Origin of the sequence: Jeotgalicoccus huakuii (assembly GCF_036665975.1) — a bacterium.
Lineage (GTDB): Bacteria > Bacillota > Bacilli > Staphylococcales > Salinicoccaceae > Jeotgalicoccus > Jeotgalicoccus marinus.
On the sequence record NZ_JAVIYN010000017.1, the window covers coordinates 1 to 57,671 of the forward strand.

At 36.0% G+C, this 57,671-nt stretch carries 55 protein-coding genes and 2 pseudogenes (1 of these 57 running past the window's edge); 37 read left to right on the forward strand and 20 right to left on the reverse strand.

The genetic code is table 11. From position 1 onward, the window contains the following. On the reverse strand, positions 1–582 hold the full coding sequence (locus V6E76_RS09185; protein WP_247352685.1) for an LOG family protein: 582 nt from the start codon (positions 580–582) through the stop codon (positions 1–3). 24 nt (positions 583–606) lie between these two features. Further along, positions 607–1,557, reverse strand: coding sequence for a hypothetical protein (locus tag V6E76_RS09190; RefSeq protein WP_247352687.1), 951 nt, complete (start codon positions 1,555–1,557; stop codon positions 607–609). 138 nt (positions 1,558–1,695) lie between these two features. Between V6E76_RS09190 and V6E76_RS09195 the strand changes: the two genes are divergently transcribed. Further along, positions 1,696–2,379, forward strand: coding sequence for a hemerythrin domain-containing protein (locus V6E76_RS09195; protein WP_247352690.1), 684 nt, complete (start codon positions 1,696–1,698; stop codon positions 2,377–2,379). 675 nt (positions 2,380–3,054) lie between these two features. Here the strand turns inward: V6E76_RS09195 and pnpS are convergent. Together pnpS and V6E76_RS09205 are read right to left on the reverse strand one after the other, a co-directional pair. Beyond that, entirely contained in the window at positions 3,055–4,845 is a 1,791-nt protein-coding gene (gene pnpS, locus V6E76_RS09200) for a two-component system histidine kinase PnpS (protein ID WP_247352692.1), read from the reverse strand. Next, the gene (locus tag V6E76_RS09205) at positions 4,846–5,538 is read right to left on the reverse strand and encodes a response regulator transcription factor (protein WP_247352694.1); all 693 of its coding nucleotides are present in this window, start codon (positions 5,536–5,538) and stop codon (positions 4,846–4,848) included. A gap of 205 nt (positions 5,539–5,743) precedes the next feature. On the opposite strand from V6E76_RS09205, the gene V6E76_RS09210 reads away from it, so the two are divergent. Together V6E76_RS09210 and V6E76_RS09215 are read left to right on the forward strand one after the other, a co-directional pair. Beyond that, positions 5,744–6,745, forward strand: coding sequence for a ThiF family adenylyltransferase (locus V6E76_RS09210; protein WP_247352695.1), 1,002 nt, complete (start codon positions 5,744–5,746; stop codon positions 6,743–6,745). Between the two features lie 12 nt (positions 6,746–6,757). Next, positions 6,758–7,264 (forward strand): MogA/MoaB family molybdenum cofactor biosynthesis protein, encoded by a 507-nt coding sequence (locus V6E76_RS09215; RefSeq protein ID WP_247352697.1) that lies wholly within the window; start codon positions 6,758–6,760, stop codon positions 7,262–7,264. Positions 7,265–7,301: 37 nt separating this feature from the next. Here the strand turns inward: V6E76_RS09215 and moaC are convergent, their stop codons facing one another. Next, positions 7,302–7,778, reverse strand: coding sequence for a cyclic pyranopterin monophosphate synthase MoaC (gene moaC, locus V6E76_RS09220; RefSeq protein WP_166626241.1), 477 nt, complete (start codon positions 7,776–7,778; stop codon positions 7,302–7,304). A gap of 173 nt (positions 7,779–7,951) precedes the next feature. On the opposite strand from moaC, the gene V6E76_RS09225 reads away from it, so the two are divergent. From V6E76_RS09225 to V6E76_RS09285, 13 genes are all read left to right on the forward strand, one after another. Next, positions 7,952–9,211 carry a molybdopterin molybdotransferase MoeA gene (locus V6E76_RS09225; RefSeq protein ID WP_247352699.1) on the forward strand — a complete coding sequence of 420 codons (1,260 nt, stop codon included), beginning with the start codon at positions 7,952–7,954 and terminating at the stop codon, positions 9,209–9,211. Position 9,212: 1 nt separating this feature from the next. Beyond that, positions 9,213–9,668, forward strand: coding sequence for a molybdopterin-guanine dinucleotide biosynthesis protein B (gene mobB, locus V6E76_RS09230; RefSeq protein ID WP_247352700.1), 456 nt, complete (start codon positions 9,213–9,215; stop codon positions 9,666–9,668). Further along, positions 9,669–10,112, forward strand: coding sequence for a molybdenum cofactor biosynthesis protein MoaE (locus V6E76_RS09235; protein WP_499797796.1), 444 nt, complete (start codon positions 9,669–9,671; stop codon positions 10,110–10,112). Continuing rightward, positions 10,113–10,346 (forward strand): MoaD/ThiS family protein, encoded by a 234-nt coding sequence (locus V6E76_RS09240; protein WP_026866916.1) that lies wholly within the window; start codon positions 10,113–10,115, stop codon positions 10,344–10,346. A 4-nt stretch (positions 10,347–10,350) separates the two neighbouring features. Continuing rightward, complete coding sequence (gene mobA / locus V6E76_RS09245) at positions 10,351–10,917, forward strand: molybdenum cofactor guanylyltransferase MobA (protein WP_035856326.1); 567 nt, start codon at positions 10,351–10,353, stop codon at positions 10,915–10,917. 11 nt (positions 10,918–10,928) lie between these two features. Next, entirely contained in the window at positions 10,929–11,954 is a 1,026-nt protein-coding gene (moaA, locus tag V6E76_RS09250) for a GTP 3',8-cyclase MoaA (RefSeq protein ID WP_026866914.1), read from the forward strand. A 53-nt stretch (positions 11,955–12,007) separates the two neighbouring features. Continuing rightward, positions 12,008–13,570 (forward strand): ATP-binding cassette domain-containing protein, encoded by a 1,563-nt coding sequence (locus tag V6E76_RS09255; RefSeq protein WP_247352702.1) that lies wholly within the window; start codon positions 12,008–12,010, stop codon positions 13,568–13,570. After that, complete coding sequence (locus tag V6E76_RS09260; RefSeq protein ID WP_026866912.1) at positions 13,570–15,111, forward strand: ATP-binding cassette domain-containing protein; 1,542 nt, start codon at positions 13,570–13,572, stop codon at positions 15,109–15,111. The genes V6E76_RS09255 and V6E76_RS09260 overlap by 1 nt, the downstream gene beginning before the upstream one ends. A 210-nt stretch (positions 15,112–15,321) precedes the next feature. Then, entirely contained in the window at positions 15,322–16,668 is a 1,347-nt protein-coding gene (locus tag V6E76_RS09265) for a hemolysin family protein (protein WP_026866911.1), read from the forward strand. Between the two features lie 42 nt (positions 16,669–16,710). Then, positions 16,711–16,992, forward strand: coding sequence for a hypothetical protein (locus tag V6E76_RS09270; RefSeq protein ID WP_247352704.1), 282 nt, complete (start codon positions 16,711–16,713; stop codon positions 16,990–16,992). Positions 16,993–17,037: 45 nt separating this feature from the next. Continuing rightward, complete coding sequence (locus V6E76_RS09275) at positions 17,038–17,355, forward strand: hypothetical protein (RefSeq protein WP_247352706.1); 318 nt, start codon at positions 17,038–17,040, stop codon at positions 17,353–17,355. After that, entirely contained in the window at positions 17,339–18,724 is a 1,386-nt protein-coding gene (hydA, locus tag V6E76_RS09280) for a dihydropyrimidinase (protein ID WP_247352708.1), read from the forward strand. The genes V6E76_RS09275 and hydA overlap by 17 nt, the downstream gene beginning before the upstream one ends. Before the next feature lie 60 nt (positions 18,725–18,784). Next, entirely contained in the window at positions 18,785–19,900 is a 1,116-nt protein-coding gene (locus V6E76_RS09285) for a hypothetical protein (RefSeq protein WP_247352710.1), read from the forward strand. Between the two features lie 151 nt (positions 19,901–20,051). On the opposite strand, the gene V6E76_RS09290 is transcribed toward V6E76_RS09285, so the two are convergent. After that, on the reverse strand, positions 20,052–22,544 hold the full coding sequence (locus tag V6E76_RS09290) for a hypothetical protein (protein ID WP_499797797.1): 2,493 nt from the start codon (positions 22,542–22,544) through the stop codon (positions 20,052–20,054). A gap of 203 nt (positions 22,545–22,747) precedes the next feature. On the opposite strand from V6E76_RS09290, the gene V6E76_RS09295 reads away from it, so the two are divergent. Both V6E76_RS09295 and V6E76_RS09300 read left to right on the forward strand, forming a co-directional pair. After that, on the forward strand, positions 22,748–23,188 hold the full coding sequence (locus tag V6E76_RS09295; RefSeq protein ID WP_499797798.1) for an ASCH domain-containing protein: 441 nt from the start codon (positions 22,748–22,750) through the stop codon (positions 23,186–23,188). 25 nt (positions 23,189–23,213) lie between these two features. Next, entirely contained in the window at positions 23,214–24,155 is a 942-nt protein-coding gene (locus tag V6E76_RS09300; protein WP_247352730.1) for a nucleoside hydrolase, read from the forward strand. A 41-nt stretch (positions 24,156–24,196) separates the two neighbouring features. Here the strand turns inward: V6E76_RS09300 and V6E76_RS09305 are convergent, their stop codons facing one another. After that, complete coding sequence (locus V6E76_RS09305) at positions 24,197–24,715, reverse strand: GNAT family N-acetyltransferase (RefSeq protein ID WP_166626258.1); 519 nt, start codon at positions 24,713–24,715, stop codon at positions 24,197–24,199. 295 nt (positions 24,716–25,010) lie between these two features. Here V6E76_RS09305 and V6E76_RS09310 point away from each other — a divergent pair, with 295 nt between their 5' ends. Further along, complete coding sequence (locus V6E76_RS09310; RefSeq protein WP_247352717.1) at positions 25,011–26,624, forward strand: gamma-glutamyltransferase family protein; 1,614 nt, start codon at positions 25,011–25,013, stop codon at positions 26,622–26,624. 104 nt (positions 26,625–26,728) lie between these two features. Here the strand turns inward: V6E76_RS09310 and V6E76_RS09315 are convergent. The 3 genes and pseudogenes from V6E76_RS09315 to V6E76_RS09325 form a co-directional block, all read right to left on the reverse strand. Continuing rightward, a pseudogene (locus tag V6E76_RS09315) lies at positions 26,729–27,246 on the reverse strand (GrpB family protein). A 22-nt stretch (positions 27,247–27,268) separates the two neighbouring features. Further along, on the reverse strand, positions 27,269–28,102 hold the full coding sequence (locus tag V6E76_RS09320) for a hypothetical protein (protein ID WP_247352719.1): 834 nt from the start codon (positions 28,100–28,102) through the stop codon (positions 27,269–27,271). A gap of 4 nt (positions 28,103–28,106) precedes the next feature. Then, positions 28,107–28,814: an alpha/beta fold hydrolase gene (locus V6E76_RS09325; protein ID WP_247352722.1), complete on the reverse strand. Its 708-nt coding sequence runs from the start codon at positions 28,812–28,814 to the stop codon at positions 28,107–28,109. Between the two features lie 185 nt (positions 28,815–28,999). Between V6E76_RS09325 and V6E76_RS09330 the strand changes: the two genes are divergently transcribed. Beyond that, positions 29,000–30,129, forward strand: a protein-coding gene (locus V6E76_RS09330; RefSeq protein ID WP_205710580.1) for an IS3 family transposase whose coding sequence is annotated in 2 segments (ribosomal slippage) — positions 29,000–29,240 and positions 29,240–30,129 — 1,131 coding nt in all. Because the reading frame shifts where the segments join, the coding sequence is not laid out codon by codon here. A 753-nt stretch (positions 30,130–30,882) separates the two neighbouring features. Here V6E76_RS09330 and gtfB read toward each other — a convergent pair. The 5 genes from gtfB to V6E76_RS09355 form a co-directional block, all read right to left on the reverse strand. Continuing rightward, the gene (gtfB, locus tag V6E76_RS09335) at positions 30,883–32,217 is read right to left on the reverse strand and encodes an accessory Sec system glycosylation chaperone GtfB (protein ID WP_247352724.1); all 1,335 of its coding nucleotides are present in this window, start codon (positions 32,215–32,217) and stop codon (positions 30,883–30,885) included. Continuing rightward, complete coding sequence (gene gtfA / locus V6E76_RS09340; RefSeq protein ID WP_166626264.1) at positions 32,210–33,715, reverse strand: accessory Sec system glycosyltransferase GtfA; 1,506 nt, start codon at positions 33,713–33,715, stop codon at positions 32,210–32,212. The genes gtfB and gtfA overlap by 8 nt, the downstream gene beginning before the upstream one ends. Before the next feature lie 24 nt (positions 33,716–33,739). Continuing rightward, positions 33,740–33,928 carry a hypothetical protein gene (locus V6E76_RS09345; RefSeq protein ID WP_166626265.1) on the reverse strand — a complete coding sequence of 63 codons (189 nt, stop codon included), beginning with the start codon at positions 33,926–33,928 and terminating at the stop codon, positions 33,740–33,742. A 77-nt stretch (positions 33,929–34,005) separates the two neighbouring features. After that, positions 34,006–35,886, reverse strand: coding sequence for a fibrinogen-binding adhesin SdrG C-terminal domain-containing protein (locus tag V6E76_RS09350; RefSeq protein WP_499797799.1), 1,881 nt, complete (start codon positions 35,884–35,886; stop codon positions 34,006–34,008). A gap of 595 nt (positions 35,887–36,481) precedes the next feature. Continuing rightward, entirely contained in the window at positions 36,482–36,664 is a 183-nt protein-coding gene (locus V6E76_RS09355; protein ID WP_166627285.1) for a glycine zipper domain-containing protein, read from the reverse strand. Between the two features lie 165 nt (positions 36,665–36,829). On the opposite strand from V6E76_RS09355, the gene V6E76_RS09360 reads away from it, so the two are divergent. After that, the gene (locus V6E76_RS09360; RefSeq protein ID WP_156889197.1) at positions 36,830–36,979 is read left to right on the forward strand and encodes a hypothetical protein; all 150 of its coding nucleotides are present in this window, start codon (positions 36,830–36,832) and stop codon (positions 36,977–36,979) included. Positions 36,980–37,092: 113 nt separating this feature from the next. After that, positions 37,093–38,214, forward strand: a complete 1,122-nt coding sequence (locus V6E76_RS09365) for a 5-methyltetrahydropteroyltriglutamate--homocysteine S-methyltransferase (RefSeq protein WP_026867707.1) — start codon at positions 37,093–37,095, stop codon at positions 38,212–38,214. Positions 38,215–38,333: 119 nt separating this feature from the next. On the opposite strand, the pseudogene V6E76_RS09370 reads toward V6E76_RS09365, so the two are convergent. Then, a pseudogene (locus V6E76_RS09370) lies at positions 38,334–39,463 on the reverse strand (MFS transporter). A gap of 225 nt (positions 39,464–39,688) precedes the next feature. On the opposite strand from V6E76_RS09370, the gene V6E76_RS09375 reads away from it, so the two are divergent. Further along, positions 39,689–40,567 carry a LysR family transcriptional regulator gene (locus V6E76_RS09375; RefSeq protein WP_026867706.1) on the forward strand — a complete coding sequence of 293 codons (879 nt, stop codon included), beginning with the start codon at positions 39,689–39,691 and terminating at the stop codon, positions 40,565–40,567. On the opposite strand, the gene V6E76_RS09380 is transcribed toward V6E76_RS09375, so the two are convergent. Beyond that, a complete protein-coding gene (locus V6E76_RS09380) occupies positions 40,564–41,040 on the reverse strand; it encodes a hypothetical protein (RefSeq protein WP_026867705.1) in 477 nt (158 codons plus the stop codon). The two genes, V6E76_RS09375 and V6E76_RS09380, sit on opposite strands and share 4 nt — an antisense overlap. A 77-nt stretch (positions 41,041–41,117) precedes the next feature. Here V6E76_RS09380 and V6E76_RS09385 point away from each other — a divergent pair, with 77 nt between their 5' ends. From V6E76_RS09385 to V6E76_RS09415, 7 genes are all read left to right on the forward strand, one after another. Further along, positions 41,118–41,342 carry a hypothetical protein gene (locus tag V6E76_RS09385; RefSeq protein WP_026867704.1) on the forward strand — a complete coding sequence of 75 codons (225 nt, stop codon included), beginning with the start codon at positions 41,118–41,120 and terminating at the stop codon, positions 41,340–41,342. 43 nt (positions 41,343–41,385) lie between these two features. Beyond that, a complete protein-coding gene (locus V6E76_RS09390) occupies positions 41,386–41,748 on the forward strand; it encodes an MFS transporter (RefSeq protein ID WP_051220595.1) in 363 nt (120 codons plus the stop codon). A gap of 241 nt (positions 41,749–41,989) precedes the next feature. Then, positions 41,990–43,291 (forward strand): acetamidase/formamidase family protein, encoded by a 1,302-nt coding sequence (locus V6E76_RS09395; RefSeq protein WP_166627283.1) that lies wholly within the window; start codon positions 41,990–41,992, stop codon positions 43,289–43,291. After that, a complete protein-coding gene (locus V6E76_RS09400) occupies positions 43,260–43,700 on the forward strand; it encodes a hypothetical protein (RefSeq protein WP_247352855.1) in 441 nt (146 codons plus the stop codon). Before V6E76_RS09395 ends, V6E76_RS09400 begins: the two co-directional genes overlap by 32 nt. Positions 43,701–43,771: 71 nt before the next feature. Next, positions 43,772–44,179 carry a hypothetical protein gene (locus V6E76_RS09405; RefSeq protein WP_166627282.1) on the forward strand — a complete coding sequence of 136 codons (408 nt, stop codon included), beginning with the start codon at positions 43,772–43,774 and terminating at the stop codon, positions 44,177–44,179. Between the two features lie 321 nt (positions 44,180–44,500). After that, complete coding sequence (locus V6E76_RS09410) at positions 44,501–46,231, forward strand: ABC transporter ATP-binding protein (RefSeq protein ID WP_247352853.1); 1,731 nt, start codon at positions 44,501–44,503, stop codon at positions 46,229–46,231. A gap of 3 nt (positions 46,232–46,234) precedes the next feature. Further along, positions 46,235–47,965 carry an ABC transporter ATP-binding protein gene (locus tag V6E76_RS09415; RefSeq protein ID WP_247352850.1) on the forward strand — a complete coding sequence of 577 codons (1,731 nt, stop codon included), beginning with the start codon at positions 46,235–46,237 and terminating at the stop codon, positions 47,963–47,965. Positions 47,966–48,081: 116 nt separating this feature from the next. On the opposite strand, the gene V6E76_RS09420 is transcribed toward V6E76_RS09415, so the two are convergent. Both V6E76_RS09420 and V6E76_RS09425 read right to left on the reverse strand, forming a co-directional pair. Beyond that, the gene (locus V6E76_RS09420) at positions 48,082–48,342 is read right to left on the reverse strand and encodes a GlsB/YeaQ/YmgE family stress response membrane protein (protein ID WP_026867697.1); all 261 of its coding nucleotides are present in this window, start codon (positions 48,340–48,342) and stop codon (positions 48,082–48,084) included. Positions 48,343–48,427: 85 nt separating this feature from the next. After that, positions 48,428–49,615, reverse strand: coding sequence for an MFS transporter (locus tag V6E76_RS09425; protein WP_247352846.1), 1,188 nt, complete (start codon positions 49,613–49,615; stop codon positions 48,428–48,430). Between the two features lie 160 nt (positions 49,616–49,775). Between V6E76_RS09425 and V6E76_RS09430 the strand changes: the two genes are divergently transcribed. The 6 genes from V6E76_RS09430 to recQ all read left to right on the forward strand — a co-directional run bounded on the left by V6E76_RS09430 (position 49,776) and on the right by recQ (position 55,419). Next, a complete protein-coding gene (locus tag V6E76_RS09430; RefSeq protein WP_247352843.1) occupies positions 49,776–50,363 on the forward strand; it encodes an anthranilate synthase component II in 588 nt (195 codons plus the stop codon). After that, positions 50,360–52,036: an aminodeoxychorismate synthase component I gene (gene pabB, locus V6E76_RS09435; RefSeq protein WP_247352841.1), complete on the forward strand. Its 1,677-nt coding sequence runs from the start codon at positions 50,360–50,362 to the stop codon at positions 52,034–52,036. The genes V6E76_RS09430 and pabB overlap by 4 nt, the downstream gene beginning before the upstream one ends. A gap of 9 nt (positions 52,037–52,045) precedes the next feature. Continuing rightward, the gene (locus tag V6E76_RS09440; RefSeq protein WP_247352839.1) at positions 52,046–52,252 is read left to right on the forward strand and encodes a hypothetical protein; all 207 of its coding nucleotides are present in this window, start codon (positions 52,046–52,048) and stop codon (positions 52,250–52,252) included. A gap of 15 nt (positions 52,253–52,267) precedes the next feature. Then, positions 52,268–52,525 (forward strand): hypothetical protein, encoded by a 258-nt coding sequence (locus tag V6E76_RS09445; protein WP_166627278.1) that lies wholly within the window; start codon positions 52,268–52,270, stop codon positions 52,523–52,525. Between the two features lies 1 nt (position 52,526). Next, positions 52,527–53,471, forward strand: coding sequence for a 5-oxoprolinase subunit C family protein (locus V6E76_RS09450; protein WP_247352837.1), 945 nt, complete (start codon positions 52,527–52,529; stop codon positions 53,469–53,471). A 166-nt stretch (positions 53,472–53,637) separates the two neighbouring features. Continuing rightward, entirely contained in the window at positions 53,638–55,419 is a 1,782-nt protein-coding gene (recQ, locus tag V6E76_RS09455) for a DNA helicase RecQ (RefSeq protein ID WP_247352831.1), read from the forward strand. Positions 55,420–56,114: 695 nt separating this feature from the next. On the opposite strand, the gene V6E76_RS09460 is transcribed toward recQ, so the two are convergent. Beyond that, positions 56,115–56,996 carry a DMT family transporter gene (locus tag V6E76_RS09460; protein WP_247352829.1) on the reverse strand — a complete coding sequence of 294 codons (882 nt, stop codon included), beginning with the start codon at positions 56,994–56,996 and terminating at the stop codon, positions 56,115–56,117. A 340-nt stretch (positions 56,997–57,336) separates the two neighbouring features. Between V6E76_RS09460 and nrdI the strand changes: the two genes are divergently transcribed. Next, on the forward strand, positions 57,337–57,671 hold the 5' portion of the coding sequence (nrdI, locus tag V6E76_RS09465; protein WP_247352867.1) for a class Ib ribonucleoside-diphosphate reductase assembly flavoprotein NrdI. The gene runs 61 nt beyond the window's last position; only the first 335 of its 396 coding nucleotides appear in the window; it begins with the start codon at positions 57,337–57,339; the stop codon falls past the right edge of the window.

Sequence of the window (57,671 nt, forward strand, 5' to 3'; positions counted from 1 at the left end):
TTATTTTAAATCCTTATAATTTCTAATCGCTACAGGAGTATAATTTCTAAATCCTTCAACTATATCTGTTAAGTTATCACTGACAAATAACATGTCTAAATATCTTTCCTCGAGGAAACCTTGATTTATAGCGTTGTAAATGACTTCCCTTAAAGGATCGAAGTAGCCATCAATATTTAAAATGCCAATCGGCTTTTCGTGCAGTCCGAGTTGTCCCCAAGTGAATACCTCGAAGAATTCTTCAAGTGTACCTGCACCACCAGGCATCATGATAATGGCATCGCCTAAAGATTCTAATTCTAGTTTTCTTTCGTGCATGTTTTGCACCACGCGCATATCAGAAACACCAGTATGAGCAATTTCACGGTCAATTAAAAATTGTGGCATCACACCGATGACGTTACCATCACCACTTAAAGCACCATTAGCAACAGCGCCCATGAGCCCAGTCGCGCCGCCACCGTAGATAATGGTAAGATCATTTTTTGCTGCATCTTCACCGAGTTTATAGGCTGCCGCTTCAAATTTTGGATTATTACCAGATCTTGCGCCGCAAAATACAGTAATCTTGTTAATGTCCATATGCATAACTCCTAGTTGTTTCCCTTATTTATTGAACATGAGCGATTCGTAATTTTTGATGGATTGGTCTTTAACATAAGGCGTGCCATCAGTTATTTTTCTTTGTCTCTTGTTTGAATGCTCAAAATTCATACGACGGTGTTTGTTAAATAGACTATTATCCTGTTTTAATTCTTCTTTTTCTGCTTTCTTTTCACTAATATATTTATCTCTAGCAGCACTACGTGGGTCTAAAATGTTTTTATGTTTTTGACGTAGTGGAATATCTTTCTCATTATCTTCATTGTTCTTTCTAGTAAACTCTGTATTTAATACTTTCTCTTCATTTAATTCTTGGATGTTTGTCATGTCGTCACTCGTTTCTATAGTTTGTAGTTCATTCATTTTATAAGGTACAATATCATTTCTTTGATTTTCATCCTCTATGTCTTCGAACATATAAGACTCACCATAATCTGGTTCTTGATTATCAGGGTGAGTTAACTTTTCTGCATTTACTTCAGGTGACTGTGAGTTATCTACAGTGACATCTTCAGACACAGTCATACCGTCAACCTTTTCGTCGTCGGTTTTATCCTGTTGAGATTGAAAAATCTTAGGTACGAAAGACGACTGATCATTACTCTTTTGATTCAATCTTTTCTCTCTATGATTTGCTTTTTCTTTCTCGAATTTTTTCCCTAAAGATTCTTCTTTAGCCTGACTCTTCATATAGCCTTTTTGTTCCTTGTTATAGCTTCTTGAATCAAGTCTGTCAGACACCTTTTCTGAAATATTGCTCGCAGTATCCTTAGTCGTATGATAAACATTTGTAGCTGTTTCTTTACTAGAATCTTTCACTCTAGTATAAACTGAGTTCGATACCGCACCTAATTTCTTCATATCAGGATGTTCTTTAATTTTTTTACGTTCATTAATTAGTGGGACTACAATTAAAGGAACGATTGTAGCCAAAGCTTTAATATTTTTATTCACTGGATTGACCTCCATCTAAATAGCTGTTTCAAGATTAATTATACATTACCCACCGAAAAGGTGAATTAAACGAACTCATAGGTTTAAATTAAGATTAATAAAGGTATGAATATAAAGAATAGATGAGGAGGATTCAGCATGTCAAATATTAATGAAACAATGAAACTTAAAGATATTTGTTTTAAAGTTCCTGCAGCAGGAACTATATTCAGAGAACTCAATATTGACTTTGTCACCGAAGGGGATCGGACTTTAAAAGAAGCACATGAAGAAGGACAGTTTGACTTAGAAAATATTCTATATGAATTAAACAACTTAAAAAACCAACCTAAAGAAGGTATAGACGTATCATTTATGGATCAAGTGAGCATCATTAAATATATCGAGCGTAAATATTACGATGACCTACTTGATGAATTACCAGTCTTAAATGACTATGTTGAAAAACTAGGAAAGAAATATAAGAAAAATCATCCTGAGTATGAAAAAGTCAGTGAACTATTCTATAATATTTACCGAGAAATGATTGTGCATATCGAACTTGAGAAATCAGACGTTTATCCACTGCTTAAAACTTATTATGAAGATGACAGTAAAGTAGCATTTGAGGCGCTGAAGCCACATATCACAAGACTAATTGATGCACATAAGAATATCGTCAATTGGTTCGAGCAGATTAATAAGCTGACGAATGGTTACACACCAATAGACGCCAATGAACCGCTCAATGTCTTTGTTTTAAGAAAGCTTGAAGAAAACGAAGAAAATATTATGATGTTGTTACACTTAGAAAACAATCTTCTATTCACACCATTTAGATAGAATCTTTTTCGCCCGTCAGTTGGATACTTTCCAGCTGGCGGGTTTTTTATCTATTAAAACGGGTTCGTTGAGAAGGTCTCCGCTTCGAAACAAAAACGAAGCTGAGATACCTGCCTAGCTCCGCTTCGAAACAAAAACGAAGCTGAGATACCTGCCTAGCTCCGCTTCGAAATAAAAACGAAGCTGACGAACTGGCTTAGCGCCGCTTCGAACCAAAAACGAAGCTGACGAACTGGCTTAGCTCCGCTTCGAAACAAAAACGAAGCTGAGATACCTGCTTAGCTCCGCTTCGAAACAAAAACGAAGCTGATGTACCTGCTTAGCTCCGCTTCGAAACAAAAACGAAGCTGATGTATTGGCTTAGCTCCGCTTCGAAACAAAAACGAAGCTGATGTACTGATCTAGATCCGCTTCGAAACAAAAACGAAGCTGAGATACCTGCCTAGCTCCGCCTCGAAATAAAAACGAAGCTGAGATACTGGTCGAGCTCCGCTTCGAAATAAAAACGAAGCTGAGATACCTGCCTAGCTCCGCCTCGAAATAAAAACGAAGCTGACGAACTGGCTTAGCTCCGCTTCGAACCAAAAACGAAGCGAACCTACCGACCGAGCTCCGCTTCGAACACACAAAAAGACACGTGACTTAACTACACTAAGTCACGTGTCTACATATATACTAATCTTTAAAGTCACCGTCATGGGTCTTCGGTAAACGGACGGAGAAGGTTGAACCGACGCCTTCTTCACTATTAACGTAGATTTCACCTTCATGGGACTCGACCAAGTGCTTAACGATTGCAAGTCCTAAACCTGTGCCGCCTGAGTTTCTACTTCGTGCCTTATCGACTCGGTAGAATCTCTCGAAAAGTCGGTCAAGGCTTTCTGGAGGAATACCCATACCAGTATCTCTAATATTAATCATTATATCTGTCGTTCGTTCTTCAAGATCGATGTAGATATGACCTTCATCGGAAGTATAGGTTACTGCGTTTGCAACGAGATTCAAGATAATTTGACTCAACCTATCTTTGTCTGCTTCAATTTCCACACTTTGTGTTTCATCTGGTAGATGAATGGAAATATGCTTATCCTTAGCAAGTTTTAACACAGTTTTACCTGTCTCACTAATAATTTTATTGACGTCGACTGTTTCGATCTGCAATGGCATTGCTTGCTTTTCAATCTTAGAAAGATTCAACAGATCAGTAATCAAGCGATTTAAGCGTTCACTTTCATCATATATAATCTTTAAGAATTGTTGGGCAGTATCGGGATCAGGAACGTCACCACTAATCAATGTTTCGGCAAAGCCTTTAACTGAAGTTATCGGTGTTTTTAGCTCATGGGAAACGTTAGCAACGAAGTCACTGCGCATTTTCTCAAGTTTTCGAATTGCTGTAATATCATGCAGAACGACTATCGCCCCACGTTGTAGCCAACCCTGTGTGTAATACGGTGCAATGTGCACATCTAGTATGCTCTCTTCAGGGAAATAGATGTGTGCTTCATCATGCTGTTTAATATTATCATCAATCGTTGTCTCGACTAAGTTATCGACGCCTAACGGTCCAAGTACGAATTTATAATCTCGTCCCTTGATTTTAGAACTATGTTTCGATAAAAACCGTTCTGTCGCTTGGTTGGTCAATTCAACGATGCCTTTGTCATTAATTAAAATAACACCGGATACTAAGTTCGATAGTATACTATTTAATTGCTTTTCACTCTCTTCGATTTCGTTCACATGAGACTGTAAACTCTGTGCCAGAATATTGATGGATTCATTAAGATCACCAATCTCACCCTTATATCTTGAGTGAATTCGAGCGCTGTAGTCTTGGTTTTTCAGTCTTTTTGTCAAGTTGATAACATCATTGATTGGATTGGTAATATTATAGGAAAGTAGGGCTGCTGAAATTATGGAAATTAAAAGTATAACGACTAATACAGCACCAAGCGTTTTCCAAATTGTGCCAATCGCATTATCAATTGAAGTCGTGAATATAGAAGTTCTCACAGCCCCAATTAACTCGTCACCAGAATATACAGGGATGGCAACATACATCATTTGAGCTTCTCTAGTATCGCTGAGACGAGTCGATGTACCTAGTTCTTGATTATCCACAAGAACTGCTTGAATTTCTGGTCGATTCAAGTGATTATCCATATCTTCGATTCGGGACTCTGAATCCGCTAGGACCTCACCATCAAGATTAATAACGGTATATCTTAGCTCAATCTCTTCATTTAATTGATTCATCCATAAATCTAATTGTTCTGTATCTTTGTCTAAACCACCGAGCTCAATAACTTCAGAGACCATTTGAGCGTTTTCAATCAAATGGTCTTCTGTCATGTCTGTATATGTATTTTTTATAATTGAGCTGATAAAAAACCACAGTACTAATATGAAGGCAATAGATAAGATGAAATAAGAACCTGTGATTTTTAGCCACAGTCGCTGCATTTAGTCTTGACCGTCCATCTTGTAACCAAAGCCACGAATCGTTCTGATATACATAGGTTGTTTAGTATCAGCTTCGATTTTCTCTCTTAAATGGCTAATATGTACATCGACGATACGCGTATCGCCATCATAATGGAAATCCCAAACACCATTTAATAACTGATCTCGACTCAATACTTTACCTCGGTGGTTTGCCAAGTAGAGTAAGAGTTCAAACTCTTTAGGTGTCAATACAAGTTGTTCACCTTTAAAGAGCACCATATACTTCTCTGGGTGGATTTCAATATCACCAATCTTAATGACTTCCTCTTTGACTTCTGAGGTGATGACACTTGTACGTCGTAAAATTGCTTTTACGCGTGCGACAACCTCTCTTGGACTAAATGGTTTCGTCATATAATCATCTGCACCAAGTTCTAAGCCCAAGATCTTATCGAATTCATCATCTTTAGCAGTAAGCATCAGTATAGGGGTATTGATTTTTTCTTGTCTGAGGGTCTTACAGACGTCCATTCCATCCATGCCGGGTAGCATTAAATCCAGGACTATCATAGTTAAATCTTCAGTCGTCGCAATCTCTAATGCATCATTACCATTTTCTGCGGTCAGTACTTCAAAACCACTTTGCTCTAAGTTGAATTTTAATAGGGTGAGAATTGAAGGTTCATCATCGACAACAAGCAACTTCTTCATTTTGTGGCCCTCCGTCTAATAATTAATATTTTAACAACTATATTTTAGCATAATTCATATATTTAATCGGTATTTTTACATGTTCTTAACAATAGGGCGGATTCCTTATGGACACAAATCAATAAAATGATTTCACCATATCGATATGATAAAATTAATTGTAAAGTATTTACTTTAAATTAATGAAATTAATGAGTGAAAATAAATGGACAATAGATATTCTAGACAGTTGTTATATCACAATATTGGTAAGGATGGCCAAGACCTCATTTCAGCGAAAACTGCTGTGATTGTTGGCTTAGGTGCTCTCGGGTCTTTATCATCTGAAATGCTTGTTCGCGGCGGTATAGGGAAGTTGATTTTAATTGACCGAGACTACGTTGAGATGAGTAATCTACAGCGGCAAACACTATATACTGAAGCGGATGCTAAAGAGAAAATCCCAAAGGCGATTGCAGCAAAACTAAAGCTCGAACACATTAATAGTGATGTCACCATAGAGACGCATGTAGCCCACTGTGACGCAGCTTTACTGGATAGTTTAGCAAGTGAGGCTGACATTATTTTAGACGGAACAGACAACTTTGATACGCGGTTAATGATGAATGACGTCGCTTTTAAAAAAGGTATACCTTGGGTATATGCAGCATGTATAGAAGCTTCGTACTCGAGTGCAGCTTTCATTCCAGGTGAGACGCCGTGCTTTAGATGTTTGACACCAGTTTTACCGTCGACAACATTAACTTGTGATACGGCTGGAATCATCGCACCGGCTGTTCATATGGCGGTTAGCCTTCAAGTCACAACAGCACTCAAGATTTTAACTGAACAATATACGAAACCCTTCCACCTTCATATCGGTAATGTTTGGGACAATGATTATATGAAGGCTGACATCAGTAACATGACAGAAACGACTTGTCCGACCTGTCAGTTAAAAACCTTTCCTGAATTTAATAAAGAAACACATCACGCGTTGAAGTTCTGTGGTAGGGATATGATTCAAGTGATCGACCAACGTTTAACAGACGATGTTGTTAAACAGACCTTAAATCAAGCGAATATTAACTATAAAGAAACACCATATTTTATTGAATTTTCTTATTCAGATTCACGGATTGTCAGTTTTTCAAACGGCAGATTACTCATGCACAATGTATTGAATTTAAATAAGGCGAGAACTATCGTCAATCAATTATTTGGTTAGGGGAGATTTCTTTTGAGTATAATAGAAAGAATTGATAGAGACATCAAAGTAGCAGTTCTGACTGTTAGTGATACTAGAGACAAGTCGACAGATAAGGGTGGAAAACTCATTATCGATTACTTAACTGAGCTGAATGCGATTGTTGATGAAGAAAATTATGAGATAGTAAAAGATGAAGCGAGTGATATTCAAGATGCAGTGACAAATCACTTAAATACAGGTGTCGATGTGGTGATTACCACTGGTGGGACTGGCATTGCTACAAGAGACGTAACCATCGAGGCAGTTAGACCATTATTCGATAAGGAAATCGAAGGCTTTGGAGAATTGTTTAGAATGTTATCTTACACCGAAGACATTGGCTCAAGAAGCCTGTTATCTAGGGCTGCTGCAGGCACGCATGGTAATCAATTAATCATTTCTCTACCTGGTTCAAGCGGTGCAGTCAAGCTCGCCATGGAGAAATTGATTATACCGGAACTCAATCACTTGGTTTTTGAAGTGACTAAAGACAATTAAAAATGCAGAACCTATGTGAGTTCTGCATAGATTTTAGTTAGGCTTTATAATCACCAGATTTACCACCAGATTTTTCTAGTAGCTTCGTTTCTTTGATAATCATGCCTTTATCGATTGCTTTACACATATCGTATACAGTGAGTGCAGCGGCACTTGAAGCAGTGAGTGCTTCCATCTCAACACCCGTTTTACCGGTCGTTTTGACAGTAGCTTGAATGATGAGCGTAAAGGGTGTTTTATCGTCCCATGTAAATGAAATATCGATGCCATTTAGAGAAAGTGGATGGCACATCGGGATGATTTGATGTGTATTTTTCGCAGCCATGATGCCAGCGACCTGGGCAACACCGAGTACATCACCTTTTTTTACAGTGCCCTCTGTGATCGCAGTGTAAATTGATTCAGGCACAGCCATCAATGTTTGTGCCAGAGCGACACGTTTCGTTTCTGATTTATTTGAGATGTCGACCATTTGGGCACGGCCTTCATCATTAAAATGAGTAAATTCGGACATGAGAGTACCTCCTGTTTATTTGTCGTTTTAGGTTGATTATCACAAAGTCGAAAAAACAACGAATGCCATCCAAAGGATAAACAGTTGCAACGACCACAACCAACTAACAATCATCATAAATTATAACAAATTATAAGATAAACACTAAATATCATAATTATGGAGTGGATATAATGACTTTAAATCGAACACCAATACATGTGAATGATGCAGTCGGAAAAGTAATGGAAAAAGTAGTGCCTTCAAGTACAGAAACAATCGCATATGATCAAGCGAATGGAAGGGTATTGGCTGAGGATTTAACGGCAACTTCTGATGTGCCCTTGTTTAATAAGTCAGCAATGGACGGTTTTGCAGTGCACAGTAGCCATACTCAAGGTGCATCGGGCGATAACCGAATTGCTTTTAAGGTTGTTGAAGAAGTACCTGCAGGATCTACAAGTGATTATGAATTGAAAGAAAATGAAGCTTTTCGCATTATGACTGGCGCCGAAATTCCGAAATCGGCAGATACGGTTGTCATGTTTGAGCAAACTAAGGAGACTGAGGATGGTTTTACCATCCGTCGTGAATTTAAGCCAGATGAAAACATTGCACTTCAAGGTGAAGAATGTAAGGTTGGCGATGTGATTGTAGAAAAAGGAACCACTATAAATCCAGGTGCTATCGCAACATTTGCAACTTTTGGCTACACTGAAGTTGAAGTTTACAAACAGCCGGTTGTGGGTGTGTTATCGACGGGGACAGAGTTATTAGATGTCGGTGATGAACTTGAACGCGGTAAGATTAGAAACTCTAATACGCCAATGATCTTAGCACAGTTAGATCGAATGGGTATTAAAGGTAAGCATTATAAATTACAGACGGATGATTTTGATGTCTTATATGAGCGAATTGAAAATATGTTAAATGAAGTGGATGCAGTCATTACGACAGGCGGTGTGTCTGTTGGGGATTATGACTTACTACCTAAAATTTACGAAAAACTCGGCGCAGAGGTGCTCTTTAATAAGGTTGCGATGAGACCAGGTAGTGTGACCACAGTAAGCGTTCTGGATGGTAAATTCCTCTTCGGTTTAAGCGGGAATCCATCCGCTTGTTATTCTGGTTTTGAACTCTTTGTTCGACCGAGCTTAAATTTAATTCAAGGTGCATCTAAGCCATTCGCACCCATAGTGGATGCAATCTTAGATGAAGATTTCACTAAGGCAAATCCATTTTCACGCTTCATAAGAGCGGAACTGTTCTTTGAGGAAGGGAAGATTAAAGCGAGACCTTCAGGCTTTAACAAATCAAATGCAGTCACTTCAATTGCGAGAAGTAATGGTGTGATTGTCTTACCGGGTGGTAGTCGTGGATTTACGACAGGTGACGCGGTGAAGGTCATGCTGACAGATGTTACAACAGGTACAGATAGCTTTGGTGTAGAATAACATGAAAATCTTACAGGTTGTCGGCTATAAAAATACTGGTAAAACAACACTGATCACGGATCTAGTACACCTTATTAAAGCCAATGGTAAGACTGTTGCTGTCATTAAGAATCATCATATAGAAGAAAAAATCGATGATTCTACTGATACTGGTAAATTTTTTGAAGCGGGATCTGACTTTACGGTGCTAACGACACCGGGTCATGCTATGCTTTTAGAAAACCGACAGGTGACCTTAACAAGGCTCTTAGAAAGATTTCAAAACGAGGCTGTCGATTTTGTTCTAGTCGAGGGGTTTAAACAAGAAAACTATTCAAAAATATTACTGACATACGCCTTTGATGATGGTGAGACGGATATTAATCAAATTGGTCTTAGGAACGTATTAAACTATTTTGATATGCGTTATGATAAAAAATGCGCGCTAGAATGGTTTAAGGAATGGGGCAATCTATAAATGAAAATGTTTGAAGTCGTCAATGACAAACTGGATATAAATAAGTATCACCAAATGACTGTCAATGAACATCAAGGTGCAGTCTGTACCTTTACAGGTCATGTTAGAGAGTGGACAAAAGGGACACGGACTGTGCATTTAGAGTATGAAGCATATATACCAATGGCTGAAAAAATGCTCGCACAAATCGGTGATGAAATTGAAGCACGTTGGCCAGGTGTCATTACAGCCATTGGACATCGTATCGGTAAGCTAGAGATATCAGATATTGCTGTTGTTATTGTGACAAGTTCACCGCACCGAACAGATAGTTATCGTGCGAATGAATACGCTGTGGAGAGACTTAAAGAAACCGTCCCAATATGGAAAAAAGAAATATGGGAAGACGGGGAACAGTGGATAGGCGATTCCCGAAAATATCACCCGAGTGTGGAGGAGAAATAAATGGAAGTTAAGGTATTTGCAAGTATTAAAGAAAAAATTGGTAGTGACACAATCGACTTATTTGTCGGTGATAGCATTACTGCAGGTGAGCTAAAAAGTCATATCTTTGTTGACTATCCAGAGCTCGATGGTGAAGTGTTTCAAGTGGCTAAGAACGAAGCTTTCGTGAAGGATGATGAAGTGCTAACTTCAGAAGATACAATCGCATTAATTCCACCAGTAAGTGGAGGGTGATTACATGATTGGTGTCGTCTTAGCTGGGGGTAAATCGACTCGCTTCGGTGAAGATAAATCACTCTATGAGTTAAATGGCAAACCAATGTATGAACATGTCATTGAAAAGATGAAAAATGTTCAAGCAATTGACGAGATTGTTATTAACACAAATGATAAACTAGAGAATAGATTTAAAGATTATAAGGTGATTGTTGATGACCCAGACTACAAGGATATGGGTCCACTCAGTGGACTATATAGAGTGGCGAAAGCCTATCCTAATGAAGCACTTTTGATTATTTCATGTGATACACCGTATGTTGATGTGAGATGGTTGAATATTCTTGTAGAAGAAGCATTAAAGACAGGTCAAACGACAATAACAGCTGACGATGATCGGCAACATCCGCTCATTGGTGTTTACCAAGGTGAAGGTCTGGTAGACATGCTTAAGCGACAGCTGGAAACAGAGAGATTAAGCTTGAGAGCGTTTTTTGAGAACATCGATGTGAATGTTATAAATATCGATGACTATAATCTCGATAATACGACGCTTGTTAATATCAATCGTAAGACTGATATTAAATAAGGAGGAGTTACATGGCGCAAACTGTTACAGATAAATTTGGCCGCCCAATTCGTGACTTACGTATTTCGGTGACGGACAAATGTAACTTCAGATGCCGTTATTGTATGCCGAAAGAAATCTTCGGTGACGATTTTGAATTCATGAAGCGTGAGCAATTGCTATCGTTTGATGAGATTGAGAGGCTCGCTCGCATCTATGCAGGTTTAGGTGTGAAGAAGCTCCGCTTAACAGGAGGAGAACCACTTTTAAGAAAGGATCTCTACCAGTTAATCGAACGTCTTAACGCAATTGATGGCATTGAAGATATTGGTTTAACAACCAACGGCTTATTGCTTAAAAAGCATGGTAAAAACTTATATGATGCTGGTTTACGCCGTATCAACATCAGCTTAGATGCGATGGATGATGAATTGTTCGGTAAAATCAATGACCGTGGTATTGGTACATCAAGAATTTTAGAGCAAATTGAGTATGCAGTTGAGCTCGGTTTCCAAATGAAGATCAATATGGTGGTCCAAAAAGGTCTAAATGAACAAGAAATTTTACCAATGGCACGTTATTTCAAAAACCTACCTGTTACCCTGCGTTTTATCGAGTTTATGGACGTTGGTAACGACAATGGTTGGAATTTTGATAAGGTTGTCAGCAAGAAAGAGATACTCGATACGCTTGAAACAGAATTTGACTTAGAACCGTTGGAACCGTCATATTACGGAGAGGTTGCTAAGGTGTACAAACACACGGATACAGAAGATTCATATCTCGGTTTCATTACGTCTGTTTCTGAGAGTTTCTGTTCAACTTGTACACGTGCGAGACTGTCGTCAGATGGTAAATTCTACGGCTGCTTATTTGCAGTAGATGGTTTTGATATTAAGAATCTGATGCGGGATGGCATCAGCGACGAAGAGTTAACGGATGTGCTTATAGGCGTTTGGAACAAGCGTGATGACCGTTACTCTGAAATCAGAACTGAAATCACAGAAGAAAACCGCCAGAAACGTAAGAAGATTAATATGTCATATATTGGTGGATAATTATAAAAAACGTGAAGGGGATACTTCACGTTTTTTTGTTTACAGGAGAGATTATGAAGATAAATCTAGATAAAAAATATGTCTTATTATACGTTGTAATTGCCACAGTTAGTGTGTGTTTTTATATCGCTTTTGGACATTACCTGTCACTAATCCTTGAAGCAATTGTTATGGGTGAGACAATCAATTTTACTCAGAGTTTGATATATATTGCAGTATTTTTCATTCTCTTTATTATCACCGACAAGTTATATAAGTTGTATACGACTATGAAAGGTAATCAGCGTATTGAATCCATTGCGAATTCGCTCATTTCAAAAATTGATGTCAAATCAAGACGAGACTCAGAGACGATGATCAACTCCATAATGGTGCATTTAGAGAGTTATCGTTCTTATGAAACAGTCTTTGTTCCAACCATATTAAAGACGACTGTTAAAGTTGTTTTAATTATTGGTGCTTTATTTTTCATCGATGCATATTCAGTTTTGATACTCTTATTTACTGCACCGTTTATCCCCCTCTATTATGTCTTAGTTGGACTTCAGACTAGAGATGAATCGATGAGACAGGCGACACGCTTTGATAACATCGGTACACTATTCTTAAATTTAATCAGAGGTAAGGATACTGTTAAAAATACGCAGTCAGAACAAAGTGTTACAAAGCGTCTGGAGTCAGATAATGAGGGATTCGTCAAAGAAACAATGCATATATTAAAGTATGCCTTTCAGTCGACGATGATGCTCGAGTTCATTACCATCCTCGGTATTGGTCTCGTCGCACTTGAAGTTGCACTTCGAATTATTATCTTCCAAAGTATTGATTTTTACACAGCGTTCTTCGTCTTACTTCTTGCCCCAGAATTCTACAATGCCTTAAAGGTGTTAGGTACAGAATTTCATAATGGGAAACTGGCCATGGGCAGTTATGACCGTGTCTTAAGTGTGTTAAATCAAGAAAGCATCAATACTCATTATCGTCAAACGACAGCAGGTTATGCAGTACTGGCAGAACAAGTTCAATTAAACCATGGAGATAAAACAGTCCTAGACCCAACAGATTTCGCTTTTAATAAGACGGGACTCACTGCAATTACTGGTGAATCTGGGACAGGGAAGTCGACCTTACTTCGGTCAATTTTAGGTCTACATGAACCGAGTCAAGGTAAACTATCAGTTTACACAGAAGACATTGGTTATGTGTCCGATCAAGTATATTTTTCTGATACGACAATCTATGACTATATAGCTAAGGGACAAGCAAGTGAAGAAAAAGTGTTAGAAATTCTAGAGAAACTGAGACTAAGTGACAGTATTGATAACTTAGAATCAGGTATTCATACACCGATAGTGAATCATAATATTCCATTGTCCGGAGGGGAAATTGTTCGTTTGAAAATGGCAAGAGTGCTCATCGATCCTCCTGCTATTATCGTTATGGATGAGCCGACGGAATTTTTAGATGCAACGACGGAGCAGCTTGTTATGGATCACTTGAATCAACTCAAAAAACAACATGCCATCATCGCAGTAATACACCGCCGTCAGCTTTTAAAAATTGCAGATGAACATTATGTTATGGGCGAAAGAAGTTTGAAGCGAGGTGAGAGATGATGATGTTTTTAAAAGGTGAAAAGATCCATGTCTTTTACAGTATTGTCTTAGGTGTTATCGGTGGCTTGGTCGGTACAGCGATCTTTGGTCTGAGTGGTTACATGATTGCATTGTCATTCTTTGAGCCACCGTTCTTTTTAATTATCTTAATTATTGCAGTGATTAAAATGTTTGGTCTGACAAAAGGAACGACCAAGTACCTAGAACGCTTACTCAGTCACGATGCGACTTTTAAGATGATTGGTCGTTTAAGAGCGGCATATTTTAAGCGTTCTGTAGAAAGCAATCAGGACACTCACAGTGTGCGCTATATTCAAAAATTAACGACTTACTTCAACGAGATAGAAGATTACTATGTCAGAATCATCTACCCGTACATTGTTGCGGTATTTATTGCTTTGATCCTAACGGTCCTGTCGCTGATTGTGGACCCAATACTTCTTATGATAATCTTAGGTGTTTCTTTCTTGCTCTTAGTCATCATGCCGCTGATTATCAGCAGGATTTCAAGAGTATCAAATGATCGCCGATTAGATAGTGAAGACCGTTTATTTAGTAGACTCTATCATTATATTTTTGATTATGTGAATTTATATACTGTAAATGAAACTGAACAAACCAAAGATAATCTAAGAGCCACATATAAGGAAATCACTGCTAATGAGAACAAGGAGAGTCAAGTTGATGTGGTTATTGAAGTAATGAGTTTACTCATTCAATTAGCTGCAATTATAGGCGTTATTCTGTTATTTAAAGATGAATCGCCATTATTAGTACCGATGATTATTCTCGTACTTATGTCGTTCTTTGAACTGATTATACCTGTCATTAAACCTGCTTCTAAATATGGGGCTGTTAAAGATAGAGTCAATGCGGTGACGACAGAACAAGTAAATATTGAAAGAGAAAGGTCAGATGATCTAAGTCTAAGCCAGCTGACCTTTAGATATCCCGAGACAAAGCGAGATGTCCTAAAGGATATTTCACTTGAAATTAATGAGGGAGAGCAACATGTCATTATTGGTTCAAGTGGTTCGGGGAAAACGACCTTACTCAATCAGCTAATTAAGAAATCTTCGGCGGGCGTGATGCCTCAACACCTCGATTTTTATAACGCCACAGTGGAAGAAAACCTAACAATGTTTGGGGCCTTAGATAAGATTAATGCCATCGAACAACTAAGGGAATATGAACTGAACCATTTTGCACTTAATGAATATATTACTTCAAATGAATATCTATCATTGGGTGAGAAGAAACGGATGCATTTGATTCGGCTGATACTAGAAGACAAAAGTACGTGGATTTTAGATGAACCGACGGCGAGTTTAAACACACGACTTAGAGATAAGGTTTGGAAAACGATATTTAATAAAGACACTTTAATTGTCGCAACGCATGATTTGAGTCATTTGGAATCATTTGATTTTGTTCATTATCTAGAAAATGGAAAGATTATTGAATCAGGTTCGGTGGATACGGTCCTAAGTCATTCTGGTCCAACTAGAGAAGCTTATGATAGATATAAAGATTCTCTATAAATAGCATAGATATATTTCTGTGAAAGCCGATTTTTAATGTGATATAATATGATTAATTTAACTAATTTGGTGGAGGTGACGGTTCTTGGGAAGGTGTATATGAAAAGAATTGCAAAAAATAATATGTTGACAGCTGAATTTGAATTTCATAAACTTACGACCCTAACGGTCACAAATTATCGGAGGTGAACCCCAAACTAGGGGAACTGATTGGATATATCCACAATAGGAAATTTACTTTTATTTATTATATTAATTTTACTTACAATGCTATTTGTAGGTTCAGAATTCGCATTTGTTAAAGCCCGATTATCGAGAATACATGCACTAGTTGAACAAGGAAATAAGAAGGCAATGCGTGTCGAGAAAATGATCAACAATCTTGACTATTACTTATCTGCCTGTCAGTTAGGTATTACAGTGACAGCCCTTGGTCTAGGTTGGATTGGTGAATCGACTTTTGAAGTTATTTTACATCCACTATTCCATTTAATCGGCATTCCTGATTCAATTTCAACAGTGGCTACAGTGGCTGCTGCCTTCATCATCGTGACATTTATTCACGTGGTAGTGGGAGAGTTAGCACCAAAGACTGTTGCAATCCAGTACGCTGAGAAGATGGCCTTATCACTAAGTGGCCCACTATACTTCTTTGGTGTCGTTCTAAAACCATTTATTTGGACGATGAACGGTGCAGCCAGAGGCATAGTACGTATTGTCGGTATTAAAGAAATGCCAACAGAACAAGCACACTCTGAAGAGGAACTTAAAGTTATTATGACGGAAAGTTATCAGAGTGGTGAAATTAACCAGACAGAGCTTGCTTATATGCAAAATATTTTCTCTTTTGATGAGCGAACTGCTAAAGATGTCATGGTACCACGTACTCAAATGATTACTTTAGAAGAACCTGTTACTGTGGATCAAGTCATTGAAACAATTAAAGAACACAACTTTACAAGATATCCCGTTACTGAAAGTAATGGAGATAAAGATAACATCATTGGATTCATTAATGTTAGAGAATACTTAACGAACCATGTGTCAGATGAAAATGTATCTTCTGAGGACTACATTCATGAACTACCTGTCATTACTGAATCATCACGTATTTCTGATGCCTTAGTTAAGATGCAAAGAGAAAGTGTCCATATTGCCTTAGTCATCGACGAGTATGGTGGTACTGCTGGTATGATTACAATGGAAGATATCTTAGAAGAAATCGTCGGAGAAATCAGAGATGAATTCGATGAAGATGAGGAACTTGATATTGTTAAAGTAGACGATAATATCTATCATATTAGTGGACGCGTCTTGCTTGATGATTTAGAAGATGACTTCAATATTGTCTTTGATGAAAGTGAAGATATCGATACCATCGGTGGTTGGCTACAAAGTAAAGACACTGACATCACAGAAGATGATTATATCGATACTGAGTTTGACCGCTGGCAAGTGCTTGAAGTGGAGAACCATTCCATTAAACAAGTGGCTTACTTAAAAGATTACAATAAGACATCTTCAGAAATTGATGAAGAAAATGAAGAGAATAACTAAGCAATAGACCGGAACCATTGGTTCCGGTCTATTTATGTTAAAATGAAGATACTTTATAAAGGTGGTGCAGGTATGGACATTGTCGGTTTAGTAGCAGTTATACTTACGTTAACAATACCGATTTACGCAATCTATAGGGGCTATAATCAGAGTGATGAAAAGTTAGAAATAAAGAAGATGAAAGAACAAAGAAAGCTTGAAGAAATTAAACAAGAAAATTACTTGCTTGAAAATGAATCCATGCGTATTGAATTAGATAGAATTAAAAAAGAAATGCTAGAAAACAAGAAGCACTTGATAATAAGGACAATAAGCGTTGGTTAATTGAAGAGACGAAGGAAGAGATTGAACGATAGACGGAGGGTTAAGATGGGATTTTTTGAATTTATATTTTTTACTGCGCTAGTGCTTACAGTAGGTGGGGTGAGTATTCCTTTATATGCCATGAGAAGAGGCTATAATCAGAGTGATGTAAAACTAAGAATTAAAGAAATCGAAGCACAGAAAAAGTTAGAAGCAATCAGACAAGAGAATTTTATTTTAGAAAATAAGTCTATGGAAATAGAGCTTGAAAAATTAAAAAAAGAGCGTAAAGAGAGAGAAACAAAAGCGCTTGAAGATAAGAAAAACAAGCGTTGGTTGATTGAAGAAACTAGGGGTGAAGAAAAATATGAAGACATTAATTAAAGATGGCATGATCGTTACATCAGAGCATGAATTTAAAGGAGATATCTTAATCGAAGGTACAAAAATTGAGGCAATCGGACGAGATTTAAGAGTAGAAGCGGATGAGGTCATCAATGCAGAAGGGATGTATGTCCTACCAGGTGGTGTGGATCAGCATGCCCATTTTTCTTTTGAATTTATGGGAGAAAGAACAAAAGGCTTTGAGACGACTAATTCAGCGATTATCGGTGGGACAACAACGGTTATAGAATTTGTTAACCAAGAACAAGGTAAGGGACTTGTTGAAACAGTCGAAGACTATAACAAAGAATGGGTTGAAGGGATCTCTATGGTGGACTATAGCTTCCACCCTGTCATTACAAACCCGACAGAAGAAACCTTTAAAGACATTAAAAATTTACCTGAAGCGGGCTATCCATCTGTAAAACTATTTATGGCTTATAAAGGGCAGTTTTTCCATTCAGATGATGAAGCAGTGACTAATGCCTTACTTGAGGCAAAAGATGCTGGTGTCACTGTAATGGTCCATGCAGAAAATGCAGACTTGATTGAACTGATGCAGAAAAAAGCGATCGCTGAAGGGAATACAGACCCGTATTATCATGCCTTAACAAGACCGCCGATAGTTGAAACAGAAGCAACAGAACGTGCCATCAACCTAGCAAGATTTGCAGAAGCACCTATTTATATTGTCCATGTAACGACAAAAGGTGCAGTAGACGCCATTAAAAAAGCCAAAGAAGAAGGCTTACCAGTATTCGGTGAAACGTGTACACAGTATTTACTTCTTGATAAGGAATATCTTCAAAAAGATAACTTCGAAGGAGCGAACTATGTATGCTCACCAGCACTTAGAGATAAGAATGACCAAGAATACCTATGGAAGTCACTTAAAGATGGCTGGCTGAACGCTGTGAGTTCAGACCACTGCAGCTTCACAACAGAACAGAAGAAGATGGGACTCGATGACTTTAGAAAAATCCCGAATGGCTCACCAGGTCTAGAAAATAGACTGCCGATGCTGTGGACTTATGGTGTTGAAACAGGCAAAATCACACGACCAGAACTCGTTGAATACTATGCAGCATCCCCTGCTAGAAATAATGGGATCGACCATAAAAAGGGCTATCTTGCACCAGGTTATGATGCAGATATTGTGATCTATAACCCTCATGTTAAGAAAAAAGTAAAACTAGAAGATAGTTTAAATGGTGTAGACTTCACTATTTATGAAGGATTTGACCAAGTCGGAGAATGTGATGCAGTCTTTTTACGAGGCACACAAGTTGTTAAAGATGCGAAGTACATCGGAGAACAAGGTCAGGGACACTTTGTAAAAGGAAAACCATTCGGTACAGCATTTAGATAAGGATTAAAATAATACCTTTCGGGGTATTATTTTTTTATAGAAAAATATGAGGTGAAGCGCTTGAAGAAGCTATGGTGGTCACAAATTATTGTGTTGATCTTTGTACTTTCAGCATGCAGTAATTCAGAAGAAAATGAAGAAACAAGTAATGATAGTACAGAAGAAACAGAGACTGAAGAAAGTATAGAATCAACAGACGATGAGACAGAAGATAATGAACCAACTGAGGAAGATTCAACAACTGAAAAACAAGCAGATGATACAGAAGGTGAAAACGAAGAAAGTACAGACACTACGTCAGAAGATCCAAAAGACGACCTGTATTTTGACTTAAACTCTCCTGAAGTACAAGCTCAGTTCTTTAGTACAACTGAAGGTAATGAAGATGGAACTTTTAAGCAAGACTTAATCACCAATGGTATGACACAGACTGAAGTAGAAGAAAAATACGGGACATATGAATTTACATTTCCTACAGGTGGCGGAAGCCCAGCAATCTACGGAAACCTTGGTGTAATGTATAGCGAACGTGCACCGTATGGTACAGGTGAGGATGATAGTTCTAATCCTAGTATCAATCCAGATGAAAACTATGTAGAGTATGTTTGGTACTATGCTCGAGTTACTGGAGATGAGTTGACTCAGATTCTAGGTGAGCCTGATATTTATGAAGAAGAAGAGTCAATAAATGGCTTACCGTTTTATGTTTACCAAGGTCAGGGTGAAGATGGAAGATATTATAGTACTGGAGCAAGTACCTATAACTCACCAGATGGGGAAATGGTCGGACTTGTAAAAAGAGAAATTTTTGATGAATTACCAGGTGAAGATAATGCGATGATTGAAGCGGATGAAGTAGAAGCTATATCAGTTATTGAAGAAACCTATCCGCCATTACTTGCGGATTACTATAATAATGAAACTGAAAATGTGACGAGATATGTGACAGGAGATGCCTTAGAGAAAATACAAGCAAATAGAGAATCAGGAGATTTTGCAGATCATCAGAGTATCAGTATGGAAATAACGAATGTAGAACAACTTTCAGATACAGACTATCAAATCATTGCTAACAGAACATATGCTCATGCAAGTTCAAATGGTGAACAAACAGAAGAAGTAACTTATACATTGACTCAAGATGGAAATACCTTTGTAATTACTAATTTTGAGTAAGATAAAAGAAACCCCAAAATCATAGGAGATTTTGGGGTTTCATTAGTTTTTCGGAGGATATTTTGATATATTCTTCCTAATATATTTTACCGTTTAATATAATTATAGACAGAGATATGCCTAATATATTTGTACCTGAGTTATTGAAATTTTATTCATCAAACTTTTGTACCTCTAATTGTTCACTTAATCCAAGAACTTCATTCTCAAATTCTCCAAAAAGAACTTTAAATTCTTCAAAAGCTTGTTGATGAGAGATAGCTTTTAATTTTTTAACTTGTTGCCAGCTAGCATCCCAGGTATTAATATGAAATTCAGGATAGTCAAAATTAAAATTTTCTCTTAGAGGAAACGTTTCACGTATAATATTTGTTGCCTTTACAATTAGCTTTTTAGCGGATTCCAAAAGTAGATGTTTGTTTTCAGTGAGATAATCATAGATAAGAGAATCACCACCAAAACTATATGAATCATGGAATGCTTCACTATTACATTTACCTGCTAGATCACGAATTTCTTTGTTACTCATAAAAAACCATTCATTACGTTTACTAAATTTTTTACCATCAATCTCTATGTTTCTATAGCTTATTACATTATTAGAATTAGAGAATATGGAATAAACTACACAATTAGCACAGTACTCTTTATACAATGGGTCATTTTCATTAGGAGCACTGAATTCATTTTTTTGATTAATCCAGTTTGGTTTATATAGTTTTCTAGATGTAAAAGTTACAGATGCCTCCTCAAAGTTCGAATGAGTGACATATATTTTTTTTAGGTTTCTAGTTACAGGAGATTGCATAAAATATACGCCTTTTGTGGTAGCTTCTATATTATTTGTATCATTAATTAGTACACATATAGAATCAGAATAAGTATCTACCAATTGCTCTTTATATTTAAAAGCCGAAGTAAAGTTAGGAATTAATTCTGTTTTATCGGTATTTATAGAGTTCTTTTTTGAGCTTATCCATTCTTGTAAAGATGAATCGTTATCTAAATTCCATAAAGTTTTATTACCAATTTCAATAACGTTACCAGTCTCATCTCTATCTAATATGGTTAATTGAAAATCTGTTTGTATTTTATTATGTTGTGATTTTTTGGACTTCCATATAGTAAAAGATATTGCCCATGTATCCTTTACATCAGCGAAATGACTTGCTCTAAACATGCTTCCTTTAACAAATTCAAAATGTTTAAGGAAAATTTTTCTAAACTTTTTATACTTAGTACCTGTTAAGAATAGAGTAGGTGAGAATATTCCTATGTAAATGTTCTCACTATCTGTTTGTAATTTAATTTGTATAATTCTAAACAAGAATTGAGCATATAATTGTTCAGATACTTTTAGTTTTTCTTCTCTCATTAATTCAGCAATAACGGACTTTGCCAGATCGAGTTTACTTTCCGTAGTCTGACTATTTGCATTCCCACCTGTAGCATAAGGGGGATTTATATAAAAAAGAATTTTTTCATTAGGGTTTTCTAAATTATCTCTTAAAGATTGTGGCATTTTTGGCGATGTTATACGATGAATTTCATCAACGTCATCGTTTAAAAAATCATATTGAAACTTTGTGCTCCCTTGATTATAAACATTTCCCATATCTAAATCTGATTTGTTAATGGTAGATACGAATAAATTTTTGAAATTCTGATCTCTAGTTAAATTTCCTGTTCCCCATGCAGAATCCCAAACAGTGAATTCTCTTTTCCACATAGCACCTAAGCATTCATCAAGCAATTTTTGACTATAGTCAACAAATGCTGTAGGAGTATAATATTCTCCCTTCTTTCTTCGATTAGTTTCTTCAATCAATCTATCTGAAATCTCGGTGAATTTTCTTTCCTCTTCTGGTGTATAGGATCTCAGAAAGTGACTGATGAAAGATCGATAAGTATTTCTATCTACATTTATCTCTTCGTTATTACTTAGCAGTAATGAAGAAGTTTTTCTTTTATAAACTAAATCTTGATCCTTCATCATTTCTATAAAACTGTATACTAATGAATTTGTATCATACTTTTTATAATCTTTAACTACATTGACGATAAAATATTCATAAATCTTAGAAATGTTATTTTCGGTAATACGTATTTGTCTATTATTTTCGGCAATAATATCTCTTATTTTATTAAATAAATCATCTAAGTTAAATTTTTCATTTATATCGAATACGAATGGGTAGAAAGGAGACTCAATTAGTTTTTTTAGTAAAACTGGATTATTATTACCGGCTTCTGAAGGAGGGAGTGACCAATCAATATTTTCATTTAAAAAATCTATTACATTATTACTATGTAATACGAAAGCTTCATTCTTATCTGCAACCAAAATAACATTAGGTAAAATTTTACCATCTTCCTCAAATTTTTTAATATAGTATAACACTTGAATTATTACCTTCATCATTTCAGTTCTAAATTTAATGTTTTTATCATCTTTAAATTCCATAATAAGAAATAATTGTTTGCTAATTTCATTAAACTTTAGTTTTGTTTGTAATAATCCATCTGACCCATATGGAGATGATATAGGTTCATTATAATAATTTGAAATATACTTACGATAAGTATTTTCTACGTCTTTTTCATTAACTGATGTTTGTAATTCTCTATAAAAATTTTCAAACATTTTGACACCCACAATCGAAATATATTTTGTATAATAACTATTATACATTATTACTCAAATACATTTTCAATATGTTATATTATAAAATAGTATTTTTCATAGAAATAATCGCTCACAACACTTTGAAAATAAATGATATAGAATAAATAATTACAGGAACTCTATACAATTAACTTAATAAAAAGTAAGGAGCTTGATTGAGATTGAAAGTAGCTAAGTATTGGAACGAATTTATAAATGATTATCCAGATTATAAAAATAAATCTTATGGAGCTTTTCAATTTGGAACTGATCCAAACACACTGGTTCAGCTTGTGGTTGATGGAACAAAATCCTTAACGTGTAGTAGTTTAATAGAATATAATTTAGAGCAAGAACCATTACCTGAAGTGGGTGATGTGAGTATTGTTCTTGATGAATCTGATGAACCAAAGTGTATTATTGAGAATACGAAAGTATACACTATGAAGTTTTCCGATGTAGACGAAGAAATTGCTTATAAAGAAGGTGAAGGTGACCGAACGTTATCTTACTGGAGAAAGGCTCACCTTGAATTTTTTGAATGGTTATACAAGGAAATAGGGTATGAATTTAATGAAGATGAAGAGATTGTAGTTGAAGAGTTTAAGTTGATTCATGTATAAAATATTATCTTATGTGGGGGATTGTATGAACAAAGTAATCATTGATACTGATACTGCTGGGGATGACACGATTGCAATTTTGACTGCACTTCATAATTTTGATGTGCTTGGTATTACAATCACGGGTGGTAACGTAGATTTCAACCAACAGATTGACAATGCTTTATATACCACTGAAGTAGCAGGTTTTGATAATATTCCTGTTTACCCTGGATATGAAGGTCCGATTTTTGGGAATGAAAATCAGCACACCACTGTTGAGGATGTGCATGGATCGGATGGTATGGGCGATTCGTTTTTCCCTAAACCGAAAGGGTCTGCGGAAAACTCTCATGCTATAGATTTTATTATAAAGACAGTTAATGAAAATCCAGGGGAGGTTACATTACTGGCCATTGCACCATTGACTAATATCGCTATGGCGATCAAGAAAGATCCAAGTATTGTTAGCAAGGTGAGGCATTTATATATTATGGGCGGCACTAATAACAAGCTCGGTAATATTGTGCCTGCTGCGGAATACAATTTTTATGTCGATCCTGAAGCGGCTAAATTAGTATTACAATCGGGTATGGGCATGACTATGGTCGGTTGGGATATGTGTACGGATTATTCATTAATGTTCGATAAAGAACACAAGGAGATTGAAAGTCTAGGTACAAAAGGGTCTAAGTTTTTTAGTGATGTGAATAGAGTAGTGAAGAGGTTCAATAAGGAAGTACATAAGTTAGAGGGTACAACCCATCCGGATACCTTGTTAGTTGCCATAGCCGCTGACGAAAGAATTATGAGTGAGTCTAAGAAATACTTTGTAGATGTCGAAACTAAAGGTGAGTTAACTAGGGGTTATAGCTTAGTTGATATCAATGGAAGACTAGGTAAAGAGCCTAATGTTAGAGTGTGTGAAAAGGTAGATAGAGAATTATTTAAAAACCATCTGTATGATGTGTTAAAGAATATAAAATAGAAATAGCCATATGACTCTAAATTAGGTCATATGGCTATTATTTATCTCTCTGCTTTCAACACAGCAAAAATATAACTATCCGTCCATTCGCCTTTATTCCAAAAATCTTTTATGAAATGCGCTTCTTTCCTCATACTGATTCTTTGACACAACTTCGCTGAAGCGGTATTCCTTGCATCACAATTCGCTGTGACCCTGTGTAGGTTTTTATCGGCAAAAAGAAAGTCTAAAAGTGCTTTTGCGGCTTCTGTCGCATAGCCTTGACCTGAATAATTTTTGTTAAAGGAGAATCCTATCTCAGCAGTGTCTTTCATTTCCGTTTTCCAAGCGGATAGGATACCGATCACTTTATTATCTAAAACCACGGCTAGATTCAATCCGTCTTTTGAATCAAAGTCGTTTTTACTCAACTCTTCTTTAAAAGCTGACACTTTGTTGTTAGCATTCCATGGTTCATGTAATAAGTACTGACACGTCTTTTCATCACTATATATTTCATAAACATCTTCTAAGTCACGTTCAATCAAAACTCTAAGTTCAAGTCTATTGGTATTTATCATAAAAACACTCCATTTTCTTTTATTATTTAAAATTAGACATACTGAGCCAATTCTTAAATTTTTAAAAGAAAACACCAATAGAGAGGCCGTAACCGAATGCTAGAAATCTTACATAATTCTTTTTCATTTTAATTACGCCTCCTTCTTATACTCAATCTTTTTCTCATCATAACGACTTTGAAAGTGTTATCTATCATTTCAATTGTATCACTAAAATATTATCTAAAAATTGTGACATCATAAAGGCTATGATAATCTTTATATAACTAAGTGAACATAACAAAGGGGAAAAGACATGATAAAATTCGACACACTTTTTAATCCATATCATTCACAACGTAATCCTGTGGTCAGTAAAAAGGGGATGGTGGCAACTTCACAGCCATTGGCTGCACAGGCGGGTCTTTCGATCATGCAACAGGGTGGCAATGCGATTGATGCAGCGATTGCGACAGCTGCGGCTTTAACTGTTGTAGAACCAACAACCAATGGTATTGGTGGGGATGCTTTTGCCTTAGTCTGGGTGAACAATGAGTTACATGGTTTGAATGGTTCTGGTAAATCACCAGCATCTATTTCAATCGATAAGGTAAAGGCACAAGGTTACGATGAGATTCCAAAATACGGCTTTACGCCAGTTACAGTTCCAGGCCAACCAGGAGCTTGGGCTGAATTATCGAGACGTTTTGGGAAATTGCCTTTTAAAGATTTACTTCAACCTGCCATTCAATATGCTGAAGAAGGCTATCCAATTTCACCAGTACTGGCAAGATTTTGGGAGAAGGCTGCAGTTCGATTTAAGGAAGCTTTTGATGGAGATGAATTTAATCATTGGTTTAACACCTTTGCACCAGATGGCGTGGCGCCTAAAGTCGGTGAGATATGGAAGTCCGAAGACATGGCGAACTCTTTAAGAGAACTCGCAGATACGGAATGTGAATCGTTTTATAGGGGAAATATTGCAGATAAGATAGATGCCTATTCTAAACAATACAATGGCTATATTAGAAAAGAAGATTTGGAACAATATAAACCAGAGTGGGTTGATCCAATTTCTGTGAACTATAGAGGCTATGATATATGGGAAATCCCTCCAAATACACAAGGTATCATCGCTTTATCAGCCTTAAATATTTTAAAGAACTTAGATATTGAAGGTAAAGAATCAGTGGATACATATCACAAACAAATAGAGGCTATGAAACTCGCTTTTGCTGATGGTAAAAAGTATGTGGCGGATATCGATCATATGACAGTAAGCAGTAAAGCACTAATTGATGCGGCCTATGGTAAAACAAGAAGTGAGGAAATCACTGACAAGGCAAAACAACCAGAAGCGGGTGAACCAAAAGCAAGTGGTACGGTGTATTTATGTACAGCGGATGAAGAGGGGAATATGGTGTCACTGATTCAAAGTAATTATATGGGATTTGGCTCAGGGCTAGTCGTACCTGGAACAGGAATTGGACTACAAAATAGAGCCTGTGATTTTAGTTTAGATCCAGATTCACCCAATGCACTTGGACCCAATAAACGCTCCTATCACACAATTATTCCTGGCTTCATCACTAAAGAAAAAGATGCCATCGGTCCCTTTGGGGTCATGGGTGGTTTCATGCAACCCCAAGGCCATGTTCAAGTCGTTATGAATACGATTGATTTTAAGCTAAATCCGCAAACCACTCTTGATGCTCCCCGTTGGCAGTGGGTGAAAGACAAGACGATTTGGGTAGAGAAAAACTTTCCACATCATGTCGCTGAAGAACTGGTCAAGAGAGGCCATGATATAGAAATCAAACTCGATTCAGCAGGCTTTGGACGTGGCCAAATTATATGGCGAGATCCAGAGACAGGTATTTTATACGGTGGGACTGAAAATCGAACAGATGGGCATATTGCGGCGTATTGAGTAGAATTGAAAAACTGACACTTAGAATAAAACTCAAGTGTCAGTTTTTGATTAAATTAATATTCTTTGTATTTGGAAAATCATCTAATGTTGACTGCTTTTGATTATTTAAGTGAGTCGTAGGACTTAAGTATTCTATTAATGTATTCAGTTTTCAAATCAGTATAATTGTGCTTATCATTCTTGTTTGCATTGGCAAGCTTAATTTTTAATGATTCATATTCATCCCTTAAGTTTGGATGTTTTCGTAAAACATCTCTAAACTTTATTTGTTGATTTAAAAAGTGATTATTTTTCTCATATAGATGGATCTGATGAGTTCTTGGGTTTCCTTTTAAAAAATAGTATCGATCGGGAAGGATGTTGCTTCCTTTAGAAGTGTAGTTTAGCTTTTGTAAGTAATGAATATAGTAATTGATATTTTGAAAACTATCTATTTCTATAGCAATATCTAAAATAGGTTTGGACTTAGATTTTTAACAGCAGTACTGCCAATGTGATGAACTTGAATATTATGACCTTCAAAGACTTCAAGTATCTTTTGCTTTTCTTGATTAAACAGAAGTTCCCATTCTTTATCATAGTTAACAAGAAGCACTTTATTATCTGGTAATCCAAGCATAAACTCACTCCTCTATACTTTATTATTTATGTGTTTTTTTATATGTAATTAGGCTAGGGGCTTCGTTAATCAAAAATGGGGAAAATAACTCATAAGAGTAGAGATCAGTAGTGTCGATTTCAAAACATAAACTTGTTATACCAGATTCCTGAAGTCGGTATAGCATACTTACAAATTGGTTTAACAACTGTGTTTTCATAGAGTCATTTTCAAAATAAATCCATCCTACTTCTTTTTTATCTTCTAAATAATCAAAAATTAATAAAAAGGCGGTAATTTTGTTTCTTTCATTGTAAATAACAATGGAATGATTGAAATCTAGGTCTTTTGATACAGTGTTTCTCCACGTATTTAGATCAATATTCCCTAATGGATTTACTCTATGAGTATTTTTATACACATCAAATACTTTAGTGAGTAAGTTATTGTTCAAAGTAAGTTTCGATGGATGATAGTTATGCTGAGAATCATAAGATTTAAAGTAGTTTATTATTGTAGTAATAGATATGTCTGGTTTATATGTTTTTCTTATTTCGGCAAAATTATTATTAGAAATAAATTTATTATATATTCTACTTTGAGTTTCAAGTTTCAATATATAATTAGAGGTTGGTAATTTGGCCTTTAATTTATTAAACATAGTATTCATTATTTCACTATCATTAAAATCTCTAAAAAACGTAAAATGAAGAATTATAGAATGTGGGTGGAAATTATTTTTAGTATAAGTTAATAATGCAATTAATTTATCATTAATTTTGCAACTTACCACCATTCCTGTAGATGGGCAAATTCCATTTAAATTCTGGTCTAGATCAAGGTCTTTAATATTATCGTGCATGGTAATATTCACCATAATTTTACCTCTCATGTAAAAAAGATTTCAGTATAGCATTATAAATATCAGGTTGTTCTAAATGTACATTGTGTCCTGCATAAGGAATCACTGCCACATGTATTTGTTCGTTATTTTTAGGGTACTTTATTACGCCAGATACTTCTAATGGATTGTTTTCACCAACAATATAAAGTGTTGGGGGACCAATAGTACTTAGATCTTTAGTAAGTTCAAACGGATACCAGTCAGCACTTCTTGTTAAACCTAAAAGTTTGGTCCAATTACCTTCATGTATTTGATCAAAATAGGATTTTAGGGTAGGGTTTTTTAAAATTTTAGCAGTATCCTTTGATTGATCTTCATTGATTTGCTCCCAGTTATCTGGCTTTTCTGGCATGATTCCAGATAAAGTTAGACTTTTCGTGTTGTTAGGGTATCTTTTGGCAAATGTCAATCCAACGAGTGCACCTATAGAACATCCAACGATATGTGAAGACTCGACTTCTAGATGCCTCATAGTTTCGAATAAATCTTGTGCAGTTAAATTAAAATAATCATTTAAATCATCCGCTACAGATTTACCATGTCCTCTTAAATCTGGCAGTATTACTTTATATTTCTCCATAAAATAATCTTTCTGTTCTGTGAGTTCTGTCTGACCAGTCTGCAATCCAGTATGTAGAAAAATAATAGGTTCGCCGTCACCAAACTCTTCCGTGTATAATATCATTTTTTATATCTCCTCTAAATTAAGTAACCGATAAATTTCCTGTTCTGTTTTTAAATTATTTGCAGCTAAGTATATAAGAACTCTAATCCTCCACTTAACATGCATTGTATTAATCGTCTACACTTGATTGGACAACTCCTATGAGGGAGGTTATTGTTAAATCAAAGAAAGTAGGCGATTTTTTTATGACAAGAACAACATTTACCCCAGAGTTTAAACTACAGATGGTGCGATTATTTGAAAATGGTAAACCTAAATCTGAAATTGTACGTGAGTATGATCTAACCCCCTCATCATTGGATAAGTGGGTCAAGAATCATCAAGCGACAGGCTCTTTCAATCATTTAGATAACTTAACAGATGAAGAAAGAGAAATGAGACAACTCAGAAAAGAAAACCAGCAACTTAAGATGGAAAATGACATTTTAAAGCAAGCAGCGCTGATCATGGGACGAAAATAGATGTCATTCGTGAGAATGTCGATAAATATTCAGTATCAGCAATGTGTAAAGTCCTACAAATCCCAAGAAGTACCTATTATTATGAATTGAATAAACAGACTGTTGATAATTCAGAGGATATCATCAGTCATAAAGTCGTTGAGATATTTAATGCGAATCGCCAGTGTTTTGGCACACGTAGAATTAAGCATGAGTTAAATAAAATTGGTCTCAAAGTCTCTAGAAGACGCATCGGTCGAATTATGAAAGCAGAAAGATTGGTATCATCGTATACTTCATTGAAATATAGACCGCATTCCTCACAATACAATGAACGGAATATCATGAATAGACTCAGTAGAAATTTCATTAGACAGGCACCGATGGAGGTGCTCGTCAGTGATTTAACCTATGTAAAAGTGTCAGGAAAGTGGCATTACATATGTGTATTTATTGACCTGTTTAATCGTGAGATTGTTGGGCATAGTGCAGGTCCAAATAAAGATAGCCATCTTGTGTCATCAGCGCTGAGTACCATTAAACATGATTTAAGACAGGTTCAAATGTTCCATACAGACCGTGGGAAAGAGTTTGATAATCATTTGATTGATGATGTACTTGACACATTTGGTATCAAAAGATCACTGAGCATGAAAGGCTGCCCCTATGACAATGCGGTTGCTGAAACGACATTTAAGGCACTGAAAACAGAATTCATTAGACAGTATCATTTTACATCTCTACAACAGTTAAAAATTGAACTATTTGATTATGTGAATTGGTATAACAATATTAGACCACATGGTGCACTCGGTTATATGACACCGAAGGAGTATAAGGAAGCACTCTATAAAAACTGTCTAAAATACTGTTGACATACCAATAACTAGATGACTTCCAATACTTACGTTATATCATTCTCATAATTAATTATATATAAATACAATCTACGCAATACAATACACATATTGATTGATTTATGTATCTATTCTTTACTCTCAATGGAAATCTACTATTGGCACTTTGCAAATATAAATAAAAAATCCTTTAAGCCCGTATTCTTTAACTTTTTTAAGAAAGATTTCCAAGAAAATGTTAGTAAAATTGATATCCATTTCATTAATTTCAAAATTTTTCATTAGATTCAATAATATTTATGGCTTTGATTAGATACTTTATATAAATCAGTGATAATGTATGAGCTATAGAAATGATGATTTAACAATCTTTTATATATTTCCGTCATAGATCGATAAGGATTATAAGTTATTTCTACATGATCAGATAACATCTCTAGGTTTCGAATATTTTCATTAATATAATGTCTAAGCAAATTTTGAAATCTATCAAAATCTTCTAAATTATCCTTTAGTCTCTCCTATTCAATAATTTTATTAGGATTATATATATTCATAAAAAGTGCTTAATAATATTTCTTCATAACTCTCTCCCGTAACGCTTACTATAGAATTTAAATCCCTAATTTGTTGCCTTGTTAAATTCAGTATAACCTTCACATTTTATCTCTTTTTTGTATTGGTATTAAGTTGAACTGGAAAGTCAATAAAATTTAAAACCTTAAAAATTACATAGCATTTTTCTAACTTAGCTTTTTATAGAAGAAATCGCTAATTATTTATTTTTTTAAAACCATCTCTAAACACTTCTTCTGTAATAGATGCACCTTGAATGAGTTGTAATTGAAGGCGAGTATCGATTAGATTTGATTTTGATTTAAGTTCTGTTAATACATCGCTTAATTCATCTGTTCTATTTATATCAAAGATATTCTCAGAAGCCGTGACATCAAAGTTATGAGCGGTGTCTTTATAGGCTAATATCAGTAACTGATAATCAAATGCCCCTCTAACGGCATCTAATATTTCATTACCTTTATTGATGTCTAAGTAAATACTACTTATTTTGTAAAGTTCTTTTATTTTAGAAATTTTTTCGTTTGGATATAGGTACACATTGGGATTCCGATTTAGCTTCATTAATATATTTGACATTTCTGTTAGCGCAACGATGTGAAAGTTTAATGATGTATGTGTTTCGATTAAATCTTTCACATTTACAATTTGATCTGAGTTGGTAAGTATTAATACATTGTTTGTTTTTTTATTCTCTTGAACAAAATGATAGACGTATCCAGATTGATAGATTTTATCTCTATATTTATCTTCCATTAATTTCATTACTTGTTTATAATCATTCTCTCCACTTATCATAGCTCTGTATTTGTTGCCTGGTTTACTCAGAAGGTTCTCTAGATGTTTAATTGTATTATTATCAATTTGCTGTTGATTAAAAATAATGTTACCTGTGGCATTCTCTAAACTATTAATCGTTGCAGTGGTGAATACATAGCTATTAGTAAAGAAAGAAGAGTCCTGCCATCCATTCATAATTAAATAAAATTTATAAAATTCAACCTTTGAATAGAAATGATATCTTTTTCCTTGGAACAAAAGCTCTATATCATTAGTAATTAAATTCTCTGTCAAAAAGATTTCATTTCGATCATTAATATATTGTTTTAATATTCTTTGTCCAGTTTCCGGATTCACTATAAGATCAGCATATTTTAGACCATTCTTATCATAATAATCTATAAATTGCACTCTTCCTTTTAAATCAAACCATTCTACTCGTTCAACAATTCTTCTTTTATAATTGGCCTTGTAAAATATTTTCCCTTTTATAGATCCAGAATCTTTAATTAATGCAAAATTATTATTCCCTTCAATTTCCCAAGTTTTAGGAACTTCAACTTGATTAAAAAATAGAGGTTTTTTTTCACTCTTTTTATTTTCAGAGAAAAATGAAAAAGGACTATAGACTTCAACTGGTAGGAAGCCATCATCCTTCAAGATGATAGTTTTATTATTTACTTTCGAGTATTTCAATGATTTGTACAAAAGAATTGTTTTTTTGTTAAATGACTCAAAAAGATTAATCATATAGTACCTCCTCAGTGAGTCTTTGCCATTTATTAATTACATCTGACAGTTTAAAATCTTCAGCAATTCTATATGATGATTCATGTATTTTTTCTAAATCATCATTAAAATAATCGATAATCGCTTCCCTCAATTTTTCTATAATCATTTGATCTGTAGAGTTATTAAAATCTATATCGACAAGGTAACCATTACTACCATGATTAATAAAAGTAGGATTGCCATAATTAACATTAAAACCAATAATACCAAGACCCGATCCTACTGCTTCCATTAAGGTTAGACCAAAACCTTCACTCTTTGATCCTGATAGAAATAACTCATAATATTTGTATATTTCAGTTAAGTCTAAGTGTCCACAAAGTTTAATATAATCATTGGCATGATAAGATTCTATTAAATCATTCAATATTTTCTTTTGACCACCTTCACCATAAATATCAAAGGTAAGCTCTGGTAAAACTTTTTTCGCTTCAATCACTGCTTTTATAAGCCAATCTACATGTTTTTCTGTAGCTAAACGCGATGCTGTTATTATTGAATATGGTTTCCTTTCTTCACTGTATTTAATAGATTTTAAATTCCCAACTGGGATAGTAAAAATTCGTGGTGAATAATTATAGTACTTTTTAAATTGATTATTTAACACTTTTGATTGTCCTTCGGTCGCAGTGATGAAAAAATCAAATAGATCAACATTAGAAAAAACATATTCATAGTAGTTATTCCATAAAATATAATCCTCTGTTGTGTATGTGTGGTTGTAATGTTCAGCGTGTATAACAACACCTACTTTTGCGTCTCCCTTATTCTTCACTATTTCTTGGCCAATCTTGGCGTTTCTATCAATAATTAAAATATCGTTATCTTTTAACGACAAACATTTTAAAAAATATCCAACAAAAGCTGCTTTAGAATAAAAAATACTATCTTTAAAAACAAAAATACTATTGTTGTTACTTATAAATTCTCGATATGCTATGGAACCATTCTTGTTAAAGAAGCATCGTTTATATAATTTGGCAGTATTATTTTCTGGGACAAAATATTCACTTAATATTTTCGTATAGGAATAATAATCTCGTCGAAGAAGTTTTCCTCTTGAAATATATTCAACCCTATCTACATAAGGTTCATCCTTATCTTTTAAGTAACATATTAAATAACTTTTATTGTTATCATAAAAATATTTTACTTTATCTTTGTCAACTTCTTTATGACTAATCTCTATGTCCTGAGAATTCAATACTTGATCTATTGTTACTGATGTTTTAGCAATTTCTATATCTGTAAAGTATTGATAAATCCATATAATCTCATCATCTTTAAAACCAATATTACTTGTCAACGTCTGAATATTTTCCTTACCAATAAAATCTAAGAAAATAAATTTAAACTCTGTTTTTAACTTTCTTAAAGCTTGAGCTCTATATACTTGAGCATATTCCACTCCACTACTTGCCCAACCTATTCCAAAATTAATATTGTAAATTGTCAATACATCACATCCATATTTACATATTTAAAACACTGTTTTAAAAATACCCAAAAGTATCATTATTAGTAACATTAGGGTACCTAAAAATGATATTGTTAAAAACTGTTTTTTAGGTTTTTCATCTTCTTCAGGATTATAATTATTTAATTCCTCTTCAATTTGTCTGTTGATTTCATCTAATTCATTATCTTGATCATAGTTATTATTGACCATACTAGAAACTCCTAACCTTTTAAATAATATAGAAAATAAGCCAAGGATAATCCTTGGCTTATTTTTAATTTACTATACTAGTTATTGTTATTATACTCTTCATCTTTATTCTTACCTCTTCTGAATAAAGCTAAACCACTTAACCCAAGTAGAGCTGCGATTAAGCCGCTGCTAGATTTTGCTTCCCCAGTATCAGGTAATTTCTCAACGTCACCATCATTGTGATTATCCGATACATCAGATTGATTTTCCAAGATATCTTGCTCATCATCTTCAGAAACAAACTCTGCCTCGTTGATTGACTCAGAACTACTTAATAATTCGGAATTTAAGATTGATTCGCTTTCTGATTCTGTCTCACTAATTGACTCTGATTCAGAGATTGATTCGCTTTCTGATTCTGTCTCACTAATTGACTCTGATTCGCTTAATGACTCAGACTCACTGATTGACTCTGATTCGCTTAATGACTCAGACTCACTGATTGACTCAGACTCACTGATTGACTCTGATTCGCTTAATGACTCAGACTCACTGATTGACTCAGACTCAGAGATTGATACTGATTCACTTAATGACACTGACTCGCTGATTGATTCTGATTCGTCCCCGTCAGCTGATCCTGAGCCTTGTTTTAGAATATTTTCATTATCCCAATAATAGGTGCTTCTTGTATTTCCATAGTAATTTGTATTAGATTCTATAACCCTTGTTTTAACATTTTCTCCATTAGAATCATATTTACCATTAACTACTACAACATAAGTTTTGGATATATTACCAAAATCGATACTGATGGTATTATCCCCATTGTCTCGTATATAGGGTCTTACACCTTCAGTAACATCTATATAGTTTGGATTACTAGTGTCAACATAATAGCTATCTGTTAATTGTGACTTATCCACAACTTCATAGATACTCAAATTAGTATCATTTAGATTTATGCGAGTACTACTTGTAGACGGATCACTATGATATCCCTGTAGTGTTACAACTGAGTTGTATAAATTATTACCTTTTGGATTAACATAAATTGACTGTTGATATTCATTTTGACCCGAGTGGATATCAATTTCAGTAATGAATGAAGTTACGTTCGCACCATAAGTTTCTGGTTGACCTTGAACAGGGTCGCCATAATCAATGACAATTGGAGCATTAAATCTTTCTCCAGCAATATCAAAATCTAAATTGTATGTACCACTATTTGGTGTATTCTCTCGATCAGTAAAGATCGGTAACTCAAATTGACCTGTAACATTAGTTTTCTCATTCACATAATCTGTAAATGTATAAGTACCTAATTTATCAAGAGTATTATAACTTCCTGTTGCAACAACTTGACCATCACTGCTTAATAATTCAGGGAGATTCATTATGTTATTTAAATTTGTATAATCCACATCTCCATCTGCAGTTAAATTATAAGGTATTTTGAAAGTGAAATAATCCCCTTCTATTACATTTCCTTCTACCTTGAAGCTTGAACTTAATTCTGTATACCCACTTCTATTTGGATAAATTGGTCCGCTATTAAAATCAAAATTTTCTATAGTTACTTTATCATTAACTAATTGTCCTGACGCATTTTCTGCTGTTACTTCTTCACTTGCTACTGGTTCAGTGCTTACTTCTTCACTTGCTACTGCTTCAGTGCTTACTTCTTCACTTGCTACTGGTTCAGTGCTTACTTCTTCACTTGCTACTGGTTCAGTGCTTACTTCTTCACTTACTTCTGCTTCAGTGCTTACTTCTTCACTTGCTACTGGTTCAGTATTGGTTTCATCTGTAGCCTCTTCAATTTGTACACTTGATAACTCACTTGCTTTTGCTTCATTTCCATTAGCAAATACAAGTGTTGCTCCGATCAACACAGAGGCCGTCCCCACGCTTAATTTACGTATAGAATACTTATTATGTCTGTTTGGTAAAAAATCTAACCTTTTCTTATTCAATCCTAATTTCCTCCTTCGGTAGCTCAAAATCATAATATTTAGGTTATTAACATTTAAAATTATATCTCATTTTCTATTTTTTTCTTCCTTTTTTTTGATATTTTTTACATAATTATAGAAATCATTTGTGTAGAGTGTAAAGTCTAACAGTCAGCAAAAGATTCTTAACCAGTATTAAATTTGTCGTGATAATAATCTTCTATATGGATTTATCTAAATCAGCCTAAGATGGTTAGTTTTTCATTTTTATCATTTTTATGTTTTATATTACGAAAAGTTGAAATTATTATTTTTGGAAACAATACAGATGAGATTATCTCATTTCTATCCGATAAATTCTTAAAATTGTAAAATATGAATCGTCTACACTTGATTGGACAACTCCTATGAGGGAGGTTATTGTTAAATCAAAGAAAGTAGGCGATTTTTTTATGACAAGAACAAGAAGAACATTTACCCCAGAGTTTAAACTACAGATGGTGCGATTATTTGAAAATGGAATCCAATGTATGGATATGGTGAGGCTATCGAGAGAAATATAGGTTTCAACAAATATCAGAAAGAACGCCCAAACGATATGGCGTTCTTATTTTATCTACTTTTTACCCAAATATCCCATGCTACCAACGGCTGCACCAAAAGCGACTCCAAGCGCTATACCAGTCGCTAAATTATCCATCACAAGTCCAATAACTGCACCAAGCACCACACCAATACCTAGCCCAATTCCTACAGCGCCACCACTATTCCCCTTACTATTTTCCTCCTCTATACTCACTTCATACACCTCCAAACACTTTTATCTTAAAGATCTTAAGCAGTTGTTAAAGGTAATGCCGTTAGCTACTCTTTCTTAACCTATACCCAATTTGAATATAAGTAGTTAGTTGTTCACCATAAAAGGGAATAGAAAATAAATAACAATATTAGGAAGGGTGACGTAATGACTCAATATAAATATGGAGATGACCATACTAAGCCCACACATCATAAGGACCGTAAGGAAGTAAATATTTTTGATATATTATTTAATACCTTCTTCGAATTCATACTTTATATTCCACGTCTCATCTTTAGAATCTTTTTTAATTAATTTATATATGGTATAGCTAAAAGTTATAACCAATCATGAAATTTAACAGTTACGCTATTACTATGAAGCTGTGCTACCATAAATTCATAGAAAAGATGAAGGAGTGGTTAGTCATGACAGTAACATCTACTAAAACAGCACCATTTAAATTCGATAATGTAGGGAGTTTCTTACGTCCCGTTAAATTAAAAGCCGCACGCGAAGATTTCAAAAATGGTGAAATTTCTCAAGATGAATTAACACAAGTAGAAAATGAAGTCATTGAAAACTTAATACAAAAACAAAAAGCAGCTGGACTAAAAGCAATCACAGATGGTGAGTTTCGTCGTTCTTGGTGGCACTTAGATTTCTTTTGGGGGCTAAACGGTGTAGAGAAAGTCGAAGCTGAGCAAGGTTACAAGTTCGCAGATGTTGAAACAAGAGCAGAGACAGCACGTTTAACAGGAAAGATTAGTGGAGAGAATCATCCATTTATCGAACATTTTAAATTTGTTCAGCAGTTTGCTGACGACGATGTCATTGCACGTCTGACGATTCCAGCTCCAGCACAGTTTTTAGCAGAACTTGTCCGTCCGGAAAACAAGGCTGCGACTGAAGAATTTTACCCGAATGAAGAAGACCTTTTGAAGGATATTGCGAGTGCATATCAGACATTTATACAAGAATTATCAGCAGCTGGATGTACGAACCTACAAATTGATGACTGCACATGGGGCATGATCGTCGATGAGAATTTCTGGAAGAACATGAATGACGACTTCACAGTTGAATCACTCAGCCAAAAAAATGTGAATCTAAACAATGCTGCCATTGAAGGGAAGCCTGAAAATCTTACAATTACTACACATGTTTGCCGTGGTAATTACCGTTCAACTTGGGCATCATCCGGTGCATATGACAAAGTATCTGATGAATTATTCGGGAAAGAAAATGTAGCAGGTTACTATTTGGAATTTGATACAGAACGTGCAGGTGGATTTGAATCATTAGCCAAAGTAAGTGGAGACAAACAAGTCGTCCTTGGATTAATCTCTTCAAAAATTCCTGAGTTAGAGGACAAAGAAGAAATTAAAGGAAGAATCGAAGAAGCTGCGAAATACATTAGTAAGGATAGATTATGCTTAAGTCCACAATGTGGATTTGCATCGACTGAAGAAGGAAATAACCTGACTGAAGAAGAACAATGGGCTAAACTTCAGTTGGTTAAAGAAATCGCTGAGGAAGTTTGGGGATAATACTATAATAGTAAAGGACTGGACCATTATTGGCCCAGTCCTTTTAGTTTGTGTGATCTATGTTTTAAGGCTATTTGTCTAGGATGGACATGAGAAGTTGGCGTGCTCATTCAATCCTCTTAACCTGCGATATTCTCAGGGTCTCTTACAATATAATCATCATAATTCTTCTCAGTTTTATTACCAATTGCAGTAATTAACAAGAAACCAACCACATATAAGCCTAAAAGTATCGACATTGTGTAATTATGGTTATGTGTAATATCGAATATCCATCCGATTACGAATGGGAAGAGTCCGCTTAAGATACATCCGCCGGTTTGCATCATAGCAGTCCATGAGTTCGCACCTTGTGAGGTAACTGTTTCATCTAATGGTAACATCATGGCTGCGGAATAGAGTCCACCTAATGGAATCCCCATCATAAAGGCAGCAATCCACATTAATGTATGATCTCCAGTCCAGAATAATCCTGTTGCAATGGCACCGATACCGAGTATTAAGAATATCCAATTTCTTCTTGCAGGATATTTTTCCATCAAGATCGGGAATAGTAGGTTAAATACGACTTGCATAGCCATAACTGCAGCGAGTAACATCCCACCTTGAATCATTGACATACCATTATCTACGGACATAGGTACAAGCCATGTTAATGTAGAAAAATATAAGGCAGCTTGTAAGGCATAGAATAACATGAATAACCAAGGCATTTTTTGTACCCAAGGTGACGGGAAATTATATTTAAATTCAGGCACAGCTTGGGATGGTGTGTTGTTTTGGGCACCAGGTTTGTAAATAAGACGACAATAATCGCTAAAAATGAGAATACTGACCAGATTGCTAAGGCGAATGGGTATGAATCCATACTTGTATAAAAGGCCCCTGTTAGAGCTGCTGTGGTTGCTGAACCTGCGCTCATAAAGAAGGAAGAGATACCGATCGCAACGGCAGCATGTCCTGGAAAGTATTTTTTAATAACAGATGATAGCGTTGGCGCTAAGACAGCAATTGCTAGACCAACAAAAAATGCAGAAATAAGTAAAGTTATAAATCCTGTGTAAAAACCACGGATTAATGTAGAAATAAGTAGGATGGAAAGCATTAATAATAAAGTGATTTTTGACCCGAGCGTCTTGTTGAGTACTGTTGCAAGTAAGGCAAAAATACCCATACATAACACAGGTACTGTCGTTAAAAGACTCGCCTGTGTACTAGATAAATTTAAGGACTCTTTTAGCGTATCCATTAATGGCCCGATAGATGTTATACCTAAACGTAGGTTAATGGAAACAGCTGCAATGACAAACAATAATATTAAAGTATTTCGATTGTACAAGTTTTTCAATCATTTTTCCCCCAGCCATATTTGGTATAAATTACAATAACTAATATGATACCATTAAGATTAATATACATAAAATATTAATAAAATTAGTTTTACCAACTTTTTTCATATACATGAGGTGTATTAATGGACATTAGACAATTACGTTATTTCCTTGTCATTGCAGATGAAAAACAGATCTCTGCAGCGGCCAAAAAGCTTTATATGTCACAGCCGCCTTTGAGTCAGCAATTGAAAAATTTAGAAACATCAGTCGGAGAAATATTATTTGAAAGAAGCGGAAAATTTCTAGAATTAACTGAGGAAGGAAAGACCTTATACAAGTACGCACTTGAGATTACTCAAATGCTAGAAGAAGCAAAAATTGAAGTGAGAGATGTTGGCAGTGGTGTCGATGGTAAACTTTCTATTGGTATCAACACATTTTCTTTAGCAAATTTAGATACTGTCTTTCATGAATATAAGAAAAAGTATCCTAAAATCACATATAAAATACATCAAAATGAATCATCTCTACTCTGTTATCTATTAAAGCAAAGAGAAGTTGAAATGGCTTTGGTTCGGTTGCCATTAGAGATTGATGATTTTACCTTACATCACTTACACAGTGAATCATTTTATGTTGTTACTTCAACAGATGAACGGTTGTTTGATGAGGAAGTCACCTTAGAAGAAATCAGTCAATATCCACTGGTGTTGCCGAGTATCAAAGGGTTAGGTGTTTACTATTCCATACATGAAGCCTTTTCAAAGGCTAAGATTGAACCCAATGTTATTGCTGAGTTTTCAGATTTGAAATTGATGATGCAGCTTGTATCAAGTAATTTTGGAGTTGCCATCGTTCCAGAATCACTGATTTATTTATATAAAGAGTACCCAGTACATGTCCACAAAATACAAGAAGAAGCCGAGCTCACTGGAGACATCGGCTTAATCTGGTTAAAAGATCATCGGCTTTCAAAAGCAGCTCAAAATTTTATAGAAGTGTTAAATGAATATATTTAAGTGTTGTATATGGCCCAAACGAAATAGCCGACAAATAGGATGAAAATACCAATCCCGATTAAGAGTATAATTAGAAACATATTTTCAAGACTAGGTTCATCTTTTGATGATGTGGGTGTAGAAGATTCGTCTTTAGTTTCCATAGGTAGTTCCTGCTGACTAACTTCAGTAGATTTTGAACGATTTTGGACAAGTAGAAAAATCGAACTAATAATTGCAAGCACAATGAGCACTGGAAATATATAGATGTAATTTTGACTTAAGCGGTTTAAACTACCATGTTCAATAGGAAAACCTGTATTTAAATAAGCAATACTAAGTAGAACAATTGCGATTATGATACAAGTGAGTAAAGTATAGATTATAGGTTTGTTTGTATTACCTTTAAAATAGTTTTTAAACGGCATATAAATTAAAAGTCTTATAATTGGATAGGCACACAATATAAAAATTAGGGCAAGAACAATTTGCATAAGGTAGAACCTCCTAAATGCACTGAATTAATATACTTATACCCTAGTTGAACCGTCTTATACATGGAGGGATCATTATGAAAAAATCATTACCAGGCATGACTTCACTAAGATTGTTGAGAGATTTGATGGACAAGCGTAAGCAAAAGAAAAATGGTGCTTACAGTGAAGAAGTGGATCAAGAAAAGTTAGACCGTAATATCCAAGTGGCAAAAGAGAGATTAGAGGATAGGGATTTGACCATGTGTCAGCGTCAGGAGTATGAAAAAACCCTAGAGCATCTAGTTAGACAAAAGAAATAGGAAAAGAAGCGGTAGAATCGCAGATCGAGTCGGCTATCTGAAAGTGATTCAATACAGCTTTGTGTTGATTGTACCAGTGCTGTTTATTTTATCAGTTACAGAATCATTTATACTGTCGGCCATGATGATTATGATTACAGGCTTCTTAATCTTTATGCCGTATAGTTCATTGGTTGTGCTGGGCCAACAATATTTACCAAACAGAGTCGGGCTAGCCTCCGGAGTCACTTTAGGACTATCAGTCAGTGCAGGTGGCGTGTTCGCACCAGTACTTGGGAAAGTTGCAGATATTTACGGTGTGTCTATGGTGATGACGATTATATTTGTCATCGCATTGATCGCACTCATATTTACTATGATTCTTACAAAAAGTCATAAGAAAGCAGATGTAGAAGGCTTAGTTTAAATAGGGATTATGATAGAGAGGTCAACGGTGAATTGCCGTTGACCTTCAGAGCGTTTTGGGGTCTAACGTCATTTCGGTGTTGACCTTCAGATCGTTCCAGAGTCTAACACCACTTCGCCGTTGACCCTCAAACTTAAAAAATAATCTATTGCTACCACAGATATTTTTATCCTCTAAAAATAACTGAAAAGTTAGAAAATATAATTCAAATCAGTATAATAATGAATAAGGAGCTGATTAAATGACAAAGCGTAATTTTAAGCAGACTGTTTACGTGGATAAGTTTACCGATGGTGTTTTAGATCCGACTCAAGAAATGTCGTACTTTGTTAAGGATAAGGGAACGATTGTTGCAAATACCGCACCGGGTTGTTGGGGACCAATGATTACTCCAGAACTAAAGGGTGGCCACGAAGTAACAAAACCTGTTTTTGTTGAAGGTGCTGAAGTTGGTGATGCGATTGCCATAAAAATTAACTCAATTCGTGTGACATCAACCGTCACTGCTTCTGGTAATGATAAACCAATGGAAGGCCGCTTCAACGGTGATCCGTTTGTTGCTGGTATATGTCCAAATTGTGGTGCGAAGAATCCAAAAACTGTGATAGATGGTATCGGTCAGGGCGCTATTAAGTGTGCGGAATGTGGTGAGGATGTCACTCCGTTTACATTTACGAATGCTTATACTATGGCTTTAGATGACGATAAAACGTTAGGAATCACCTTAAATAAAGATGCTGCTGAGAAAGTTGCTAAAGAATCTAAAAGTTATATGAATACACCTGAGAATTCTATTCAAAATCCTGTAGTTACCTTTGCACCACATGATATTGTCGGCGCGCTTGCACGTGTGATTCCATTTTTAGGTCAACTCGGTACTGTACCGGCATCTCCATTTCCAGATTCACATAATGCTGGTGATTTTGGACAGTTTTTAATCGATGCACCTCATGAATATTCCAAAACCGTTGAGGAACTTGAAGACCGTACGGATGGTCATATGGATATAAATAGGGTGAGAGAAGGGGCAATTATTATTTGTCCTGTAAAAGTTGAAGGTGGTGGTGTGTATTTAGGTGATATGCATGCTATGCAAGGAAACGGTGAAATTGCTGGGCACACTACTGATGTCGCGGGTATTGTTGATCTTAAAGTTAAGGTATTAAAGGATATAAACATTGATGGCCCGATTTTATTACCTTTGGTAGAGGATCTACCACCTGTCGCTAAGCCATTTTCTGATGAGGAGCTACTTAAAGCGGATAAACTAGCCCTACAATGGGGAATTGATAACTTAGAAAAATCTTATCCATTGTCATTTGTTGGTAGTGGTGCAACGCTTAATGATGCAACGTCTAATGGCTTAGAGAGAGCTGCCAAATTACTTGAAATTGATGTGCCAGAAGTGATGAATAGAGCAACCATTACTGGAGCAATTGATATCGGTAGAAACCCAGGTGTGGTGACAGTGACCTTCCTTGTTCCAGTGACTCTACTTGAACAATCAAAACTTGCAGACATCGTACAAAGTTACTATGAATAAAATTAAAACAATTAGAATAGAATCTAGTGACTTTGGTTGGGGTGTATTACCAGATTCAGAAGAACTTCATATCCAGAAAATTACCATTTCAAATAACGGTAGAGTTTGGCTCAGATATTACGGACTAGCAAGTTATTCTGAAAAAAATCCTTGCTTAGCTCAAGAATATTATAAAGTATCGAAGGCAACTGCAGAAAGTATAATGACATTGATAGAGCAAGAGTTCTTATCCACAAATAGTTGTAGTGTTGAAGTGACTGATGTACCTGTCTGGGTCATGGATATTAATTTTGATGATCTTGCTAGAGTTGAGTTATCTGGACCAGTATTTGAAGGACATCGGGACATAAGTAATAAAATAAGGAGACTACTTGGTTTAAAAAAATCTATTCCTGTTCAATTTACCTGAGCCACCTACATCTTAATTTCACACTAAAAATGCTATAATGGGGTAAACATTTCTAGGAGGCACATCACACTATGGAATCTATTACTTTGATGGAAGCATACGCTATTGAAACCTTGAAAGGGAATGGCGTTGATAATGAAACAATTATTAACAATATTAAAGCTGGAGAAATAGAAGACTTTAAAGCAATCAAAGAGAATATGGACTTTGATGCTTTGGTTGAATTGAGTAAGAATGTTGATTTTGATTCTATCGTCAACGACGGTTACAAGGTTAAATTCTTAACATTCAACGGATTAAAAAATCTAATCAAAATGAAGTTTGGTAAATTTGCAGATGAAGATTACCAAGTCGATGAGTTCACTATTTCTGGTCTGGAACTAAGTAAAGACCAAGTGGCAGACTTAGAAAATGTACTTTCTGCAAACTGGGTATTGTCAAATGAACCTGGTGGCGTCACTGTAAAACCGAATAAGTAATATCTTTTATAATTTTTAGAAAATTACCTTGCAATGTGTAAATATTTAAATTATGATGAAATTGTGAAAAATTCTAAAAGGAGGTAAGGCATTATGAAATTAAGAACGAATGAACCATTATTAATTTCACAAAAACATATGCAAACCTCTGTATTTTACATTTTATAAAGGTAATTTCTAGAACTATAAATATATGAAATAGAGAGGAGACCCCTCTCTATTTTTATGCAGTTTTTTAGCGTGCACAATAATAGTGCGCGCTTTTTTTGTCAAGAGAGGGTGTAAGTGATTTAAACAGAGGGATATTTGGGGGTACAAATTATGTTTAGTTACATCAAGAAAATTGGCTGGTACATTCGGGAGAACAAAAAACGATACATTGTTATTTTTGTATTACTAATGATGTCAAATTTACTCGACATCATTCCCCCGCAATTGATCGGCCGAACAATTGATCTTATTAACAACGACACAATGACACAAACATTAATGTGGCAAATTATCATTGTTTTCTTATTAGTCATTATTTTATCTTATGCTGGTACTTATTTCTGGGGCTTTCTCTTATTTGAAGGTGCCATAAAAATTGAAAATATTTTAAGAAGTCGTTTAATGAAGAAATTCCTCGCATTTTCTCCAAGTTTTTATGAGAAGAATAAGACCGGAGATTTGATGGCGAAATCAACTAATGACTTGAAGACGATATACATGTCGACAGGCTTTGGTGTCATTACTTTACTCGATGCTACGACTTTCTTACTAACGATCGTCTTAGTGATGGGCTTTAGCATCAGTTGGCCACTGACATTTTTTGCGCTCTTGCCTTTACCATTATTAGCGATTTTAGAACAACGTCTTGGAAAGAAAATAAATAAGAATCATAAGACCGCACAAGAATCCTTTGGCGTTATGAATGATGCAGTCTTAGAAGTAGTGGAAGGTGTCCGCTTAACACGAAGTTACGTTCAAGAGACACAAGAAGCGGGACGTTTTCATCAGTTGACGGAAAATTATTTAAAGAAGTATATGAAAGTGGAAAAACTAGATGCTTTCTTTCAGCCGTTAACGATTTTAGTAGTCTCACTCAGCATAGCGATTTCATTTGGTTACGGTGCAGTCTTGGTTAATAATGGATCCATTTCTGTTGGCCAGCTCATTACCTTTAACGTCTATTTAAATATGCTAATTTGGCCAATGTATGCACTTGGTATGTTGTTTAATGTAATGGAGCGAGGAAATGCTTCTTACGACCGTATCCAACAAGTTTTAGATGAAAAAGATGTACTCGACTACGAAGGAATGAAAGTGGTTGAAACGCCAGAGTTTAGTTTTAATAATGTTACTTTTAAATATCCGCTATCAAAGCATAACAATTTAGAAGATATAACAGTCGAGCTTAACAAGGGAGAAACACTTGGTGTTGTTGGTAAGACTGGCAGTGGGAAGTCGACTTTTATTAAACAATTACTAAGAATTTACCCTGAAGGTAGTGGGGATCTAATTATTGATGGTTTAAATGTCTCAGAACTCGACAGAGATAAGTTAAGAGATAAGCTCGGTTACGTTTCCCAGGAAAACATACTGTTTTCAAGAACTGTAAAGGAAAATATTCTCTTTGGTAAACCAGATGCCACTTATGAGGAATTACAACAGGCGATTGAGTTAAGTGCTTTTGATGAAGATCTTAAACGCATGCCAGATGGTCTAGATACGCTTGTTGGGGAGAAAGGGGTCTCCTTAAGTGGAGGACAAAAACAGAGAATTTCAATTGCGAGAAGTTTGATTAAGAATCCAGATATCTTAATTTTGGACGACGCCTTAAGTGCAGTGGATGCAAGAACTGAGCAAAGAATTATCAATCACATTCGAGAGAAACGTCAAGGAAAAACAACCATTATCGTGACGCATCGATTGTCAGCTGTCCACCATGCGGATAAAATTATCGTCCTTGAAAATGGACGTTTAGCACAAGAAGGTACGCATGAAGAATTGTCTAAAAGAGAAGGATGGTATAAGGAACAAAACCAATACTACATCAAAGGGGGTGTCTGAGGAATGACTGAACTAAAACGATTATTTCCATATATTTTAAGCTTTAAAGGTATCTTTTTTTCTGGTGTCATATTGATGATAATGATGACAGCTTTTGAATTAGTCGGTCCATTGATTGCAGCGAGAATTATTGACGAACATATAAAATTAGGAGAAGGCAATATTATTTTAGAGCCGATTTTATATTTAATTGCACTTTTCATGGGCTTGAAGATTATCCATGCAATCACCACATTTTTTGCACAGATTTTACTAGCGACAGCCGGTTCTAAAGCCATTAAAAAGATGAGAAAAGAAGTCTTCGGTCACGTCCAACGCCTACCGATTAAATATTTTGATAACCTACCAGCAGGTAAGGTGGTCGCACGCATTACGAACGATACTGAATCGATTTTAGAACTGTTCACATCGGTGATTCCGATGTTTATGGCAAGTATCTTAACGATCGGTAGTATCGTGACGGTTGTATTTTTCATCAACACTTGGACAGGTATAGTCATGCTCATATTTATGCCGATTATTATTGTTTGGGGCATGCTTTATAAAAAATATTCCAATGAGAACAACCACATCAGACGAGAGAAGAACAGTGAAATGAATGCCATGATTAATGAATCCATCAACGGCATGCCGATTATTCAAGTTTTCAATCGTCAATTGCAAATCGCTGATGAATTTGAAGCGATTAATGATGACTACTACAAGAGTACAAAAGGTCTAATACAACTCGAAAGTTTAACTGGTGATAACTTAGCAAATAACATTCGATCGATCGTTTTCGCCATACTCGTCTATATATTCGCATCAGTTTACTTAAGCGAATCAACAGCTTTAACAGTGGGGACGATGTATCTCTTAGTTGATTATATAACGCGGTTCTTTAACCCCTTATTCAATATCGTTAATCAGCTAAGTGTTTTCGAACAAGCTCGAGTAGCTGCTAACAAAGTATTTGAATTATTGGACGCTGAAGTTGAAGAAAATACAGGCGACAACTTAGAGGAATTTAAAGGGAACATTCACTTTAAAAATGTGAACTTCTCCTACGATGGCAAAAGGGATGTACTAAAAAATATTAATATCGATGTGAGTCAAGGAGAAACAGTCGCCTTAGTCGGTCACACTGGATCAGGGAAAAGCTCCATAATTAATCTATTGATGAGATTTTACGACCCAACTTCAGGCGGTATTTACTTTGATGATAGAAATACTATCGATATCGATAAAAAATCACTCCGTAAGTTTATGTCCATCGTTCTACAAGATCCATTTATTTATAGTGGATCGCTCTTGTACAACATTCGTTTGAATAATGAGGACATTAGTGAAGAAAGTGCTAAGAAAGCATTAATTGATGTTGGAGGAGAGAATCTTTTAAGTAAATTAGATAATGGTATTCACTCTGAATTGACAGAACGCGGGGCAACACTATCGCTCGGAGAAAGGCAGCTTATATCTTTTGCACGTGCATTAGCTTTCAATCCACAAGTACTTGTTTTAGATGAAGCAACGAGTAACATAGACTCAGAAACAGAACAGATGATTCAATATGCCATGAAGGTCGTGAGTCACAACAGAACAACCTTTATTATTGCGCATAGACTATCAACGATTCAACACGCAGATCAGATCATTTTACTGGATAACGGGGTAATCAAAGAGCGAGGTAATCATAGCGCACTCATTCAGCAACAAGGGACCTATAGCAAAATGTATGAAATGCAGATGGGGTAAAAGAAAAACCATGGGGAGATTATTTTCTCCCCATGGTTTTTCAATACATATGTTTAACAGGTTAGACATATTGCCCGAGACCTACTTATAAATCAAATCATGATGTGAGTCTTTCATTAAGCCTTTTTATTACCTTTTAATAAGTTAAAGATAAATGAAACGACTAGAATTAGGATAATCGCACCAGCTAATGTACCAATGATGCTCATTCCGCCTAGAGTGGGTCCGAAGTCTAAACCAATTGCATTACCGATAGATGCACCGATAAGGCCTGCAATAATGTTACCGATAATACCGAACGGTACGTCTTTACTTATGATTAGACCAGCTAACCAACCGAGAATACCGCCAACTATTAATGTCCATAGCCAACCCATAACTAAATTCCTCCTATAAAAAAAGATAAAAACTGTTTCTAGTCATATATTTCCAATATCAAAGACTTGTAAACATTTCTTTGAATTATGAAGTGAATTTATTGTTAAGTCGTAAAATAAAGTACAGTCCTAGAGCGAGTGTCGCACTTGTTGCACTAATCCAATATATTGAACTGTACCCAATGAACTCTGCAACGAGTCCGAATGTCATTGCACCGAGCCCAACACCTAAATCAAAAGCAGAGAAGAAGGTCGCATTAGCCATACCTCTTTTTTCTGGAGGTGTTGTATTGATTGCTGATGCTTGTAAGGCGGGTTGAATCGTTCCAAAGCCTAATCCATAGAATATAGCCCCTATATATAGGAACATCTCGTTTTGTAAAATAGCTAAGAAGATTAAGCCGATAATAATCATTGCTGAACCTGGTATAAAGACAATAGCCAAACCACGTCGATCATAGATGCGTCCTGCGAATAATCGTGTTGCGACTAAGGAAATTGCATATATGACAAAATATAGCTGTATGGCATATGAAGGTAGACCTTGTTGGAATGAATAAGCTGGTAGAAATGTTGCGATTCCACCGAATGTAAATGTAATAAAAAACAGTAGGGATGAAGCGGGTAAGGCACGTTTTTCAAAGAACTTCATGCGTTCTTTTGGTAGAGTTTTTCCTTCGTAATCTGTTTTTGTTACTGGTGCAGCCTTTTTGTATTTGATATTTAAAGCCAAAATTAAGGCAAGCAGTGTTAAGGAACCACAGATCATAAATAAGGTAGAGAACTCAATATGATTGACTAAAAATAGACCGAATGCAGGCCCGATCGCTAGTGCAAGGTTACCACTTAAACCGAAGTAACCTAAGCCTTCACCCCGACGTTCTTTAGGTACAAGGTCAGACGCGATAGTACCAGATGCAGTATTGGATAATCCCCATCCCACACCTTGAACAATCCTCACTATGACTAAGAGTAGAATCGTGGTGCTGATTGCGAGCGAATACAAAGAAATAACAAGGATCAACAGTCCACCTAGAAAGACTGGCGCACGTCCACTTGTATCCAATAAGTTACCGCCAAAGGGCCTGATCATTAGGGCAGAAAAAGTAAAGATACCTACAATTAAGCCAACCCACGTATTTGAGTTACTAATTTCCTGAACGTAAAGTGGCAACGTAGGTAAGGTCATTTGAAAAGATGTAAATATAAAGAAGTTTGCAAATACAATGATGATAAAATCACGAGTCCAAATTCTTGGCTTATCATTTGTCATATTAAACCTTCTATTCTAATTTAAAGTTAATTTTCTTATTAACTACATAGTTTACACTAATGGATGAATGATTACATCCGACTAGATACTGATTCTAATATTTAAATGGGGTCTGATATGATATTATAAGAAAATAACAGATTTTCAGGGAGAATGACCAGTGAATTTACTAATGATTGATAACTATGATTCCTTTACATATAATCTGGTACACTATATGGAAAGTAACCCCTATGGTGTTGGTGTAAAAGTGGTCCGACCAGATGAACTTTCTACATATAATATGGCGGATAATAATATTATTGGTGTTGTCATATCACCGGGTCCATCACATCCAACAGATCGTCCGGAAGTATTGGACTTTATTAAAAAATATTTTACGACCCAACCGATATTTGGTATTTGTCTCGGGCATCAAATGCTCTGGCATTTAGCGGGTGGAGAAGTATCTCACGGGAAACGCCCGATTCACGGACACGCGCACCCGGTCTATCACAATGAAAAAGATATTTACGCTAATATCCCATCACCTGTGATTGGCTGTAGGTACCACTCTTTAAGTTGTTACGGACAAGTTAATGACTACGATATTGTTGGACAGACTGAAGATGGCATCAATATGGCAATCCGTCATAAAACCTATCCCGTTTTTGGCGTGCAATATCATCCAGAGGCAATATTGTCTGAACACGGCAGAGCCCAGGTCAATAACTTTATTAGAATTGCAGTGGAGGAAAGTCAAGGATGAGAGCACATACAAAATTCAAAAAAGACGGTGTTGTGGAAGAGTACTTTTTCACTTCACCAATTGAAGTGATTCAAGCACCGACATCTTTTGATACAGCTGTTAACCATGCTAAAGCAATGCAGGAAAAAGGTTACTACGCAGTGATCGGAGTCACATATGAAAAGGACGAATACTTTGTTGGAATCTTTGATGCCCCTGTATCTTATGAGACTTTTTTACAAGGTGAAAAACCAGGACGCTTTACAATGACCGAACCAAGACTCAGTGAAAGTAGGGAAGAAGTAGAAAGTAACATTGAAGCAGTAAGAAATTATATACTGGATGGTCATACCTACCAAGTGAACTATACGACGAGATTGTATGGAGATTTCAGTGGGGATAGCCACCAGCTATTCTTAAAACTTACAAGCGGCAATAACGGAGATTACGCCATGTATGTCGATTTAGATGGCAAAGAAATTCTTAGTGTCTCCCCCGAATTATTCTTTGAAATAGATCCTAACCGAACCATACGCACAAAACCGATGAAGGGAACAGCACCGACATTTGAAGACCAAGAGGAAGACAATGAAAGCTATCAGTTTTTACGGCATTCAAAGAAAGACCAGGCTGAAAATGTAATGATTGTTGATCTTTTAAGAAATGATATCTCAAGAATTGCCAAAAAGAACACAGTAGAGGCAACCGAACTGTTTACAATCGAGAAGTACCGAACGGTCTACCAGATGATATCGGTTGTAGAAGCAAAAGTAAGAGACGACGTTCAGCTCAGTGATACTTTTGACGCGCTCTTTCCTTGTGGTTCGATTACTGGCGCACCGAAAATAATGACCATGGATATTATTTCTGAACTAGAAAAAACGCCACGAGGATACTATTGTGGTGCACTCGGTATACTTTACCCGGACCAATCCATGATCTTCAACGTACCCATTCGTACTATGGTGATTGAAGACGGTAACTACACATATGGTGCTGGGGGCGGCATTACCTATGACTCAAATCCGAGCGGAGAGTTCGAAGAAATTCTCCATAAGACATCATTCCTAAAACAAGGCCAATATGCTTTGATAGAATCGATGCGACTAGAAAAAGGAAATATCAAACGTTTAGCACTACACCTCAAGCGCTTAAAAACAAGTGCGGATTACTTTAACTACCCACTTGACGATGTTCAAAATGAACTTCAAAATTATATAGAAGATAAAGAACTCCACACTGGTGTGTACAAGCTACGCCTAACTTTGGATCACACTGGTGTGATGAATATTAGCCACCAAGAAATTGAACCGCTTCATATAATGACAGCGTGTTTATCGACTAAAATCATGTGTGCACCAGAGGACTTCACCAGCCACAAAACGACGGTCAGACATCAATATAATAGTGAATCAAATGATTGTGATCTCGTTTTGTATTATAATGATAATCTAGATGCCACAGAATTTAATATAGGTAATCTTGTCGTAGAAGAAAACGGGGTGTTGACGACACCTGTTTTAAGACCTGAGTTATTAAATGGTGTCATGAGACAGTCTTTATTGACAGAAGGAGTGCTCATAGAGCGAGACTATTCTGTTGAAACTTTGAAAAAGAAATATCAAAGTAATGAAGTTAAACTATATATGATAAATAGTGTTAGAGAATGGGTGGCTGTAACACTAGAAGGATAGAGGTGGCTTATGTTTACACTAATTTTAGCGATTTTAGTCATCGCGATTGTTGTCGTGACACACTTTATTGTCACGTATCTATTAAAAAATAATATTATTATTGTCGGTGTAACCCTTGGATTTGTCGGCGTAATTATTGCGATTGTTGTCTTCGGTATGGCGATGGGCAACTTTACGGAGTACGTTGCCGGTGAGTTAGAGTTCTTTTACCGATAAGGAGTGGAAAAATAAATGATTTTTGCAAACGGAGATACGGCAATTACATGCCAGATTGAACCTACTGAAGTAGAGCGTCTCTTAGCTACATATAAAAAAGACGGTAAGCTAACAGATAGCCCTTATATTACAGCGGTTCAGTTTACAAATAATACGGTGACATTCCATTACGAACCAATTGAAGTGATGGAAAATGAAAACACAATAGAACCCTCTACCTTCGTAACAACGATTGTGAAATCTGTGTTGAACCGTGAGAGTGAGGTAAAGTAAGATGAGTCTAATTATAAAGAAAAGCGGCCTATTAACGATTCTTCAAACTGTTAAAAAGACCGAAATCAACAAAGAGAATAACGAATACAACGGTGCGGTCGATCGACTATCACCCATGCTCGCTAATAAATTAGTCGGCAATGATATCGATGAGCCGACGATTGAAATGTCAGGTCAACCTGGTGTGATTCAGTTTACTGAACCAACAATTTTTGCATATTCGGGCGGAGAGTTCGAGGGCTCAATTAACGATGAAGATATTCATCCCAATCGTATTTATCATGTTGACCGTGGGGATGTTTTATCGTTTCATGAATCATCAAGAGGTTGCCGTATTTACTTAGCGGTCGCTGGCGGATTGGCTGCAGAAGCCTCCAATGTATTAAAATCGGGTGACGAACTGATTATGCGTCGTGATTATAGTACGCTTCATGATGAAATTTTCCATATGATGTCTAACAAGCGTAAAGTGGGCTGGGGCATTGCGGTGTACTCATTAGTAGAAGTATATCTTTCAGATACTTATCACATCGTTAAGAGACCTGATGTTCCGGATTCTGTGTATGACATGCTCGAAGAAAAAGAATATGAAGTAATTCATGAAGATAATCGTGTCAATCTTGTCTTGAAGGGACAGATTCTTGAGGACTTTGATCAGACAGGCGAACAACCAGGTGTGCTTGGTGGTGTCTATATTAAAGACGAGACTCCAATCATCGCCCTTAACGATTTTAACAGCCAGACGGATTTAACTCATATTGGAACGATTCCGAGTTATCACATGCATAAGCTAGGTCAAAAACGTCCGGGATCTAAGATTAAATTTAAAACTGTAGACATTGATGATGCGCATGCGGAAATGTATGGACATCACCTTTGGGTAAACAGTTTATTTAAAGCAATTGATTACAAAATTTCAAAAGAATTAGTGAAAGAAAAGATGTAGCGAGGATCTCTTTTTAAGTGGACCGAATGAATTATCGGGCTTAAAAAGAGATTTTTTCTTGGAATCTTTGAGCCAAAGTTTAACAAAGATACTCGGTTTTAATGTATAATATAGCAGATAAATATTTTGACCGTAAGTACATATATAAATGTAGGACTGATAATGTATGGAAGCTATTTTAAAAGAATACTTCGGCTATGACTCATTTAGGTATGGCCAAAAAGAAATAATAGAAAATGTGTTATCTGGAGACAACGCCTTAGGTATCTTACCAACCGGCTCTGGTAAGTCTTTATGCTATCAAGTACCAGGCTTGATGTTCGGCGGTACGACACTTGTGATTTCACCCTTGATTTCCCTGATGCAAGACCAAGTCGATGCCTTAAAAAAACGTGGAATTAATGCAGAGTGTATCAACTCTACCATGTCTAAAGTGGATTTAAATCGAGTGATGGATCGTATGATGAACGGTGACCTTCAGTTCTTATATGTTGCCCCAGAACGCTTTAATAATGAAGCGTTTAGAGCAGCAGTTGTAAACACAGAAATACCCTTTGTTGCTTTTGATGAGGCCCACTGTATCTCTAAGTGGGGACATGACTTTAGACCAAGCTATCAGAGCATTATTCCCGAATTAAAGGGACTCTTACCAGACGCGCAAATCGTTGCAGTCACAGCGACAGCGACTGAAGAAGTTGAACATAATATCCAAGAATTATTAGATATTGATAATCATGCAGTCTTTAAGACAAGTGTTAAAAGAGAGAATCTCATCTTGTCCGTGAATCCAACCTACCAAAGAGAGCAGTTTATACTGTCATATATCCAAAATCATATTGATGCCTCAGGTATTGTATATGTATCAACCCGTGCAGAGGTAGAGAAACTTTCTGAGTACTTAAATGAATACGATATTGAAAATGTCATTTACCACGGTGGACTAGGTAAAAAAGAACGCAGTATTAACCAACAGAAGTTTGTCTCTGACGAAGTTAAAATTGTCATTGCAACAAACGCTTTCGGTATGGGGATTGATAAGCCAGATATCCGTTACATCATTCACTTTAACTTACCTGGTGACCTTGAAAGTTACTACCAGGAAATTGGGCGTGCCGGTCGTGATGGCTTAGACAGTGAATGTATCTTGCTATCGACTCAGCGAGATGTAAACTTACAGCAGTTCTTCATCGACAGAGCGACGGCGAGTGAACAGTACAAGGACCATATGAGAGAAAAATTAGACTTAATGATCCAGTACAATAAAACGAATAAATGTTTGAGCAGTTTTATCGTTAAATATTTTAATGAAAACGAGTATGTTGAAGCCTGTGGTCAATGTTCAAGTTGCCTATCTAAAAAAAGAACAGAACCGATGACTACTGAAGCAAAACTGATTTTGGGTCTAATTCAGAATTTAGATGGGAAGCTTTCAAAAGAGCTCGTCATCCAAGTGATGAGAGGCGAACACGCGGACAATATCCTAAGCCGTGGACTAGACAAAGAAGAAAATTTCGGTGTGCTTGATTCATTCAGAACAAGTGAAGTCAATCACTTAGTTGAAGAATTAATAATGAGAGGCTACGTTCATTACACCAACCACAAGATGTACTTAATAGATAAAAGCCTAGACATATTAAATCATAAAGTAAAACTCTATACCGTACCTTACCGAAAAGAATATAACGAACGCGTCAATGTTTCGACAGACTCTTCTCCAAACGAAGTGCTATACGATAGACTCATTTCGACGCGTAAGACACTCGCAGAAAAACATAAGCTAGATGAAGATGCGATCTTTACTGACCAAATTCTTAAAGAATTCGCCAAGAAGATGCCACAAACTAAGCAAGATATGATGCATATTCAAGGGGTTGGAAACTATAAACTCAAACACTACTGCCCATACTTCTTAGAAGAAATCCAACAACACGATAGCCAGCAAGTGTAGTGAAGTAAATTAACTTATAAAGGGACTGCAATGGATGATTGTAGCCCTTTTTGGGTTGTGGAAGGTTGTTGGTGGAGCTCCGCTTCGAAAGGAAAACGAAGCAGAGGTACTGGTGGAGCTCCGCTTCGAAAGGAAAACGAAGCAGAGGTGCTGGTGGAGCTCCGCTTCGAAAGGAAAACGAGGCTGAGGTAATGCTGGAGCTCCGCTTCGAAAGGAAAACGAAGTGGAGGTACTGGTGGAGCTCCTCTTCGAAATGAAAACGAAGCGGAGGTAATGATGGAGCTCCGCTTCGAAACCAAAACGAAGCAGAGGTAATGATGGAGCTCCGCTTCGAAAGGAAAACGAAGCAGAGGTAATGATGGAGCTCCGCTTCGAAACCAAAACGAGGCTGAGGTAATGCTGGAGCTCCGCTTCGAAATGAAAACGAAGCGGAGGTACTGGTGGAGCTCCTCTTCGAAAGGAAAACGAAGCAGAGGTAATGGTCGAGTTCCGCTTCGAAAGGAAAACGAAGCAGAGGTAATGATGGAGCTCCGCTTCGAAAGTAAAACGAAGCAGAGGTACTGGTGGAGCTCCGCTTCGAAACAAAAACGAAGCAGAGGTAATGATGGGGCCCCACCCAATACAAAAACTACGCAGCCTTTTGGTCTCCATCACCAAAGACTGCGTAGTATGTGCTTTTATAGATAATATAAAATTTACTTCTTACCTGCGATTTTCAAACGTTCTCGCCTCGGTGGTCTATTCTTCATGTACATATAGTAACTTGCTGAGAAGATAATGATGTAACCGAGTATAGACAAGGCATCAGGAATTTCGTTAAAGACGATGATACTAAATAATGCGGTAAAGAGAATCGTCGAGTAGAAGAAGATTGAGATTTCTTTAGCAGGTGCAAAGCTATAAGCAATCGTGAGTCCGAATTGACCAATCGCCGCAAATATACCGGACAGAATTAAAAACCAAAACTGACTGGCTGTCATTGCTTCATACTGGAAAATCATAAACGGCACGAGGGCAACGGTTGAAAAGAATGAAAAGTAAAATACTACGGTATAGAATTTTTCTCTACTTCCGAGCAATCTGAGCACAGTGTAGGCACCAGCTGCAAAGATTGCCCCTAAAACACCTAGTAGCGCGAAATATGTATCACTTGAGAACGACGGTTTGATAATAAATACCGCACCAATTAAAGCGATGATGATTGAAATCATCTGGAAACGTCTAATATGTTCTTTTAAGAAAATCGCACATAGGATAATCGTAAAGAATGGACTGAGTTTATTTAAGATGTCCGCATCACTTAACACCATTCTATCAATGGTAAAGAAGTTAAGTAATACCCCAGCAAGGCCTAGAGCGGAGCGTAAGAGTAACCAACCTTGGTTTTCCTTTTTACCAAAGAGTCGTTCGCGATTATATATCACAAGGACTAAGGCAATCATCATCGAGATAAAGTTTCTAAAAAAAGCTTTCTGAACAGTAGGTAGATCGCCTGCATATTTTACAAATAAAGACATCAAACTGAAACCGAGTGATGAAATAATTAGGGCAAGAATACCTTTAACTACATTATTCATTTACAACACTCCAAAAAAATTTGTACGTTAATTTCAACTTCTTGACTCCATTAAATTTCGCAAAAATAAATTTAAAAAAATAATATGATTTGTCATGACACACCCACCGTGACTTAGGGCGATTTATGACTCAATAAAGGGCGTGAAATTTTAATTTCAGGGAGTTTTTTACATTGCAATCAATTTTCTAATATGAGATTATAGAACATGTTAAATCATATATATTGTGGTTTAAATTTTAAGTAAACACTATATGTAGTATTGATTAAAAATAAATGAACGAATCACTTGAATAGAACATACGTTCTGTTTTATGATGTAATTGAATGGAGATGACAAAGTGATTATTGCTTATTATTCAATGACAGGTAATATCCGTCGCTTCTTAAATGGTATAGACATTCCAGACACCTATGAATTATATCAAATAACAGCTGATAATGTCAGAGAGAAAATCGGTGATCGTTTTATCCTGGTTACACCGACATACGGTTTTGGTGCAGTACCCGATATTGTAAGTAATTTCTTAAAAGTGAACGCTGAAAAAATGTTTGCAGTTGCCTCAAGTGGCAACCGAAACTGGGGTAGAAATTTTGCACGAGCAGGCGAATATATCAGTGATGACTATAATGTACCACTTTTAATGAAGTTTGAGTTGCATGGTAGTCCAGAACA

What these genes read in the sequence shown, in the direction of transcription:
- V6E76_RS09185 (WP_247352685.1), bottom strand. Translation starts at nt 582, where the DNA reads ATGGACATTAACAAGATTACTGTATTTTGCGGCGCAAGATCTGGTAAT.
- V6E76_RS09195 (WP_247352690.1), top strand. Translation starts at nt 1,696, where the DNA reads ATGTCAAATATTAATGAAACAATGAAACTTAAAGATATTTGTTTTAAA.
- pnpS (WP_247352692.1), bottom strand. Translation starts at nt 4,845, where the DNA reads ATGCAGCGACTGTGGCTAAAAATCACAGGTTCTTATTTCATCTTATCT.
- V6E76_RS09205 (WP_247352694.1), bottom strand. Translation starts at nt 5,538, where the DNA reads ATGAAGAAGTTGCTTGTTGTCGATGATGAACCTTCAATTCTCACCCTA.
- V6E76_RS09210 (WP_247352695.1), top strand. Translation starts at nt 5,744, where the DNA reads ATGGACAATAGATATTCTAGACAGTTGTTATATCACAATATTGGTAAG.
- moaC (WP_166626241.1), bottom strand. Translation starts at nt 7,778, where the DNA reads ATGTCCGAATTTACTCATTTTAATGATGAAGGCCGTGCCCAAATGGTC.
- V6E76_RS09225 (WP_247352699.1), top strand. Translation starts at nt 7,952, where the DNA reads ATGACTTTAAATCGAACACCAATACATGTGAATGATGCAGTCGGAAAA.
- mobB (WP_247352700.1), top strand. Translation starts at nt 9,213, where the DNA reads ATGAAAATCTTACAGGTTGTCGGCTATAAAAATACTGGTAAAACAACA.
- V6E76_RS09235 (WP_499797796.1), top strand. Translation starts at nt 9,669, where the DNA reads ATGAAAATGTTTGAAGTCGTCAATGACAAACTGGATATAAATAAGTAT.
- V6E76_RS09240 (WP_026866916.1), top strand. Translation starts at nt 10,113, where the DNA reads ATGGAAGTTAAGGTATTTGCAAGTATTAAAGAAAAAATTGGTAGTGAC.
- mobA (WP_035856326.1), top strand. Translation starts at nt 10,351, where the DNA reads ATGATTGGTGTCGTCTTAGCTGGGGGTAAATCGACTCGCTTCGGTGAA.
- moaA (WP_026866914.1), top strand. Translation starts at nt 10,929, where the DNA reads ATGGCGCAAACTGTTACAGATAAATTTGGCCGCCCAATTCGTGACTTA.
- V6E76_RS09255 (WP_247352702.1), top strand. Translation starts at nt 12,008, where the DNA reads ATGAAGATAAATCTAGATAAAAAATATGTCTTATTATACGTTGTAATT.
- V6E76_RS09260 (WP_026866912.1), top strand. Translation starts at nt 13,570, where the DNA reads ATGATGTTTTTAAAAGGTGAAAAGATCCATGTCTTTTACAGTATTGTC.
- V6E76_RS09270 (WP_247352704.1), top strand. Translation starts at nt 16,711, where the DNA reads ATGAAGATACTTTATAAAGGTGGTGCAGGTATGGACATTGTCGGTTTA.
- V6E76_RS09275 (WP_247352706.1), top strand. Translation starts at nt 17,038, where the DNA reads ATGGGATTTTTTGAATTTATATTTTTTACTGCGCTAGTGCTTACAGTA.
- hydA (WP_247352708.1), top strand. Translation starts at nt 17,339, where the DNA reads ATGAAGACATTAATTAAAGATGGCATGATCGTTACATCAGAGCATGAA.
- V6E76_RS09290 (WP_499797797.1), bottom strand. Translation starts at nt 22,544, where the DNA reads ATGTTTGAAAATTTTTATAGAGAATTACAAACATCAGTTAATGAAAAA.
- V6E76_RS09300 (WP_247352730.1), top strand. Translation starts at nt 23,214, where the DNA reads ATGAACAAAGTAATCATTGATACTGATACTGCTGGGGATGACACGATT.
- V6E76_RS09305 (WP_166626258.1), bottom strand. Translation starts at nt 24,715, where the DNA reads ATGATAAATACCAATAGACTTGAACTTAGAGTTTTGATTGAACGTGAC.
- V6E76_RS09310 (WP_247352717.1), top strand. Translation starts at nt 25,011, where the DNA reads ATGATAAAATTCGACACACTTTTTAATCCATATCATTCACAACGTAAT.
- V6E76_RS09320 (WP_247352719.1), bottom strand. Translation starts at nt 28,102, where the DNA reads ATGGTGAATATTACCATGCACGATAATATTAAAGACCTTGATCTAGAC.
- V6E76_RS09325 (WP_247352722.1), bottom strand. Translation starts at nt 28,814, where the DNA reads ATGATATTATACACGGAAGAGTTTGGTGACGGCGAACCTATTATTTTT.
- gtfB (WP_247352724.1), bottom strand. Translation starts at nt 32,217, where the DNA reads ATGATTAATCTTTTTGAGTCATTTAACAAAAAAACAATTCTTTTGTAC.
- V6E76_RS09345 (WP_166626265.1), bottom strand. Translation starts at nt 33,928, where the DNA reads ATGGTCAATAATAACTATGATCAAGATAATGAATTAGATGAAATCAAC.
- V6E76_RS09360 (WP_156889197.1), top strand. Translation starts at nt 36,830, where the DNA reads ATGACTCAATATAAATATGGAGATGACCATACTAAGCCCACACATCAT.
- V6E76_RS09365 (WP_026867707.1), top strand. Translation starts at nt 37,093, where the DNA reads ATGACAGTAACATCTACTAAAACAGCACCATTTAAATTCGATAATGTA.
- V6E76_RS09375 (WP_026867706.1), top strand. Translation starts at nt 39,689, where the DNA reads ATGGACATTAGACAATTACGTTATTTCCTTGTCATTGCAGATGAAAAA.
- V6E76_RS09380 (WP_026867705.1), bottom strand. Translation starts at nt 41,040, where the DNA reads ATGCAAATTGTTCTTGCCCTAATTTTTATATTGTGTGCCTATCCAATT.
- V6E76_RS09385 (WP_026867704.1), top strand. Translation starts at nt 41,118, where the DNA reads ATGAAAAAATCATTACCAGGCATGACTTCACTAAGATTGTTGAGAGAT.
- V6E76_RS09395 (WP_166627283.1), top strand. Translation starts at nt 41,990, where the DNA reads ATGACAAAGCGTAATTTTAAGCAGACTGTTTACGTGGATAAGTTTACC.
- V6E76_RS09405 (WP_166627282.1), top strand. Translation starts at nt 43,772, where the DNA reads ATGGAATCTATTACTTTGATGGAAGCATACGCTATTGAAACCTTGAAA.
- V6E76_RS09410 (WP_247352853.1), top strand. Translation starts at nt 44,501, where the DNA reads ATGTTTAGTTACATCAAGAAAATTGGCTGGTACATTCGGGAGAACAAA.
- V6E76_RS09415 (WP_247352850.1), top strand. Translation starts at nt 46,235, where the DNA reads ATGACTGAACTAAAACGATTATTTCCATATATTTTAAGCTTTAAAGGT.
- V6E76_RS09420 (WP_026867697.1), bottom strand. Translation starts at nt 48,342, where the DNA reads ATGGGTTGGCTATGGACATTAATAGTTGGCGGTATTCTCGGTTGGTTA.
- V6E76_RS09425 (WP_247352846.1), bottom strand. Translation starts at nt 49,615, where the DNA reads ATGACAAATGATAAGCCAAGAATTTGGACTCGTGATTTTATCATCATT.
- pabB (WP_247352841.1), top strand. Translation starts at nt 50,360, where the DNA reads ATGAGAGCACATACAAAATTCAAAAAAGACGGTGTTGTGGAAGAGTAC.
- V6E76_RS09440 (WP_247352839.1), top strand. Translation starts at nt 52,046, where the DNA reads ATGTTTACACTAATTTTAGCGATTTTAGTCATCGCGATTGTTGTCGTG.
- V6E76_RS09445 (WP_166627278.1), top strand. Translation starts at nt 52,268, where the DNA reads ATGATTTTTGCAAACGGAGATACGGCAATTACATGCCAGATTGAACCT.
- V6E76_RS09450 (WP_247352837.1), top strand. Translation starts at nt 52,527, where the DNA reads ATGAGTCTAATTATAAAGAAAAGCGGCCTATTAACGATTCTTCAAACT.
- recQ (WP_247352831.1), top strand. Translation starts at nt 53,638, where the DNA reads ATGGAAGCTATTTTAAAAGAATACTTCGGCTATGACTCATTTAGGTAT.
- V6E76_RS09460 (WP_247352829.1), bottom strand. Translation starts at nt 56,996, where the DNA reads ATGAATAATGTAGTTAAAGGTATTCTTGCCCTAATTATTTCATCACTC.